The sequence below is a fragment of the Fructobacillus sp. ESL1117 genome, assembly GCF_058508565.1.
The window spans coordinates 1,050,434-1,108,104 of sequence record NZ_CP196385.1 but is presented as its reverse complement, the minus strand read 5'-3'; the positions used below and the strand labels follow the sequence as shown (position 1 = coordinate 1,108,104).

53 protein-coding genes, 3 tRNA genes and 1 riboswitch (2 of these 57 running past the window's edge) are annotated in these 57,671 nt (G+C 42.8%); of the genes, 44 read left to right on the top strand and 12 right to left on the bottom strand.

Annotation, left to right across the window (positions count from 1 at the left end; genetic code table 11):
* The 3 genes from yaaA to dnaA form a co-directional block, all read right to left on the bottom strand.
* A protein-coding gene (gene yaaA / locus ACSYSH_RS05130) for a S4 domain-containing protein YaaA (protein ID WP_252773307.1) crosses the window boundary here: on the bottom strand, window positions 1–282 show its 5' portion. It extends 120 nt beyond the left edge of the window; the window shows 282 of its 402 coding nt (coding positions 1–282); its start codon is at window positions 280–282; its stop codon lies off the left edge, out of view.
* 205 nt (window positions 283–487) lie between these two features.
* On the bottom strand, window positions 488–1,621 hold the full coding sequence (gene dnaN / locus ACSYSH_RS05125; RefSeq protein WP_252773308.1) for a DNA polymerase III subunit beta: 1,134 nt from the start codon (window positions 1,619–1,621) through the stop codon (window positions 488–490).
* A gap of 177 nt (window positions 1,622–1,798) precedes the next feature.
* Entirely contained in the window at window positions 1,799–3,178 is a 1,380-nt protein-coding gene (dnaA, locus tag ACSYSH_RS05120; RefSeq protein ID WP_252773309.1) for a chromosomal replication initiator protein DnaA, read from the bottom strand.
* A 507-nt stretch (window positions 3,179–3,685) separates the two neighbouring features.
* Between dnaA and rpmH the strand changes: the two genes are divergently transcribed.
* The 7 genes from rpmH to ACSYSH_RS05085 all read left to right on the top strand — a co-directional run bounded on the left by rpmH (window position 3,686) and on the right by ACSYSH_RS05085 (window position 8,019).
* The gene (gene rpmH / locus ACSYSH_RS05115) at window positions 3,686–3,820 is read left to right on the top strand and encodes a 50S ribosomal protein L34 (protein WP_047975516.1); all 135 of its coding nucleotides are present in this window, start codon (window positions 3,686–3,688) and stop codon (window positions 3,818–3,820) included.
* A 97-nt stretch (window positions 3,821–3,917) separates the two neighbouring features.
* Window positions 3,918–4,280 (top strand): ribonuclease P protein component, encoded by a 363-nt coding sequence (gene rnpA, locus ACSYSH_RS05110; RefSeq protein ID WP_252773310.1) that lies wholly within the window; start codon window positions 3,918–3,920, stop codon window positions 4,278–4,280.
* A complete protein-coding gene (locus tag ACSYSH_RS05105) occupies window positions 4,264–5,112 on the top strand; it encodes a membrane protein insertase YidC (RefSeq protein ID WP_489816144.1) in 849 nt (282 codons plus the stop codon). The genes rnpA and ACSYSH_RS05105 overlap by 17 nt, the downstream gene beginning before the upstream one ends.
* A gap of 180 nt (window positions 5,113–5,292) precedes the next feature.
* Window positions 5,293–6,216, top strand: a complete 924-nt coding sequence (locus tag ACSYSH_RS05100; protein WP_252773312.1) for a magnesium transporter CorA family protein — start codon at window positions 5,293–5,295, stop codon at window positions 6,214–6,216.
* 78 nt (window positions 6,217–6,294) lie between these two features.
* Window positions 6,295–6,792: an MscL family protein gene (locus ACSYSH_RS05095; RefSeq protein ID WP_252773313.1), complete on the top strand. Its 498-nt coding sequence runs from the start codon at window positions 6,295–6,297 to the stop codon at window positions 6,790–6,792.
* A 30-nt stretch (window positions 6,793–6,822) separates the two neighbouring features.
* Complete coding sequence (locus ACSYSH_RS05090) at window positions 6,823–6,996, top strand: hypothetical protein (protein ID WP_252773314.1); 174 nt, start codon at window positions 6,823–6,825, stop codon at window positions 6,994–6,996.
* Between the two features lie 129 nt (window positions 6,997–7,125).
* Window positions 7,126–8,019: an alpha/beta hydrolase gene (locus ACSYSH_RS05085; RefSeq protein WP_252773315.1), complete on the top strand. Its 894-nt coding sequence runs from the start codon at window positions 7,126–7,128 to the stop codon at window positions 8,017–8,019.
* Between the two features lie 60 nt (window positions 8,020–8,079).
* Here ACSYSH_RS05085 and ACSYSH_RS05080 read toward each other — a convergent pair whose 3' ends face one another.
* Entirely contained in the window at window positions 8,080–9,933 is a 1,854-nt protein-coding gene (locus ACSYSH_RS05080) for an FAD/NAD(P)-binding protein (RefSeq protein ID WP_491702248.1), read from the bottom strand.
* 470 nt (window positions 9,934–10,403) lie between these two features.
* Between ACSYSH_RS05080 and tyrS the strand changes: the two genes are divergently transcribed.
* The 4 genes from tyrS (at window position 10,404) to ACSYSH_RS05060 (ending at window position 14,218) form a co-directional block, all read left to right on the top strand.
* Window positions 10,404–11,651 (top strand): tyrosine--tRNA ligase, encoded by a 1,248-nt coding sequence (tyrS, locus tag ACSYSH_RS05075; RefSeq protein WP_252773317.1) that lies wholly within the window; start codon window positions 10,404–10,406, stop codon window positions 11,649–11,651.
* Between the two features lie 428 nt (window positions 11,652–12,079).
* Window positions 12,080–12,991, top strand: coding sequence for an ABC transporter ATP-binding protein (locus tag ACSYSH_RS05070; protein ID WP_252773318.1), 912 nt, complete (start codon window positions 12,080–12,082; stop codon window positions 12,989–12,991).
* A 17-nt stretch (window positions 12,992–13,008) separates the two neighbouring features.
* A complete protein-coding gene (locus ACSYSH_RS05065; protein ID WP_252773319.1) occupies window positions 13,009–13,797 on the top strand; it encodes a DUF2705 family protein in 789 nt (262 codons plus the stop codon).
* Between the two features lie 118 nt (window positions 13,798–13,915).
* Entirely contained in the window at window positions 13,916–14,218 is a 303-nt protein-coding gene (locus ACSYSH_RS05060; RefSeq protein ID WP_252773320.1) for a kinase, read from the top strand.
* Between the two features lie 238 nt (window positions 14,219–14,456).
* On the opposite strand, the gene ACSYSH_RS05055 is transcribed toward ACSYSH_RS05060, so the two are convergent.
* The 4 genes from ACSYSH_RS05055 to ACSYSH_RS05040 all read right to left on the bottom strand — a co-directional run bounded on the left by ACSYSH_RS05055 (window position 14,457) and on the right by ACSYSH_RS05040 (window position 18,047).
* A complete protein-coding gene (locus tag ACSYSH_RS05055; protein ID WP_491702249.1) occupies window positions 14,457–15,212 on the bottom strand; it encodes an ABC transporter ATP-binding protein in 756 nt (251 codons plus the stop codon).
* Window positions 15,205–16,104: an ABC transporter permease gene (locus ACSYSH_RS05050; RefSeq protein WP_252773322.1), complete on the bottom strand. Its 900-nt coding sequence runs from the start codon at window positions 16,102–16,104 to the stop codon at window positions 15,205–15,207. Before ACSYSH_RS05050 ends, ACSYSH_RS05055 begins: the two co-directional genes overlap by 8 nt.
* Window positions 16,104–17,105 (bottom strand): tryptophan ABC transporter substrate-binding protein, encoded by a 1,002-nt coding sequence (trpX, locus tag ACSYSH_RS05045; RefSeq protein ID WP_252773323.1) that lies wholly within the window; start codon window positions 17,103–17,105, stop codon window positions 16,104–16,106. Before trpX ends, ACSYSH_RS05050 begins: the two co-directional genes overlap by 1 nt.
* A 336-nt stretch (window positions 17,106–17,441) precedes the next feature.
* Entirely contained in the window at window positions 17,442–18,047 is a 606-nt protein-coding gene (locus ACSYSH_RS05040; protein WP_252773324.1) for a nitroreductase family protein, read from the bottom strand.
* A gap of 84 nt (window positions 18,048–18,131) precedes the next feature.
* On the opposite strand from ACSYSH_RS05040, the gene ACSYSH_RS05035 reads away from it, so the two are divergent.
* The 4 genes from ACSYSH_RS05035 to ACSYSH_RS05020 are packed head-to-tail and all read left to right on the top strand — an operon-like array spanning window position 18,132 to window position 20,311.
* Window positions 18,132–18,569 (top strand): Rrf2 family transcriptional regulator, encoded by a 438-nt coding sequence (locus ACSYSH_RS05035; protein WP_252773325.1) that lies wholly within the window; start codon window positions 18,132–18,134, stop codon window positions 18,567–18,569.
* A gap of 48 nt (window positions 18,570–18,617) precedes the next feature.
* On the top strand, window positions 18,618–19,034 hold the full coding sequence (locus ACSYSH_RS05030; RefSeq protein WP_491702250.1) for a fluoride efflux transporter FluC: 417 nt from the start codon (window positions 18,618–18,620) through the stop codon (window positions 19,032–19,034).
* Window positions 19,027–19,377, top strand: coding sequence for a fluoride efflux transporter FluC (locus ACSYSH_RS05025; protein ID WP_252773327.1), 351 nt, complete (start codon window positions 19,027–19,029; stop codon window positions 19,375–19,377). The genes ACSYSH_RS05030 and ACSYSH_RS05025 overlap by 8 nt, the downstream gene beginning before the upstream one ends.
* A gap of 40 nt (window positions 19,378–19,417) precedes the next feature.
* Window positions 19,418–20,311, top strand: a complete 894-nt coding sequence (locus ACSYSH_RS05020) for a DegV family protein (protein WP_491702251.1) — start codon at window positions 19,418–19,420, stop codon at window positions 20,309–20,311.
* Window positions 20,312–20,403: 92 nt separating this feature from the next.
* Here the strand turns inward: ACSYSH_RS05020 and ACSYSH_RS05015 are convergent, their stop codons facing one another.
* Entirely contained in the window at window positions 20,404–20,751 is a 348-nt protein-coding gene (locus tag ACSYSH_RS05015) for an iron-sulfur cluster biosynthesis family protein (protein ID WP_252773329.1), read from the bottom strand.
* A 152-nt stretch (window positions 20,752–20,903) separates the two neighbouring features.
* Between ACSYSH_RS05015 and trhA the strand changes: the two genes are divergently transcribed.
* From trhA to ACSYSH_RS04995, 4 genes are all read left to right on the top strand, one after another.
* Window positions 20,904–21,554 carry a PAQR family membrane homeostasis protein TrhA gene (trhA, locus tag ACSYSH_RS05010; RefSeq protein WP_252773330.1) on the top strand — a complete coding sequence of 217 codons (651 nt, stop codon included), beginning with the start codon at window positions 20,904–20,906 and terminating at the stop codon, window positions 21,552–21,554.
* 22 nt (window positions 21,555–21,576) lie between these two features.
* Window positions 21,577–22,224 carry a carbonic anhydrase family protein gene (locus tag ACSYSH_RS05005; protein WP_491702252.1) on the top strand — a complete coding sequence of 216 codons (648 nt, stop codon included), beginning with the start codon at window positions 21,577–21,579 and terminating at the stop codon, window positions 22,222–22,224.
* A 141-nt stretch (window positions 22,225–22,365) separates the two neighbouring features.
* Window positions 22,366–23,754 (top strand): MFS transporter, encoded by a 1,389-nt coding sequence (locus ACSYSH_RS05000; RefSeq protein ID WP_252773332.1) that lies wholly within the window; start codon window positions 22,366–22,368, stop codon window positions 23,752–23,754.
* A gap of 112 nt (window positions 23,755–23,866) precedes the next feature.
* A complete protein-coding gene (locus ACSYSH_RS04995; RefSeq protein ID WP_491702254.1) occupies window positions 23,867–25,753 on the top strand; it encodes a M13-type metalloendopeptidase in 1,887 nt (628 codons plus the stop codon).
* A gap of 527 nt (window positions 25,754–26,280) precedes the next feature.
* On the opposite strand, the gene ACSYSH_RS04990 is transcribed toward ACSYSH_RS04995, so the two are convergent.
* Window positions 26,281–26,913, bottom strand: coding sequence for a hypothetical protein (locus ACSYSH_RS04990; RefSeq protein WP_489816137.1), 633 nt, complete (start codon window positions 26,911–26,913; stop codon window positions 26,281–26,283).
* A gap of 448 nt (window positions 26,914–27,361) precedes the next feature.
* On the opposite strand from ACSYSH_RS04990, the gene ACSYSH_RS04985 reads away from it, so the two are divergent.
* The 20 genes from ACSYSH_RS04985 to ACSYSH_RS04890 all read left to right on the top strand — a co-directional run bounded on the left by ACSYSH_RS04985 (window position 27,362) and on the right by ACSYSH_RS04890 (window position 45,309).
* A tRNA-Tyr gene (locus tag ACSYSH_RS04985) sits at window positions 27,362–27,444 on the top strand.
* A gap of 29 nt (window positions 27,445–27,473) precedes the next feature.
* Window positions 27,474–27,545 (top strand) — tRNA-Gln (locus ACSYSH_RS04980).
* Between the two features lie 195 nt (window positions 27,546–27,740).
* Complete coding sequence (locus tag ACSYSH_RS04975; RefSeq protein WP_252773334.1) at window positions 27,741–28,958, top strand: phosphoglycerate kinase; 1,218 nt, start codon at window positions 27,741–27,743, stop codon at window positions 28,956–28,958.
* Between the two features lie 203 nt (window positions 28,959–29,161).
* Complete coding sequence (gene helD / locus ACSYSH_RS04970) at window positions 29,162–31,537, top strand: RNA polymerase recycling motor HelD (protein WP_491702255.1); 2,376 nt, start codon at window positions 29,162–29,164, stop codon at window positions 31,535–31,537.
* Window positions 31,534–32,238, top strand: a complete 705-nt coding sequence (locus tag ACSYSH_RS04965; protein ID WP_252773336.1) for a nucleoside/nucleotide kinase family protein — start codon at window positions 31,534–31,536, stop codon at window positions 32,236–32,238. The genes helD and ACSYSH_RS04965 overlap by 4 nt, the downstream gene beginning before the upstream one ends.
* A 145-nt stretch (window positions 32,239–32,383) precedes the next feature.
* Complete coding sequence (locus ACSYSH_RS04960; RefSeq protein ID WP_252773337.1) at window positions 32,384–33,892, top strand: MDR family MFS transporter; 1,509 nt, start codon at window positions 32,384–32,386, stop codon at window positions 33,890–33,892.
* Window position 33,893: 1 nt separating this feature from the next.
* Window positions 33,894–34,565 (top strand): DUF4811 domain-containing protein, encoded by a 672-nt coding sequence (locus ACSYSH_RS04955; RefSeq protein WP_489816134.1) that lies wholly within the window; start codon window positions 33,894–33,896, stop codon window positions 34,563–34,565.
* A gap of 206 nt (window positions 34,566–34,771) precedes the next feature.
* Window positions 34,772–34,972, top strand: a complete 201-nt coding sequence (locus ACSYSH_RS04950) for a cold-shock protein (protein ID WP_059378954.1) — start codon at window positions 34,772–34,774, stop codon at window positions 34,970–34,972.
* Window positions 34,973–35,100: 128 nt separating this feature from the next.
* On the top strand, window positions 35,101–35,814 hold the full coding sequence (gene gpmA, locus ACSYSH_RS04945; RefSeq protein ID WP_252773339.1) for a 2,3-diphosphoglycerate-dependent phosphoglycerate mutase: 714 nt from the start codon (window positions 35,101–35,103) through the stop codon (window positions 35,812–35,814).
* Between the two features lie 76 nt (window positions 35,815–35,890).
* Window positions 35,891–37,174, top strand: a complete 1,284-nt coding sequence (locus tag ACSYSH_RS04940; protein ID WP_252773340.1) for a solute carrier family 23 protein — start codon at window positions 35,891–35,893, stop codon at window positions 37,172–37,174.
* A gap of 204 nt (window positions 37,175–37,378) precedes the next feature.
* Entirely contained in the window at window positions 37,379–38,101 is a 723-nt protein-coding gene (gene atpB, locus ACSYSH_RS04935) for a F0F1 ATP synthase subunit A (RefSeq protein WP_252773341.1), read from the top strand.
* A 102-nt stretch (window positions 38,102–38,203) separates the two neighbouring features.
* On the top strand, window positions 38,204–38,431 hold the full coding sequence (atpE, locus tag ACSYSH_RS04930; protein WP_047975171.1) for an ATP synthase F0 subunit C: 228 nt from the start codon (window positions 38,204–38,206) through the stop codon (window positions 38,429–38,431).
* 24 nt (window positions 38,432–38,455) lie between these two features.
* Complete coding sequence (atpF, locus tag ACSYSH_RS04925; RefSeq protein WP_489816531.1) at window positions 38,456–38,962, top strand: F0F1 ATP synthase subunit B; 507 nt, start codon at window positions 38,456–38,458, stop codon at window positions 38,960–38,962.
* Window positions 38,963–38,971: 9 nt separating this feature from the next.
* On the top strand, window positions 38,972–39,514 hold the full coding sequence (atpH, locus tag ACSYSH_RS04920; RefSeq protein ID WP_252773343.1) for an ATP synthase F1 subunit delta: 543 nt from the start codon (window positions 38,972–38,974) through the stop codon (window positions 39,512–39,514).
* A 12-nt stretch (window positions 39,515–39,526) separates the two neighbouring features.
* The gene (gene atpA / locus ACSYSH_RS04915) at window positions 39,527–41,041 is read left to right on the top strand and encodes a F0F1 ATP synthase subunit alpha (RefSeq protein WP_252773344.1); all 1,515 of its coding nucleotides are present in this window, start codon (window positions 39,527–39,529) and stop codon (window positions 41,039–41,041) included.
* A gap of 11 nt (window positions 41,042–41,052) precedes the next feature.
* Window positions 41,053–41,964 (top strand): F0F1 ATP synthase subunit gamma, encoded by a 912-nt coding sequence (locus tag ACSYSH_RS04910; protein ID WP_252773345.1) that lies wholly within the window; start codon window positions 41,053–41,055, stop codon window positions 41,962–41,964.
* 66 nt (window positions 41,965–42,030) lie between these two features.
* Entirely contained in the window at window positions 42,031–43,431 is a 1,401-nt protein-coding gene (gene atpD / locus ACSYSH_RS04905; RefSeq protein ID WP_491702256.1) for a F0F1 ATP synthase subunit beta, read from the top strand.
* Between the two features lie 11 nt (window positions 43,432–43,442).
* On the top strand, window positions 43,443–43,886 hold the full coding sequence (locus ACSYSH_RS04900) for a F0F1 ATP synthase subunit epsilon (protein WP_489816133.1): 444 nt from the start codon (window positions 43,443–43,445) through the stop codon (window positions 43,884–43,886).
* A gap of 218 nt (window positions 43,887–44,104) precedes the next feature.
* Window positions 44,105–45,142, top strand: coding sequence for a LysM peptidoglycan-binding domain-containing protein (locus ACSYSH_RS04895; RefSeq protein ID WP_491702257.1), 1,038 nt, complete (start codon window positions 44,105–44,107; stop codon window positions 45,140–45,142).
* Window positions 45,143–45,237: 95 nt separating this feature from the next.
* Window positions 45,238–45,309 (top strand) — tRNA-Glu (locus ACSYSH_RS04890).
* Between the two features lie 149 nt (window positions 45,310–45,458).
* On the opposite strand, the gene ACSYSH_RS04885 is transcribed toward ACSYSH_RS04890, so the two are convergent.
* The gene (locus ACSYSH_RS04885) at window positions 45,459–46,439 is read right to left on the bottom strand and encodes a ketopantoate reductase family protein (RefSeq protein WP_252773349.1); all 981 of its coding nucleotides are present in this window, start codon (window positions 46,437–46,439) and stop codon (window positions 45,459–45,461) included.
* 130 nt (window positions 46,440–46,569) lie between these two features.
* Here ACSYSH_RS04885 and trpS point away from each other — a divergent pair, with 130 nt between their 5' ends.
* From trpS to ACSYSH_RS04870, 3 genes are all read left to right on the top strand, one after another.
* The gene (trpS, locus tag ACSYSH_RS04880; protein ID WP_252773350.1) at window positions 46,570–47,586 is read left to right on the top strand and encodes a tryptophan--tRNA ligase; all 1,017 of its coding nucleotides are present in this window, start codon (window positions 46,570–46,572) and stop codon (window positions 47,584–47,586) included.
* A 131-nt stretch (window positions 47,587–47,717) separates the two neighbouring features.
* Window positions 47,718–48,338 carry a hypothetical protein gene (locus ACSYSH_RS04875; RefSeq protein ID WP_489816131.1) on the top strand — a complete coding sequence of 207 codons (621 nt, stop codon included), beginning with the start codon at window positions 47,718–47,720 and terminating at the stop codon, window positions 48,336–48,338.
* A 19-nt stretch (window positions 48,339–48,357) separates the two neighbouring features.
* Window positions 48,358–48,529, top strand: a riboswitch (Lysine riboswitch).
* 94 nt (window positions 48,530–48,623) lie between these two features.
* A complete protein-coding gene (locus ACSYSH_RS04870) occupies window positions 48,624–50,075 on the top strand; it encodes an amino acid permease (RefSeq protein ID WP_252773352.1) in 1,452 nt (483 codons plus the stop codon).
* Between the two features lie 103 nt (window positions 50,076–50,178).
* Here ACSYSH_RS04870 and ACSYSH_RS04865 read toward each other — a convergent pair whose 3' ends face one another.
* Window positions 50,179–50,769, bottom strand: coding sequence for an HTH domain-containing protein (locus ACSYSH_RS04865; RefSeq protein ID WP_489816130.1), 591 nt, complete (start codon window positions 50,767–50,769; stop codon window positions 50,179–50,181).
* A 1,070-nt stretch (window positions 50,770–51,839) separates the two neighbouring features.
* Between ACSYSH_RS04865 and rpoB the strand changes: the two genes are divergently transcribed.
* Both rpoB and rpoC read left to right on the top strand, forming a co-directional pair.
* Window positions 51,840–55,457 (top strand): DNA-directed RNA polymerase subunit beta, encoded by a 3,618-nt coding sequence (gene rpoB, locus ACSYSH_RS04860; RefSeq protein ID WP_252773354.1) that lies wholly within the window; start codon window positions 51,840–51,842, stop codon window positions 55,455–55,457.
* Between the two features lie 23 nt (window positions 55,458–55,480).
* On the top strand, window positions 55,481–57,671 hold the 5' portion of the coding sequence (gene rpoC / locus ACSYSH_RS04855; RefSeq protein ID WP_252773355.1) for a DNA-directed RNA polymerase subunit beta'. Its footprint extends 1,463 nt past the window's final position; only the first 2,191 of its 3,654 coding nucleotides appear in the window; it begins with the start codon at window positions 55,481–55,483; the stop codon falls past the right edge of the window.

Here is a 57,671-nt window from a genome sequence, read left to right as displayed (position 1 = left end):
CTTTTGACTAGCAGCAAATCGAGCTAAGATTGCCTGTTTTTCAGCTTCTTCGGCCTCTTCCTCTGCGCTTTGGTTATCAATCAAATAGCGCGTTTCTTGGAAGTCAACCTGGTCACCTGGGTACAATTTCTTACCCCGGCGATTTTCTTCTTCGCCATTTAACAACACTGATTGCTCAGCGAGAAAAGCTTTTGCCTGGCCACCAGAAGCAATAATGTTTTCCATTTTAAGCAACTGAGCCAGGGTGATATAAGCGGTTTTAATTGCTACGCGTTCAGCCATCGTTTTCCCCGATTTCTTGGTAAATACTTACTCCGTTATTATACCATACTTACGCTAATTTGCCCCTGAGAGCCGTTTTTAGCTTAATTTCTTTGTTTTGGACATTCATGCCAAACAGATAAAAAAGTAGCAGCAGGCTTCCTTGTGCAAATTGGCACAAAAAAAGAACATCAACCAAAGAAGATGTTCTTTTCTAAAGAATTAATTAAAATGTGCGTACTGGTGTTACCAATTGGAGTTGTTTATTATCGGTTTCACCTTCAGGGATGATGATGAAAGGCCGTAAGTTAGTTGTAAACTTCAATTCAACCGTTCTTCCCTGCAAAACGCGCAAGGCATCACGAACATAATCTGGATTAAAAGAAATTTCCAAATCTTCACCAACAACCTTTTTTGCTGTCAGCTCTTCCTTTACTTGACCAACTTCTTGTGAATTTCCAGAAAGTTGTGCTTGGCCATCTTTAATGGTCAGCAAAATCACGTTATTGCGTGATTCGTGTGACAGCAACGAAGCACGATCGATGGCACCTGACAAAACGGCCGCATCAATTTGCAGTTCGGTAGTTGCTTCATTTGGAATCAAGCGATCTGTTTCTGGATAATTTCCTTCCAACAAGCGTGAATAGAAAGTCGTCTTACCAAAGATAAAAGCAGCCTGGTTGGTTGAAAGCTTAATTTCAACACGATTTTGTCCATCTAACAATGATTGCAATTCATTAAAGGCCTTTGCTGGAATAATAACCGATATTTTATCAGTATTTTCTGTTCCAGTTAACGTTACGATTCGTTGCGACAAGCGGTGTGAATCAGTTGTAACAGCTTTAATTTGGTTGCCATCCAACGTTAAATGAATTCCCATTAAAATTGGACGACTTTCTTGCGTTGAAGCTGAAATTTTTGTTTGGGCAATAATTTCAACTAATTGAGCAGCGGAAACCTTTAATGATTTGCTTTCCGTTAGTTCCGGTAATTTTGGATAAGCTGAACTTGGTTGGCCATTAATTTTAAATGATGCTGAACCAGAAGTAATCAAAGCTTGCAAACCATCAATTTCAAGTGTCATTTTGTCAGCAGGTAAATGCTTGACAATATTAATAAAGAAAGTTGCGGGGAGGGTAATACCACCTGTATTTTCAATTACTAATTCATTAGTGGTATCACTTGCTTCCAATGCGATTTTAATTGAGATATCAGCATTTGATCCCGTTAAGACCAGGTCTTCTTCGGACAACTCTAATTTAATGTTAGTCAAAATCGGAATGGTTGTTCGAGATGAAATTGCGCGAGCAACATCATTTAAAGCTTTGATAAAGGCTTGACGGTTAATCGAAAATTTCATGGCGTACGGCCTCCTTTATGGTCGGTACATCTATATTATATTAGTATTATTTAACTAGTAGTAATAATAAGGGCTGTGGAAACGGGGGATTGAAGAATCAGTCCTAATTTACTCGCTTTTTACCTGTTGATAACTTTGGGACTAACTTGCTAGAAAAGGGAGTGTTGTCCACAAGGCCTATTTCCCGTTTTTTATCTCATTGGCCAGGTCTTCAATCAGTTCCTTTGTTTTTGGTTCCGTTTCGACCTGTTCAGCTACCTTGTTGTAGGCATGTGAAATCGATGAGTGGTCGCGACCACCAAATGATCGACCAATATCTGGTAAGGATTTATTTGTCATGGTTCGGGTGAGGTAAATGGCGATGTGTCTTGCCGTTACTAAATCAGCTTGCCGTCTAGATCCCTGCATATCGGCAATTGTTTGCATAAAGTAGTTAGCAACGGTTTCTTGAATCCGCTCTACCGTAATCTTTTTGCCTTGGTCAATGTTTAGCTCGGTCAAAATTGATTGGGCCGTTTCAATGGTTGCCGGCTTGTTCATGAAGCGAATCTTGGCTTCAAACTTATGAAAAGCGCCTTCCAAAGAACGGACGTTGGTATCAATCTTTTCGCCAATTAGTTCCAGTACCTCGTTTGGAATATCTAGATCATTGCGTTCTTGCAAGTTGCGCAAAATTGCGACCCGGGTTGGTAAATCGGGCTTTTGAATGTCCTGGGTAATTCCCGCTTCAAAGCGGGAGGTCAACCTAGTCAGTAAGTCTGGAATATCAGTTGGATAGCGGTCGGAAGTCATCACAATCTGCTTACCAGCCTTGGTTAAGGCGTTAAAAGTATTGAAGAACTCTTCTTGCACCTTTTCTTTACCAGACCAGAACTGAATATCATCAATTAAAAGCATATCCAGCGATCGATATGTTTTTTTAAATTTAGCCGTCGCATTGGAATCGGCTTTGTTTCCTTCACGAAGTGAATCCGTAAAGTCATTTAAAAAGTCTTCTGCAGTTGCATATTTGATGCTGGCATTTGGGTGGGTAGTTGCATATTCATTACCGATTGACTGCATCAAATGTGTCTTACCCAGACCAACCCCTCCATAAATAAGGAAGGGGTTATAGACCTTGCCGGGTGCTTCAGCAACTGCTAAGGCAACTGCTAAGGCGTTTTCGTTTCCGGCCCCTTTGACGAATTTATCAAAGGTAAAATCAGAATTTAAATCGTTTTCTTGGGAGAAAGGAATTTGGGTCGGTTCATTGTAGCCATTGAAGTTACCGCTTGTTTCAGTTTCGCTGTCTTCTTCGACTTTTAGTTCTGGTCGAATGAAGTCGCCGGTAATTTCGTTGGCATGCTGGACGAAATCCATCGCATACTGTTGTGTATTCCATGCTTGAATGATATCAGCGGCATGGTCGGTCGGAACAGATAAAACAAGTTTGCCATCTTTAAAGCCAAGCGGCGTAAGTGGGGCAATCATTGCTTCAAAACTGACAGGACCAGTTGTTTTGTAAAGTCTGAGACTGACCTCTTTCCAAAGGACGTCGGGATCAAGTTGTTTTGCCATGTAAATCTCCAAGAAAAGTAGATAAAGGATGAAGCTATGCTGAATATTATAGCAAAAAAAAGGGGTAAAGACTAGTTATCCACAGGAAAGAGGATAAAAAGAAAGTTATCCCGCTTGGGGACTAATAACTGTCTGTCATGTGGAGAAGAAAGGGAACAAATTTTCGGGTTATCCACATATCAACAAAGTTATCAACGCCACAAAGTGGACTAATTTCGTTTTGTCTGACTTTTTCAACGTTATCCCCAGAAAGCAGTCCCCAGCCTGTGGATATGTGGATAAGTCGTGCATAAGGCGTGAAAAGACAATTATTGTCCCCTTATGTCCACAACCTTGTGGTTTTCTTTTGGATAAAGGCGTGGAAAGCTGATTTGAGCCAATTTTAAAATTTTTAGTGTTTTTGCTGGCGACTTTGGTGCAAAACTTGCCTCAACGGCGTATCCATGGTATGATTAGTCTCGAATTGCAAGAAATTTTGCAGACAAATTATTAATGGAGGAAATATAGATGAAGCGTACATTCCAACCAAAGAAGCGTCATCGCGAACGCGTACACGGTTTCCGTAAGCGTATGAGCACTAGCAATGGCCGTAAGGTATTGGCTCGCCGTCGTGCTAAGGGCCGTAAGGTATTATCTGCCTAATCAGGTCGCTGCATGCAGTGGCCTTTTTATTTTTATTGGATTTTTAATGCAGGGTTTTCCTGTGTACATAAGTGAACGGTGATTTAGGTAAGAGACCATGCGCAAGACATTTCGGATTAAAAAACCAGCCGAATTTCAAAACGTCTTTGACCACCATCAATCGGTGGCAAATAAGTATTTTGTCTTATATCGGTTAAAAAAACAGAATCAAAAACATTTCCGTCTCGGGCTTTCAGTTGGTAAAAAAGTCGGTAAGGCCCATGACCGGGTTTTTGTTAAAAGACGAATTCGACAAGCTTTTTTGGAATTAAAACCAGTGTTGAATTCAGATGTTGATATCTTAGTGATTGCCAGACCAGCTGCAGCACACCAGTCCCAAGCTTTTATTAAGAAACAACTTGAACATGTACTAAAGCTTGCGAAACTTTTAAAGGAAGAAAATCATGACTCGAATCAATAAATGGGTAAAAACAATTGGCTTTTTGCCGCTGCTCTTAGCAGCATTGGCAATGGTGGGCATCATTGCTGCTGACCATTCATATAGTGGCCATGTGGCAGGTTCTGGCTTGTGGGGTGGTTTTGTTGCCATCTTTATTCGTTCTATTTTGGGCGTTTCTTCCTGGTTTTCGTCTTCTTTTGGACTTGGAATCATTGTCTTTACGGTTTTTGTTCGTTTTCTGATTTTGCCATTAATGGTTTATCAGGTTGATTCCATGAAGAAAATGCAGGGCTTGCAAGATGAAATTAAGGCCTTGCAAGATACTTATCCTGGTCGTGATACTGAAAGTCGGCAGTTGCTAGCTGCTGCTCAGCAACAACTGTACAAGGACCGCGGTATTTCACCTTTTGCCTCAATGCTGCCTTTGTTAGTTCAAATGCCGGTTTTGATTGCCTTGTATCAGGGAATTCACAATTCACCTGTGTTACGTTCAGGCTCATTTCTTTGGTTGAATTTGGGACACCAAGATCCTTATTTCGTCTTGCCAATTTTGGCTGCCTTGTTTACCTTTGGTTCGTCATGGTTGTCAACCCAGGCCAATCCGCAGCAAAATGCGATGACGAAAGCAATGCCATATGTCTTTCCTTTTCTAATTTTGTTCACAGCCTTAGCTGTTCCTTCTGCCGTTTCTCTTTATTGGGTGGTTGGAAACTTGTTCCAAATGGTGCAAACGTTCTTCTTGCAAAACCCATTCAAGATGCGCCGCGAGCGAGAAGAGGCCTTGGCTTTGGAAAAAGCGAAGGCACGTAAGGTTCGTAAGGCCCAACGCTCAAAGAAGCGTAAAAAGCGCTAATTGTATTGTTTAAATGAAGTCACAGCAAGTTCTTGCTGTGATTTTTTTTGATTCCTTTTATAGTGAAGATGTCTGTTTGATGGTCTTGAAAGTTTAAGCAACGATGGTTTAATTAGACTGTTTTTTTTGCTATGATACCTAGTGTTATTTTCTTTTAAAAATCAGTGAGGGAGGGTCATCATGATTGAAATGTTAAAGCAGACACCAAAGTTTTCTTGGTACCATATTACCGATATGAGTTCTGCAGATGAGAAAACACTTTTGGACGACCATGGTTTAACAAAACAAATGATTGGCTATGCGGATGACCATAATGAAAGTGTTCGAATGGAATTTGATCCTGAGGCCGACGAAGCCTTGATTATTTTAGATGTTATCTCCGCTGAACCGGAACCGGTTTTAACTCGTCCTTTAGGAATTGTTTTGGTTCATGGTGACTTATATACTTTTGCGCATCGTCCAACGAACTATATTAAGAAGAATTTTTTAAATGGCGATACAACCTTTCATCGAACAAATGATGAAGAAATGTCAGTTTTCGAATTTATGGTGACGGGTATTTATCCGTTAATGACAATGTTTGGTGATGAAATTACTGAAATTAATCGACAAAGACGGGCAATTCAAGCACAATTTAGTAGTCGTAAGCAACTAACGAAACACACCAATGATTTATTGCACCTGCAAATTCAAATGATTTATCTCCAAAATTCGTTGGCGAATGATTTAATTATGTTTGATCAGATTCGACGCTCATATGAGAACCATGTTTCGGAAGCCGACTTGGATCGATTAGATGCTGTTCGGGTTGAGGTTGAGCAGGCGCGCGACATGGCTGGTTTAGCAATGGAAGTGATTAATGCTGTTGCTGATGCGACAGGCTCACTTGGTAATCGTGATTTGAATTGGACGATGAAGGTCTTAACTGTCTATTCTATTGTCTTTACAATTCCAACGATTGTTTCTGGTTTTTATGGTGAAAACGTTGATTATTTACCCTTTGCTCATGGTGCTTCTGGGTGGTGGGTGACCATCATTATCATGTTCTTAATGATGATTGGTGCAATCTATTTGTTCCATCATTATGGTTTTTTGAAAAAGTAAATAATGAACCTGATTTTTATGCTACATTGCCGTATAATAAATTTATAACAATTATATTTCGAATGTTGTGAGGATGTTATGTCGAAAAAAAAACGGAAAAATGAATTTATCGAGCAACGAGATTTGCTGTTACAGAAATCTTCTGTTGGCTGGGTTTCTTTCCGCCGCTTTTTGTTTGCACCGAATCTGTTAACTTTTGTGATTTCGGTTGTTGTTGGAAATGCTTTTGGTGGAGCAATCAAAGATTTAGTGAGTTTATTAGCTAGTTTTATTTCCTTTGTCTGGCGTTGGCTCTTTACCAAAAACCATCCATTATATTTTGCAGCAACGCAACAGGCTTGGTCTGAGTTTATCACCTCATTTTTAACAATGATTTCGATTGCGTTGGCGGTATATTATACAATTCAATTGATTAATAATAAGTTAATTAATTCGGAAAGTGAAAAATGGGGTTATGATGAACCTCATGAAGATATGATGGCTTTGCAGAAACTGCAACGAGAAAACAACGATTTGATTAAAAAGAATAATGAACTGCAGCAAAAAGTTTTGCAGACACTAGCAGAAAAGAAGTAAAAGAGTTACTCTAAGGAGAGAGGAAAAAATATGAAGCAAACAACAGTTATTGTCACGATTGTCGCCTTGGTTTTGATGTTTATTTCGATTGCCAGTTGGATTTTCAAGCAGGAAGGTTTTTCTCTTGTTTGCGCCAACTTGGGAACAGTCATTTTGCTGATTGCCTATTTGTGGGACAATCGTCGTAATGATATAAATGATTAAGAAAAAGTAAAGAACAGTAATATTATTTAAAGCTAAGATTCTTTCTTAGCTTTTTCTTTACTTTTTCGGTGGTGTTTCACGTGAAACACTTGAACGGTTGTTTCACGTGAAACACAGGAAGGACGGAAAATGCTATTTAAAGATGCTCAGGTAACAATCGATCCTGTTGTAGTACCTGACTACGTTAGCCACGTTATCAAAAACCAAAAATATGGTCCAGAAGATTATCAGCTTTTTGATATTTACCTACCAGCTGGTGACCAACGGCACCCAATCATTTTGGATCTTCAGGGGGGTGGACTGATTCGAGGGGTGAAGTCATCCTTTAAGTTAGGACCTTCATTGAAATTTGTCAAAGAAGGCTATGCCGTCATTTCAATGAACTATGCACTGATTTCGACAAAATCATTTTCTTTTCCAAAACAAGTAGCAGAAATTCGTGCAGTTTTGGCAAAAGCTAAAAAAGATGCACAGAAATATCAGTTAGAAGCCAATAGTGTTGATTTAATTGGAGAATCTTCCGGAGCACAGCTGGCAATGCTGACTGCCGCATCTGTTACGGCTAAAGTGAAATTAGGACGAGTTTCAGCAGCCGACGACTTAACTGATTTGCCAGAAATTAAACATGTGATTGCCAATTATGGACCTTATGAATTTGACCAATTTGCCCGTCAGTTTCAAGAAGAGGGGATTCAACCTAAGTATGTAGAATCTGGCCAGGCAAATTCGTTTGAAGGACTCGCCTTAGCAGGACTAGCAGTTGGTGAAAATCCAATTGGTGTTAGTCAGGCAAATCCAGCCAATTACTTTACTCAAAAGACACCAGCTGTATTAGCCTATGCGGGTAGTGATGATCAAGTTGTGCCTTATCAACAAAGCCTTGATTTAATTACTCGTTATCAGAAAATGACAGCAAAAAAAGCTACCTGCCATCTTATTACAGGTGGTCGACATGGTATTTTTGATTATGACACACCAGAGATTTATCAAGAAAAACTTGCTTTTTTAAAAAATAATGACTGAGCAACGGTAAAGATACTTTAGAACAAAAAAAGAAGGTAGGATTGGATTCCTACCTTCTTTTTATTGGTTTAAAATTTGCTTCACAACTGTGGCAGCTTCAGTGAAGGCGATTGTTTGAACGTGTGGTCGGGGGATTACTGTTGTGAACCAACTTTGACCTTCTAAAGGAACACCAGTAACAAACAAGTTTGGAATTGATTGGTTTTCCTTGTTATAAACCGTAAAGTTTTTTAAGTCAACTTTGATGGTGTTGGCTAAAGGAGCAGTACCATCCTGGTTAATAATTCGGTTGTCACCAACAATTAAACCATTTTTGCGGAGAGATTTTAGCAACGGACTCTTAGCCGTGCGAAAATCGGGTCGACCAAGACGCGCTTCGATGAGAGCAGTTCCTTGAAAATGTTCAGCAAAACGATCAGTTGCTGTAAAAAATTGTTGGTTATGGGCGACACTGAAATTTGGACCGGCGATAGTAACGAGCTTGGCTTTAATTAAAGCCAAAAGTTGCCGTGTTCGGATTAATGGCGGACCCACTGATAGTTGTGTATCAAAGAGTTTGAAGTCAGTTAAGAGTTTTTGATAATCATCTTCATCAAAAAGACGTTCATTATAAAGTGTTCGGACAGTACCACGAACATCACGCAAAATGTCATAGGCTCCTGTTAAGGGCGATTTATCATTACCGAGAAAGGCAGAATCAATATCTTCTTTCAAATGCTGAACGAAAAATTTCCGAAAAGCAGCAAGAGAGGTAACATCGCGGGAAGGAGTTGCTTCCTTTTCCCAAGAAATGTTCACATCTAATTTAAGATGAAACTTTTGATTAACATGCTGCCAATTTTTTGGATTTTCTAGAAAATCCAAAATTTCTTCTTTTTTTGTATCGGATAGTTTATCAAGCAGATTGACTTGGTTAATGAGATATTTGTAAGTCAACTCTTGGTCTAAGACGTGGCGAAAAGTATTGTAGGGCAGGTGACCACCGTGATCTTTTGCGATTTGCTGCATACGTTCCAGCGTGAAAAAACGAGGTTGATACAACTCATTTGCCCCTTTTTGATTAAGGCCGTGTGATCGAGGAGGAAGCCCCGAACCAGAACCAATAATCAAATGTGGCTCATGACCAGATGGGTGGTAAACAAGTGAACCATCCTTTTTAGTCAAAAAGAAACCACCTTTACCAGCTGTCAAAGACAGGAGGTCATCAAAAAAGGAAAGACCAAGTCCCTGAACCAAAACAGTATCATTTTCATTCAGGCTAGAAAAATCATTTTCCGCTGGGTGAGAGGCGGGATAATAGTGAAAGCCCCTTTCTTTTGCAAATTTTTCCAAGTCTTTCTTCTTCTCACTTAACTCGGCATCAAGGTGACCCAAAGCCAAGACGACTTTATCAGCAAAAAAATGATTATAGTCGGTAGTGGTCATGTTAAAACCGGGATTAGCTTCTAATAAGCTTTTGACGGCGACTTGGTGAAAACGTACTGAAAGGTTACTAGGACAATTTTTGAGAATTTCTTCAAAAAACCAAGCAGCATAGACACCCATTAAACCACGGGAAGCATAGGCAGTCATTGATGTTAGTGACAAAACTTCCTCTCGGTAAGCCATTGGATATTCGTGATGTTGTTTTAAGAAGGGCAGTGCGTAAGATTGCGCCCAAGTAAGCAGGTTTGGTGTTAAATCTTCACCACGACGTTGACCGATATCGTAATCATTAAACAACGTTACCTGATTGGGATTCGTATTCATTAAATAAGTTTGATTATTTTCAAAAAAAGGATTCCAAACGCGGCCACCAACCGGGTAAGGGTCGAAAATATTAATTGTTAAGGCCTGGTTTGAATCAGCTTTTTGAATAAGGCGGTCGAGAATAGCTAGATTTCTCGGACCCGCTCCAATTAAAGCAATTTGCATGGGGACTCCTGTATCAAGTGAAAATAAAAAGCCAACGATAAAGTAAGCGCTAGCTATGAAAATGCATTTTTGAAAAAAGGTTAGAAACATTGCGATTAAATGTGTCTAAAATTTATAATATTTCTTAAACTAATTCTACTCTAAATATGATTGAAAAAAAAGGTAACTAAACAAAGTATATCCCAAATAAAAAAAGAATTTGTTATAATAGACGTATCATCTGTTGGCAAAAGTTTACTTCCATGGAAAAGACAGAAAGTTAGCGGTCGCTGTAAGCTATCCCATCTTAAGCTGAGTTACACAACAGGAATCGATGACGTCGAGTCGCGTTAAGACTAAATGAGTGGCCTTCAAGAGGCAATTTAGGTGGTACCGCGGACAATTCGCCCTAATCAGTTATGATTAGGGCTTTTTTTTGTCCTGATTTCTAACTGAGACGAACGTACCGGTAATCAATGGAGGAAAGTAAAATGAATTTTATTGAAGATTTGAAGTGGCGTGGGGCCTTAAACCAGGTGACTGATGAAGAGGGGTTGTTGCAGGCAATGGCGGCCGGCCAAATCGGCGCTTATGTCGGCACTGATCCAACAGCTGATTCGCTGCACTTGGGACATTTGATTCCATTTATGGTCTTGAAGCGTTTCCAAAAAGCCGGTGGGAAAGCCGTGATTATTGTTGGTGGGGCAACCGGATCAATTGGGGACCCTCGGCCAACAACTGAGCGCCAGCTACTCTCAGAAGAGCAATTAAAGGTTAACGAACAAGGAATTGCCACCCAAGTAACCAAGCTCTTCGGAGCGGACGGAACGACAATCGTCAACAATGCTGATTGGCTGAGCCCAATGACCTTGCCAGAATTTTTACGAGATTATGGAAAATTATTCTCTGTTAATGTCATGCTGAAGAAGGATGTTGTTGCTTCTCGTTTGGAAACCGGAATTTCTTATACTGAATTCACTTACCAAATTTTGCAAGCCGTTGATTTCTTACACCTCTGGCGCGAAGAAAACGTTCGCTTGGAAATTGGTGGCTCTGATCAGTGGGGGAACATTACCGCCGGTGTTGATTTGATTCATACGGTTGAAGGTTCTGAAGCACCGGCTTTTGGATTGACAATTCCATTGATGACGGACTCTACGGGAAAGAAGTTTGGAAAATCAGAAGGAAATGCTATTTGGCTGAACGCTGAAAAGACATCACCATACACGTTCTACCAGTTCTGGTATAACCAACGTGATGAAGACGTTGTTAAGTACCTGAAGTATTTTACTTTCTTGAGCCCTGAAGAAATTGCTGATTTGGAAAAGGAAGTTGCTGAAAACCCTGGTGCCCGTCTGGGTCAAAAGCGCCTAGCGGAAGAAGTGACGGCCTTTGTTCATGGTCAAGCAGCTGTAAAAGAGGCGGAGGCACTTTCCAAGGCATTGTTCTCGGGTGATGTTGCAACCCTTTCTACTCAACAAATTCGCGATGTTTTCGCTGGTGTTCCAGGATTTGAAACAACTAGTGCTCAGCAAAATGTAGTGGACTTCTTGGTTGACGCTGGTATTGAAAAGTCTAAGCGTCAAGCACGAGAAGACGTGACGAACGGTGCAATTACCATTAACGGTCAAAAGGAAACAGACGTGGCGGCAGAAGTTGATCCAAGCACCAATTATGACGGTCAATATATCTTAGTACGCCGTGGTAAGAAAAAGTATTTCTTGGGAACGGTTAAGTAAGAAAAGGGGACATGCGAGTCTCTAAGGCACTTTTTTTCTTTAAAAAAATAAAGAAAAAGAAATCTTTTTCTTTAATTTTAGTTTAATCTCAATTCCCTATACTTACAGTATCGATATAGCGATATATCGGACATCAAAAACTTCATCTCGGCACATCTATAAATACTTCTCTCTAAACCTAATTTATACCTTCTCTCCCGTGCCGAGATGGAGGTTCAGCAGATGGACGACCCCCTGATTTTTATCAGGGGGCCTTTTACTACCTGAAACTTCATCGGTGATGGACGCTGGGCTTTTGAATGCTTGCCGGTCTTTGTTATAATGGCCAAAGAGACTGATTTTTGCGACGGTGTTGAACTTGTCAAAGAAAAAGACCGGTAGCGCAAAATTATCCTCAGATCAGTATCAAGACAAAGGAGACATAGGTAATGTCATTACTAGAACTGCATCACGTGTCAAAGAACTTCGGTTCTTACCAGGCTTTGGATAACGTTTCGTTTTCCGCTGAACCTGGGCGAATTGTTGGGTTGATTGGTCCTAACGGGGCTGGGAAGTCGACAGCAATGCGCGCAATCACTGGATTAATGTCATATAGCGATGGAGAAATCATCTTTGATGATGAAACAATTCGCTTTGCTAAGAATAAGTCGCTGGCAAAAATGGGTAATTTGATTGAATATCCAGCGATTTATCCTAATTTCACTGCACGTGACCATATGACATACTATGCCATGGATGCCAAAGATCATGCAGACATTGATGAATTGATGAAGATTACTGGAATTGACGGCGAAAAGTTTGGTAAGCGTAAGGCAAAAAAATTCTCATTGGGAATGAAGCAACGCCTTGGGATTGCCATCGCTTTAATTCGTAATCCAAAGTTTGTTGTTTTGGATGAACCAATGAACGGTTTGGACCCACAATCTGTTCATGACATTCGTGCCTTGATTCGTTCGCTAGCTGATAAGGGTGTCGCCTTCTTGATTTCTTCACACCTGTTGGACGAATTGCAACGTTTGGCTGATGATGTTGTGATTATTAATAAGGGAAAAATCTTGCGTCGTGAAAAAATGGTCGACTTCTTGGCCGAAGGAAAGACCCAGGTTAAGGTTCAAACGAGTGATAATGACAAGATGTTGGCTGTCGCCAAGGCTGCGGGTTGGGATGCCTCGATGGGTGATGACCGTGTCTTGATTTCTGTTCAGGGCGACGTGACAGCACAAAAGGTGCTGAAATTGGCCACCGATGAAGGGCTTGAAGTGACAGATATTCAAACGGGTCAAGGAAACTTAGAAGATCATTTGTTAACGGTATTGTCAACTGACGCCACTCGGGCCTAGTCAACGAAGGAGAATTCATGTTTACGTTATTAAAGCAAGAAGCAATGAAGGCCTGGAAGCAAAATCGGGTCTATATCTGGGCGATTATCGCCTTTGTTTTACCAATTATTACTTTGACTAGTTTTGTTCCAATGGCTAGTCAAGCATCGGCATACGGTGCCTTGGGTGGTTCAAGTATCATCATTACGATTGGAATGTTGGTCTTAACAGCCCTTTCCTTTACGCAGGAATTTACTTTTGGGACAATTCGTCCCTTACTGTCACGTCAGTATTCACGGCTTCAAATCTTTTTGGCTAAGATCATTACGGTAATTGTTGAATACTTCCTCTTGATTGTTTTCTCACTGGCAGGGACAGCGATTGGTCGTTTAATTTTCAGAGCAATGCACGATGGCGCAACTGAAAAGATTTACACCACATATTATACAAGCCTTGATTGGAAGTCATTCCTATTTGCATTGTTGATGAGCTTCGTTGGTTCATTATTCTTGATGGCCATTGTTCTTTTGGTTTCCAATATTGCTAAGTCGTCTGCTGCAGCAATCTCTCTTGGGATTGTGATGTCAGTTGCGACTAGTATCTTGTCAGCAGTGACTTCTTCATTGATTCAACTTTGGGCTCCATTAAAGTGGAATCCATTGACTGTTCAGAACGTTGTTTCTTACTATAGTGGGACTTCAGACTTTAATAAGAGCATCCAGTCTTATTTCGGTGCTGGTGCTTGGGTACTTTTCGTCGTTTATGGTGCCTACGTCTTGGTTATGTACGCCCTGGCTTACTGGGTTTTCAACCGACGTTCTGTCTAATTTAAAATAAAAAAAGGACTGCTCAAGCAGTCTTTTTTATTACATACATGCGAATAATTCTAAAAACAAGTCTTTTCTTTCTGTTGGGCTTTGATAAAATAGGGGTAGGAGAAATCTTATGTCAAGAAAACCACCAGCATATAATGACAAACAACGGATTTTACGTCTTTATTCCGTCCTGATTTCTAAACAATCGATGGGTGTAGACGAAATCGAAAACCTCTTCTTCGTTGGTCGCAAGACCGTGCAGCGTGATATTGCGGCGATTCGTGAGTTTCTGGCGGATCTGCAGGTCGAAGATGAGGTTAAATCAGAGATTATCTTTGATCGCAAAAGTAAAAAGTATCGATTAACCGAGCGAGAACACCTTTTTGAGGTTTTTGATCGAATCAATACTAATGGATCAGGAATGGAATTGTAACAAGTAGAAAGTGATTCGCCCCCAAGATAAGGGGACTTCAGCGAATACCCTTTAGGACTGATGGCCGATACTGAACCGGTCTTGGTCCTTTTCCTTTGTTTTTAAGATAATAGGGGCTAGTAAATAAAAAAGCCCCGAATCGCAATCGGAGCTTTTTAGGAAACGGATTATTTTTTAATTTTTGATGTGGTCAATATCAGTCAAAATGCTCATCATTGATCACTTGTTAACCCTCTTTTTAGTGAACAAAATATTCAAGCAGGTCCTCTTCACTGAGGTCCTTTTTTTCTTGGTCCTTGATGTCTAAGACAATCTTACCGGCGTTGAGGACAATTAAACGATTCCCATAAGTTAAGGCGTCTGCCAAATTATGGGTGATCATCAATGCCGTGAGATTATTATCAATAACCTGATGATTAGTGGCATCCATTAGTTGTGCCGAAGTCTTAGGATCTAGGGCGGCCGTGTGCTCGTCTAATAGTAGGAGTTCTGGCTTAACCTGAATAGCCATTAGAAAGGATAGTGCTTGTCGTTGGCCCCCAGAAAGGGAACCAGCGGCTGTCTGCAAACGGTCTTCAAGATTGTTGCCCATCTTTTCGGTAATGTTATGGTAAAAGTCCAATTTTTGATTAGATAGATGGCGATTTTTCAGTGTCCGCCGTGAACCACGCTTTTCAGCTAAGAGGAGGTTTTCGGCAACAGTCATGCGGGGGGCAGTCCCCATCTTTGGATCTTGGAAAACTCGGGCTAAAAAAGCGGTTCGTTTAACAGCTGGAAGGTTGGTAATATCTTTGCCCTGGTGATAGACAGTGCCTGAACTTAGGGCGAGATCACCAGAAATAGCGTTGAACAAGGTTGACTTCCCAGCCCCGTTAGTCCCCAGGACAGTGATGAAATCACCGGGGTAAATTTCTAAGTTAAGCTGCTTTAAAATTTCAGTTTGATTGCCGACAGTAACGGTTGCATCTTTTAGGGTAATCACGGGTTTAGTCATGGTGCTGTCCTCCTAACTGGAAAAGCTTGTCTAATTTCAAATAATGGCGAACTTGTGGCAAAACCATCGCGATCGCCAAAATAATGGATGAAATCAGGTTCAAATCATTGGTTGAGAAGCCAAGTTGCAAGACAGCTAACAGAACTAAGCGATAAATAATGGAACCGATGATGACAGCAACCAAGCGCTGATTTAATGACAAATCACCAAAGGCAACTTCGCCAATAATAATAGAAGCCAGGGCAATGACAATGATACCAATTCCCATGTTAATATCCGCAAAGCCGTTGTTTTGAGCAATCACAGCGCCACCAAAGGCAATCATGGCATTTGAGACCATTAGACCCATAATGATCATTTGGTCAGTCTTAATTCCAAAGGCTGCAGCCATTTTGGCGTTATCGCCGGTAGCGATGAACGCTTGTCCGAGCTCCGTTTGCAAGAACCAGATTAAGGCGAGGGTAATCAAAATAATGATGATCAGGCCCACAAAGACGCCGTCAAAGTATTTTGGCAGACCTTCTAAGAATGGTGACGAGAAGATTGTTTTTTGATTTAAAAGAGAAATGTTAGCAGATCCCATAATTCGGAGATTAATTGACAGGCAGGCTGTCATGACCAAAATTCCGGAAAGCAAAATCGGAATCTTGCCCTTTGTATACAAAAGGCCGGTTACTAGGCCGGCTAGGGCGCCAACGAAGATGGCGGCTAAGGTTGCCAGGTAGGGGTTGGCCCCATGGGCGATTAGGGCAACAGCGGTCGCACCACCAAGAGGAAAGGAACCTTCAACCGTCATATCGGCAAAGTTTAAAATCCTAAAAGTTAAAAACAGGGCCAGGCCCAAAACGGCCCACAAGATTCCCTGAGAAATACTTGAAACAACAATTGACATTAGAAGACCTCCCCGGCTTTTTCAGCCTTGGCAACGATATCGGCCGGCAAAGTAATGCCAAGCGTTTTCGCTGTTTGTTGGTTGATGACGTAATTTCCCTTCGTGACGTTGTAAACTGGCATCGTTGCAGTTTTCTTCTTGCCACTAAGGACTTGGGCAGCCATCCGACCAGCCTGATAACCAATTTCATACTGTGAATTAGAAAAAGTAACCAAACCACCGTCTTTAACCATTGAATCAGCAGCCGGAATCACAGCAACATGTGCTTGGTTAGCGACGGCCACTAAAGTCTTCATCGCCGTGGCAACACCGTTATCTTGCGGTGCGTAAACAGCGTCAACCTGGCTGACCATCGTGGTTGCCACCTGTTGCATGTCATTAGTAGAAGCAATCGTATAGTTTTTGACTTGATAGCCGGCCTGTTTTAATGCACTGGTCATTTTTTTTGCATTATAAGTCCCACCGGCATCAGAAGAAGTTGAAATGACTCCGATTGTCTTTGCTTTTGGTAAGACTTCCTTGAAGACAGCAATCTGCTTTTCATAAGGAGAATCGCCACCGACACCAGTAATATTAGCGCCAGGATGAGCATCTGATTTTACTAGTTTTGAACCGCTAGGGTTAGTAATGCCCGCTAAGATAACGGGATTCTTCCCATCGGCAGCCTTTGCTAAGGAAAGAGCTGCTGGCGTAGCGATTCCAACAGTTAAGTTTTCGTTTTTATTGGCAAAATTTTGAGCCATGGTTTTTAAATTAGCTTGATCTGCTTGTGCATTTTGATAGTCAATCTTCACGTTTTTGCCGGCAGTGTAACCACCAGCAGCTAGACCAGCCACAACTCCTTGGTGAATTTGATCCAAGGCAGGATGAGTGACTAACTGCAAAATTCCCACAGTGGGGATGCCTTTTTTCGAACTAGTGTTCGTGTTACCAGTGGTGAAAAAGGCAACGACTAGGAAAAGGGCGATGAATGATGTCACGGTTAGTAGACGCTTATTCATTTTTTACTCCTTCATACTTCTAATATACTGGCCCAGACAAGTTTTAGACAAAAAGAAAAGCCTGCCTGGGTATTATGATTAAACCCAAACAGACTTTTAATGAATTGCAGTATTGCAAAAGAGCCGGTTGGGACAAAACTGTTGTCACAGCTTGTCCAAACGACGAGCTGCTTTCCTACCGGCGCCACCATTGGCGGTTAGATTGTGAAGCAAACTGACGCATACGCGACTCCTTAAAACATTTAAAAGTTAAGTTAAGCATACAAGACGGGACTAGGCCTGTCAAGAAAAATGAAAAAATTATCAGAAGAGGCGACAATCAACCTTAAGAGAAGATTAGTCTTGGAAGAAACGGAAACGTACGTCTTCTGCTAAGTAGTCTTTCTCACTTGCAGGGGCAACGATTGATCCAAATGGCATTTGACCACGCAAGGTCCAGTTTTCAGGCAAGTTAAATTCCTTGGCGACGGCAGCATCAATCAATGGGTTATAGTGTTGCAATGAGGCACCAAGACCTTCTTCTGCTAAGCGCAACCAAACAGCGTAAAGCGAGATACCAACTGCTTCTTCAGCCCAATCAGGGAAGTTGTTAGCGTAAAGTGGGAAGCCTTCTTGCAAGCCCTTGACGATGTTTGTGTCAGTATAGAACAAAACAGTACCAAAACCGGCCTTGAAAGCACCATCAACCTTGGCCTTCGTAGCAGCAAAGGCTTCTTCATCAGCAGAAACCTTCTTGAGTTCAGCTAACGTGATTTCCCACAAACGCTCGTGAGCGGCACCAGTCAAAACAACGGCTTGCGTTGATTGTGAATTAAAAGCTGATGGTGTGTTTGCAATGGCTTCTTTAATAATTGTGTTCAGTTCTTCAGGAGTTTTTGAAACGTCCTTACCAAGGGCATAAATTGAACGACGCTTTTTTTGCAAATCTAAAAATTCTGACATAATCTGTCTCCTTATTTACTGTATTTTTTAAAAGTACAACTCTATGTTATAATAGACATTAGAAAAAGACAAGGACTAATTTTTATGAAACCATCATTACGATTAACAAATGCGCTCCACATCCTTGTTTATGTGGCAACTGCGCGACCAACAGATTCATTGAGCTCTGCTACGATTGCGAGTTCAATTAATACGAACCCGTCACGAGTCCGGGCACTTTTAGCTGAATTACAGAATGCTAATATTCTGTGTCGGCAGGGTCCTTATCCTGGCCGTCCTGTACTTGCAAAAAATAGTAAGGACATTACCTTTGCAGAGGTTTTGCAGGCCGTTGAGGATTGTGCGGCAGTTTTTGCTTTAGATAAACATACCAACCCTGATTGTCCAGTCGGTTCTTCAATTGGTTCGGCCCTGTCAAAGTATTATGGCGAAATTGATCAAGCCGTGATGGCCGTGATGGGAGAAATGACCCTTTTTGATCTTATCGAAGACGTTAAAAAGAATCAAACGCTACCAATTTGAGCATTGAAAGCGTGATAAAATCTTCTTATGTAGAAAGTAGGCGTGGTCATGACGGTTGAAACAAATCGAAAAATTGAAGGATTGGTTGTTTTCTTTGGAGGTGCCCTTGGTGGTCTCCTGCGCTATTTATTAAGCTTTACGCCAGTAATCGGACAATGGCCATTGACGACGATGTTGATTAACTGGTTGGGGGCTTTTTTGTTGGCCTTCTTGGGCGCTTATTTGGTTGGCAAGATGGAACGGCCGGCATACTGGCAGTCGTTTTTAGGGACTGGCATTATGGGTGGGTTCACGACCTTTGGGACCATGATTTTGCAGACTTTCCATCTTGGCTTGCATCAACCAATCTTAGCTGTTTCTTATCTTTTCTTTTCTCTATTTGGTGGTCTGGCACTAGCACTTGCTGGACAATTGATCGCTCAAGAATGTTTGAAACAAAAACAAAAGGGGGCCAGCCATGCTTGAAAACTACTTACTGGTGATGATTGGCGCGGGGCTGGGCGCCCTTTTACGGTATCTGTTACTGATTTGGTGGCCGCAGCGCTTTGATTTTTTGACCGGAGTTTGGGCGGTTAATATCCTTGGATCATTTTTACTTGGTGCTCTTTCAAGTATTGGCCAAGGTGCCCACGCCGTCCTTTTGACGCAAACCGGTTTTTTGGGTGGATTAACAACATTCTCAACAATGATGACCCAGGCCAAACAAAGAGAGGGCCTCTGTCAGCAACTTCTTTATTTATTTGTCCAGGTTCTTGCGGGTGCCATCGCTTTCTTCTTAGGTCAAGTGCTAGTGGGGGCCGTTCGTTAGTTTAGTATGGTAAAATAGCCCTTAAGATTAGGAGCAACTTATGACAAAGAAAACAGCAATAATTGTGGATTCATCGGCGGCGTTGCCGGCCGAAATCCGCCGTTCATATGGAATTGAGGAAGTTTCAATTCCGATTTTGTTTGGCCAAGAAACTTATATGGGTGGTCAGGATTTAACTTCTCTAGCTGATTTGGTCGAATTAATGACTAAAAAAGACGTTTTGCCAACGACATCGCAACCAAGTCCGGCTGAATGGGAGCAGGCCTTGAACCAAGCGGTTCAATCAGGCTATACAGAAGCAATCATCATCACTTTGTCTTCCGGGATTTCAGGCGCTTTTCAAACGGCAAAATTGGTTGCTGCTGGTTTTACTGGCCTTGAAGAAATTCTTGTAGTCGATTCCAAATTGACCAACATGGGTCAGGCCAGTCAAGCGTTATTGGCAGCCAAATTAGCCGAAAAGGGGCGTACTTTGGCTGAAATCGATCAAGCCCTCTCGGACTTCCGTAAGAACCTTGGGGTTCGTTTGGTCGTCAACGATATTTCGCATCTGAAGCGAACAGGGCGCCTATCCCGTGGGCAAGCCCTAATTGGCGGTCTATTAAATATTAAGCCAATTTTGTCCTTTGATATCGTTTTAGACGGGAAGATTGGAGCCGTTGGCAAGGCTCGGAAAATGTCTGGGGCGAAGGAACAAATCCAAGAAGCCTTTGAGGACTACCTAAGAGTTGCTGATTTTCCTGTGCGAGCCTACATCATTGACGGTAATAATGCTAAATTAGGGGATAAATGGCTGAAGGATTTTCAGTCAAAGTATCCGACAGTCGCCTTTGAACGGGCAAGTATGGATCCTGTGATTGGTGTGCATACCGGTGATGGGGCAATGGCCGTCATTTGGTCACAAGACTGGCAGGTCATGGCAAAAGAAGATTGAGATAGTTATTTAGAGTAAATAAAAAGCCAGCCGAATGGCTGACTTTTTAGTAAGCAGAAAAATAGTAGTTAATGCCTAACAATTAGGATGTCTTAGGCAACTTTCTTGATACCCAAGGCAGGGTCAAGTTCGCCACGACGACCAGACAATGAGTAGCGTAAGTACTTTTCATTGACGTCGATGGTCATTTCTTCATCCATTTGGTCGGTTGAATAAGGCTTAGCATAAATTTCGCCAAGGTTTGAGTCAATTTTAGCACCAAATTCCGACAAATCCGCATCCTTATTAACGAATAAGAGGTTGAATGACAAAGCCAAGGTGCAGTTCGCTTCATCTGAGAATGGTCCAACGCCATCATCGAAATCTAGGACCATCTTGACGTCGTCGCCCAAAAACTTCTGCAAACGCTCAGTTGCTGCTGGTGTAAAAGTCAATTTCATAAAATATTCCTCCAATTCATCTTTAAATAACAAGGTTAGTATATAATGTTTAACAATGTTTGTCAATTGGTATAGTTGTCATTTGTTTTATTTTCGCGATGACAGTAGACAAAAATCATGTGACGGACAACTTTTAAGGGGTTTGACAAAAAATGGAAATAAAAAAACACGGAAAAGCATATCAGATTGTCTATGAGGTTTTAAATGCCGTGACTCATGGTCTTGGCTTTATTTTAGCCGTGATTGCCAGTATCTTTTTAGCGTTAAAAATAGTTCGTGATGGTCGGACGAGTGGCATTGAAATCGCCGCGGTCAGCATTTATTTGACCTCGGTATCACTATTTTTACTAGCATCGACACTTTTTCACTCACTCGTTTTTACTAGGGCAGCCAAGATTTTCCAATTTATGGATCATGCCGGTATTTATCTCGTGATATTAGGCTCCTATACGCCCTATACTTGGTTAGTTTTGAAGGGAGGGTGGGGTTTTGGCATTTGGTCAGCCATCCTATTGATGACCATTGCCGGTCTGATTTATGATTTGTTTTTGGTCGGCCGCTTTCCCTGGTTATCTGTACTGATCTACCTAGTGATGGGCTGGCTTATTATTATTGCCATGCCGCTATTATGGACTGCCTTATCACCAGCTGCCTTTTGGTTACTCTTAGCCGGTGGCGTGGTATACTCTCTTGGAACCATTTTTTACCTAGTACCACGAATTCCCATGGGTCATGTTTATTGGCATGTTTTTGTTCTTGTTGGTGCCGGACTCATGTATTGCTCAATATATCTAACGCTTTAGATTTTGAAAGAAGGTCCAAAAGATGGAAAAGCTGGATTATCGTTTTCAAAGTGCCTGGACAGCCACGGCTTTAAGTAACCAAGAATCACCGATTGAGATTAACCAATCAGCCGTTTTTATGGGGGATGATTGGCAAGTTGACTGGACTAATTTTCAAAACACGCCGGTCAAGAAGAGTCAAGAGGTGATTGGCGATCAGTTTTATTGTCAGGGCCAGCTGGTTTTAAATCAGCAGGCTTGGCATGTTGTCCGTTTTCACATTCATGATGGTGCTGAACATCTGATTGATGGCCAGCGCTATGCTGCCGAGATTCACATCGTTTGTCAAAATCAGCTTGGCCAAACGATGGTTGTTGGGGCCTTTGCTGAAGTCGACGAAAATCACCCGGTCATCTTTGCCCCACTATTTTCGGAAGAAAAAAAGATGGTCAATCTGCAGGATTTGCTGCCTGTGGAAAAGAGGGGTTGCTTCACCTATACGGGCTCGTTAACCACACCACCGTTGAAAAAAGACATTAATTGGGTTTTGTTAGACGAACCGGTGGGGATAAGTCCCCAAGATTTGGCGACTTTTGCCGAGGCCTATCCGGATAACTACCGGGAATGTCAGCCCTTATTCGGGCGGACGGTGGTTTATCACCACTTATCACCGATGCATCATTCAAAGTAAGTGCCAAAAGCCCGCAGGGCTTTTTTCAATGCCATTGTTTTCTTTTTGATCTAAGAATAAAATTGAGCAATGGTAAGTTAGCTTCTCTAACAAATGAGAAGCCTCTTTCACGCCATTCGTCATTTAAAAGGGGATTTTTTCATGACCAGTAATTCGAAAATGAATTTTTCGCAGATGAAACGGGCGGCCTTGGTCGTAGCTGCCGCCCTGTTTATGCAAATGCTTGATTCGACCATTGTCACAACAGCACTACCACAGATTGCAACTGATTTGAAAGTAGCCCAGAGTACGGCCTCATTACTCGTATCAGTCTATATGCTGTTTGCTGCCATTTTTATTCCATTGTCTGGTTGGTTAGCTAAAAAGGTTCGCCGTAAGAACTTATTTTTGCTGGCCGTCGGTCTTTTCACGGTTTCATCTGTGTTGGCCGGCCTCTTTAATAACTTAACCTATCTGTTGGTCATGCGCGCTATTCAGGGGATGTCCGGGGCATTGATGGTCCCTGTTGGCCGGCTAATTATTTTGGAAAATACAGAGCCAAAGAAAATGCTCCAAATCCTGTCTTACCTGGTATGGCCGGCACTCTTGGCACCGGCAATTGCTCCCTTACTTGGGGGTTATGTGATTGCGAGCCTATCCTGGCATTGGATTTTCTTTTTAAATTTGCCAATTGGCCTGTTAATTATTTTAACGGGAGTGTTTTTTATTTTGGATGATAACGAACGGGAGGACTTGCCCTTTGATCTATTTGGTTTCGTGCTTGTAGCGGTTGCCGGTGGGGGTCTCTTGATTGCTTCCGAAATGCTGTCACGCGGTCTCTCTCTTTTTTTCTGGGGCTTCTTGGTGCTTTTCGTGTCCCTCGTCTTTTTGGCCTTGGCCTGGCACCATCTTTCAGCGAGCGACCAACCGCTATTCTCCCTGGAGCCTCTAAAAGTAAAAACTTTTCGAGTCTATGAATCGGGCGGATCAATCTTTTGGATGACGATTGGTGCTTTGCCATACCTTTTGACCTTGCTTTTGCAAGTTGCCTTTCATTGGTCACCGATCATGGCTGGAACCTATGTTATCTTTATTTTTGTTGGCAATATTGCCATTAAGCCATTTACCACAGTAATTATTCGGCGGTTAGGCTACAAGTATGCTCTGGTAGTGGCCCTCAGTCTAGCAAGCTTAGCAACCTTGCTGATGGCAGCCTTTCATGCTGATAGCACAAAGGTCTGGATTGCCTTCGTTGCTTTTGTATCTGGTGTTGGCCGTTCATTAGCCTTGACTGCTTACAACTCGTTGTCCTTTTCAGAACTTTCAAAAGAGCAGAAGAATTCAGCCAATACCTTGACGTCTGTCCTACAAATGCTGTCACAGGCACTCGGAGTCGGAATTGCTGCGACAATTTTGGCTTTGCTTGGACAAGTGGTGAAAGTGACAACTGCTTATCAGCTAACTTTCTTGATTGTGGGGTTAGTTTCCTTGTATCCACTTATGGAGGTTTTAACCTTACCTAAGGATGCAGGTGCAAAAACTCTCAGTTAAATTTAATAAAAGAAGGCCAAACAGCTTTTTGTTTGGTTTTTTTTGTGAAGAAAGTTGCTTTTTAGAAGTAGTCTAGTGGATAATAATGAATAACAATTATTAGGAGGCGCATATGGTAGCAAAGTATCAAGATGATTTTTATCAAGCAGTCAATCAGGAGTGGTTAAATCAGGCTGAAATTCCAGCCGACAAACCCGTGACTGGTGGCTTTTATGACTTGGCCGATAAAATTGAAGACTTGGAACGAGCCACAGTCAAAGAAATCGAAGCCGGTCAAAAGCAAGTCGCCGCTTTGGACCAGTTTGTTGCTCTCCATCAGTTAACCAAGGACTGGGACCGTCGTGGCCAAAATGAAGCCGGTCAAGTCCAACAATTCTTGCAGCCGTTGCTGAAGATTAAAAACTGGGATGACTTCCAAGAAGCCGAAGGGCAATTGATTTTGGATTCTTATACGACACCGTTAGCATTGACGGTTAGTCCAGATTCAAAGAATACGGCCCGCAACGAATTGTGGTTGGCCAATCCAGGGCTGATTTTACCTGATACAACGAGTTACCAGGACGAAGACAGCAAAAAGGAGCTGTTGGCTACTTGGTCGACAATGGTTACTGGGCTGTTGCAACGGTTTGGTTTTGCAGAGCTAGAGGCGCAGAAATTAGTTGATGACACGCTCGCTTTTGACCAACTTTTGGCAGATAGTGAAAGTTCTCGTGAAACGTTGTCGGATTATTGGAAGAATTACCATCCCACGGCCTTGGCTGATTTGACAAAACAATTCACCGACTACCGGATTGCTGCGGTGATTGAAAAGGTACTGGGGCAAAAGCCGGAAAAGGTGATCATCTTTGATGGGGCATTCTTCGCTCAGGCCAACGCTGTCTACCAAGAAAAGAACTTTGCCTTGATTAAGGCTTGGTCAATTGTTCAAAATATGCTCGATATTGCCAAATTATTGGGGAACCAAAGTCGCATCGATGCTGGTGTCTTTGGTCGAAAACTGTCTGGTGCTAAAGAGGCGGTTGATGCAGACAAGGCTGCTTTCCGTCAGGCTCGAGCCTTTTTTGCCCAAATCGTTGGTCGCTGGTACGGTCAAACCTATTTTGGCGAGGCCGCTAAAAAAGATGTCGAGAAGATGGTCCGTGACTTGATTGGCGTTTATGATGACCGCTTTGACCAACAACAGTGGTTGTCCGCTGCTACGCGCGAAAAGGCCAAGGTGAAGTTGGCTGCCTTGCAAGTCAAGGTCGGTTATCCTGATCAGATTCCCGCATACTTGGAGGATCGCAAAGTTGATGTTCACAAGACGCTCTTAGAAAACGTAGAAGCCTTTTCCCAGGCGGCCGTGGCCGATCACTTTAGCCGGTGGGGACAGGCACCGGATACGAGTCGTTGGGAAATGCCGGGTGATTTGGTAAATGCCTATTATTCACCAGAGTTTAATCAAATTGTCTTCCCGGCAGCTATTTTGCAAGCACCATTTTATGATTATCATCAATCATCAAGCCAAAACTTTGGCGGGATTGGGACGGTGATTGCCCATGAAATTACTCACGCCTTTGACACTAACGGTGCGCGTTATGATGAACATGGAAACCTGAAAGAATGGTGGACCAAGGAAGACTTCGAACACTTTGAGCAGAAGACACAGGCGGTGGTTGCTGCTTTTGATGGACAGGATTCGGCTGGTGCCAAAATTAATGGGCACTTGACGGTTTCCGAAAACGTTGCTGACTTGGGTGGTGTCTCTGCCGCTTTGGCAGCCGCTAAGGAACAAAAGGACTTTGATGCGAAGGCCTTCTTTGAAAATTTTGCAACATTGTGGCGACAAAAGGCAGCACCGGCTTACCTGGCCATGCTAGCGAAGATTGATGTCCATGCACCGGCGAAGTTGCGGACGAATGTTATCTTGCCGAACTTTGATGACTTCCACCAAACTTATGGCATTCAGGCAGGAGATAGGATGTGGCTGGATCCAGACAAAAGAATCCAAATTTGGTAATTTCAAGGTTGGCATGATGATGGATTGAATCCTTCTAGCGATAGTGTGCAAGTTTTAAAATAGCAAATGGCATAAAAAATCTCTTACCAAAGTTTTCATTCCAGTAAAAGATAGGTCAGTAGTTATTAGGACTAATGACGAGCCGTGGTTATTTCATATAACGAAATGATATAAGTGATCATTTCATAAAAGCAAGCAGGGAACCCGCAATTAATTTATGTCGGGTTCCTTTTTATTACTTAGACAGCCTTCAATTGCCTGTGGGAGGTTGTTTTAATCGTTAAGAATGGGAAGGAAAGGTGTGTAATATTGGTTGCTGCATGATTTTTTTCTTCGTGCTTCCTAGATCAGAAAATTTCAAAACCCTGACATTAGTCAGGATGTGCTTCACATATAATCTTTAATCACGCTTATACAAAGCACTAGTCAATGTCAATTTGCTGATAATAAAAAACCTCAAAATGGAGATAAAATTCTGAGGTTTATATCGCTTTTTCAAGTCTAAGTATTTAAACAAACAATTGTAACTAGTCCTTGACGTAAAAAACAAATGATGAGTATAAGTACTTCAATAGTGGTTGATTAAATTTTTGATATCTTTTTTTCATGCGTCGAATCCATTTTGTAATGGTACTCTGGTGATAATATTGTTCAAATTCTTGCTTATTTATATTTAGAATAACCAACTGATCACTCTCCGAGGTATTAAGCATCGTAAGCCGATAACATTCTTCTGTTTCAATTACCCCCCACAGTAGGTAAAATTTATGTTTTTTTGAAAATATATTGAAAAGAGCCATTTTCTTATTCGTTACATGGTCCATATACTTTTTTAACCATTCATTATTATTGGAAACAGTTTTTAAGTTAATAACACCATCCTGTTTACTAAATGAATACTTGATTGCTTGTCGGATAAAGTAGACAATTTTAATCCAGCTAATAAGCATCAGGCAAGTGATGATTATAAGAAGGTACTGGAAAATGATTACTTTCATTGTTGGTATAGTAATATTGTGGGCTGCATGCATCCGTGATAGATTATCCATAAATAAATAGATATCTATCCTAATCAGAATAACGGTGATTAATATTTGCCATTTTAAATTTCTTTTAGCTTTTCTTTCAAGTGATTTTTGAATGTACTTAAATTCGTTCATTAGTTATTTACTCCTCTAATTTAACAGGCAAATATTAAACTGCCTCTGGTGCAAAAAGTGTGATGACTGTGATGACAATGAGGGCTATCATACTGTCAATGCTATTTTGGGCTGTCATGACTGATGGCAATTGGTTGGTGGCATCCAAAATCGATGGAATAGCACTTTTAGTTGATTGCTGTTTTATTATTTAATCTTAAATCATTCTGAATTAAGGTTAACATCGTTTGAAAATCTTTTTTATGGTGATATCAATTGGATTTGTCAAATTCTTGACCAGCTTTGGTGTGGATGTGCAAGCAAAATCAATTGCGATTAATTCAAATTAGTATAGGTCTTGCCAATTGACGAGATTTTTGGAATAATCACCTAAAATAATCAAAAAATCAGAAAAAAGACTTGCCACTCGTAATAATTCTTGTTATTATAGAATAGTTGTTTAGCAAACGGGAGTGTAGCGAAGTCTGGCTAAACGCGACGGACTGTAACTCCGTTCCTTCGGGTTCGTAGGTTCGAATCCTACCGCTCCCATTGCCGCGCTTCAGGCAAAATAGAAGCATTGCCCCTTGGCCAAGTGGTAAGGCAGAGGTTTTTGGTACCTCCATGCGCTGGTTCGATCCCAGCAGGGGCAACTAAGATGCCGGTTCAGTGATGAACCGGTTTTTTTGTCGTCTTTTTGATTTAAAAAAGTGATTTTGATGTGGGGTTGATTTAGAATCGTTATCTTTTCAACCTTTTCACAAGAAAATTCTATGAGACCCCAAGACTTTTACAACTTTTTGCTTTATAATTGGTCTTGTTTAAACAAAGAATATTTGGAGGCAATTATGGCAAAATTAGCAGTAACTGACTTGGCCGTGAGTGGCAAGAAGGTTTTGATGCGTGTGGACTTTAATGTCCCTATCAAAGATGGTGTGATTGGTAACGATAACCGAATCGTAGCCGCACTACCAACAATCAAGCACGTTATCGCCGAAAACGGTCGTGCAATCTTGTTCTCACACTTGGGTCGAATCAAGTCAGAAGAAGACAAGCCAGGTTTGTCACTTGAACCAGTAGCAAAGCGCTTGGGCGAATTGCTTGGACAAGAAGTTATTTTTGTTCCTGAAACACGTGGTGCTCAATTGGAACAAGCTATTGCTGATTTGAAGGACGGTCAAGTATTGATGGTCCAAAACACTCGTTATGAAGATGTTCATAACGGTGAACAAGTTAAGCTTGAATCAAAGAACGACCCTGAATTGGGTAAGTACTGGGCTTCACTTGGTGATGACATGTTCATCAACGATGCCTTTGGAACTGCTCACCGTGCCCACGCTTCAAACGTTGGTATTGCTTCAAACGTTGACCAAGCTGCAGCCGGCTTCTTGATGGAAAAGGAAATCAAGTTCTTGGGTGACGCTGTTGATACACCAAAGCGCCCATTCGTTGCCATCATTGGTGGTGCCAAGGTTTCTGACAAGATTGAAGTTGTTCAATCATTGTTGAAGAAGGCCGACAAAGTAATCATTGGTGGTGGAATGGCTTATACTTTCGATGCTGCCAAGGGCAACAAGATTGGAAAGTCATTGTTTGAAGCCGACAAGGTTGACTTGGCTAAGGAATTGATGGAAGAAGCAGGGGACAAGTTGGTTTTGCCAATCGATGCCGTTGCTGCTGACAACTTCGCCAATGATGCTAAGACAGTGACTGTTGATTCAGACGCTGGTATCCCTGACGGTTACATGGGCTTGGACATTGGTCCTAAGTCAATTGACTTGTTCAAACAGGTTTTGTCAGATGCTAAGACGGTCGTTTGGAACGGCCCAATGGGTGTCTTTGAAATGGAAAACTTTGCCAAGGGTACTTTGGCCATTGGCAACGCCTTGGTTGATGTAACCAAGAATGGGGGCACAACCATTGTTGGTGGTGGTGATTCAACTGCCGCTGTTCAAGCTTTGGGTGTTGCTGACCAATTGTCACACATCTCAACTGGTGGTGGTGCATCTTTGGAATACTTGGAAGGTAAGACCTTGCCAGGTATCCAATCATTGACTGATAAGTAAAAAAACGATTTGAAACCAAGCAAAAGATTGCTTGGTTTTTTAATACATAAAAACCAAATCCTTCTTAAATAAGTCTGTTAAAATAGAAGCTAATCGTGGGAGAGAAAGCGAACAAAAAGTTTGAATTTGTTTGTTATTTATGCTCTTTATAAATAGAAGAAATTAGCGTATAATGACAACAACTTATTTTCGAGAGGTGCACCGTGTCAAAAGAGCAATTAGTCAATGAACAAGCCTATTTAGACCAAACCCTGGGAAAAATTACAGATTCCCTGGAAAGTACCCAGGAGGAGATTAAAAAATCCAAAGGGTCACTGGCAGACGTCGCCAGCGGCTGGGACGATGTCCGGGTTAAAACCAGTACCTATTCTGGCATTGTTGAAACGGCGATGTCCGTGCGGCAACAGCAACAAGCCATTGCAGAGCGTGAAGCAGCCCAGTCACGGGCTGAAGTCCGCTATCAGACCTTGTCGAAGCAAATCGTTAAGCCATATTTTGCTCGCATCGACTTTACCGATCCAAGTGAAGAAAATCAAAAACCCGAGTCAATTTATATCGGTTTAGCTTCTTATTCCGATGACAATGGTCACTTCTACATTTATGACTGGCGGACCCCGGTTGCTTCCATTTATTATGATGGCGGTTTGGGCTCGGTCGAGTACTTAACACCAGTTGGGCCACAAAAGGCTGAAGTTTCCTTGAAGCGTCAGTTTGAAATTGAGGATGGCGTCATTGTGACCCTCTTTGACACTGAGGAGGCCATTGGGGATGCCATGCTTCTCAACGCCCTGTCTGGTGAGTCTTCTACTAAAATGAAGTCCATCGTCACGACAATTCAAAAGGAGCAAAACAAGATTATCCGGAATACGGATGCTGATTTGCTCTTTGTCCAGGGAGCAGCCGGGTCAGGAAAGACAGCCGCGATTATGCAACGAGTGGCCTACTTGCTTTACCGTTATCGTGGTAAATTAAATTCTGGTCAAGTCGTGATGTTTTCACCCAACCAGCTGTTTAACGACTATGTTGACCAAGTCCTGCCCGAGTTAGGGGAACAGAACCTGGTTCAGCTGACCTTTTTCCAATACGCATCGCGGCGGTTGCCACGGTTCTCTGTTCAGACCTTGGCAGAACGGTTTGAAAAATCAGTGGAACATGAAAAGATTGAGCGGATGCTCGGATCTTTGCAGATGTTTGCGGCGACAAAGGCCTATGCCGAATCGCTCAATGAGCAAGGCTTGGCTGCTCGTAACTTGAATTTCCGTGGCGAGCCACTGATTTCGAAGGAAAAAATCCTAGAAATTTACTATCAATATAATAGCAATTACAAGTTGTCACAGCGTTTGGAAGCCACTCAGGACTCTTTGCTACGGTCACTGCGGGCTCAAGTGAGCCACCAGATGAAGCAGGATTGGGTTGAATTAGCCATTGAAAACCTTTCAAAGGAAGAATATGACGAATTAGTTGGTGCTGGTGCCACTCGTTTGGGGGATGACCAGGAGGGGGATGCAGCAGCCATGACCCGTCGTCATCAACTTGGTGCTGGTCCCCAGGAACGAGAATTTAAATCAGATAAGCAGGAAAGAAATTTCCTAGCAAAGAAGATTACGACACAGGCTTTGCGTCCGTTGGCAAAAAAAATTCGTCGTTCTGGCTTTATCAACATCAACACGCAGTTTGTTGACTTCTTGCGGGCTTTGCCAAACTTCTTGTCTTTAGCTGATTTTGGCGTAACTGAGGAGGAGTGGCAGTCATATCTGAACGAAGTTGTGGCGAACTTAAAGAAACACGAATTAACGTTGGCAAACACAACAATTTACCTGTATTTGTATGACTTAATTACCGGTAAACATGGTCAACGCGATATTCGCTACCTCTTTATCGATGAAATTCAGGATTATACGCCATTCCAGTTGGCCTTCTTGAAATTCTCCTTCCCAAATGCTAAATTTACCGTTTTGGGTGACTTAAACCAGGCTATTTTCACACAAGACTGGGCGAATAGCCTTGAGGAAGACTTTGCTTCACTCTTTGACCCAGAAAAGGTTGAATTAATCGACTTAACCCAGACTTACCGGTCAACGGAACAAATCACCAATTTCTCCAAAGAATTGTTGGCCAATGGAAAAGCGATTGAGGCCTTTAATCGAGAGGGGGAATTGCCCGTCTTGAAGATGGCGAAAACGGCTAATCAGGCGGTTAATCTGGTCAAGGAACAATTGGCTGAAAATGCGGCTGATGGTGAAAAAACGGCCATTATCACTCAGACATTGGATGCAGCAAGAGAGCTAGCCCAGCAGCTATCTGACATGCCGGTAACGTTGATTCATTCCGAAAATCAGCGCTTAGCGTCAGGCGCCGTGATTATTCCGTCATACCTAGCCAAGGGATTGGAATTTGATGCGGTTATCATTTGGCAGGCGGATGCCACTCACTACAAAAAAGATGAACAGCAACGCTTGCTTTACACGGTTGCTTCTCGAGCAATGCACCGCTTGACAATGATTGGTCAGGGCCAGGTGTCGCCATTGATTGCCGCAGTACCAAAGGACCTTTACGCCACAGTGGAGGAACAAGCATGACAAATTTAGTTGAAAAAATTTATGAGGCCCATCAAGGGTCTTTTTTAACGGTCGGCATGACCGGATCCGTTGCCGTCGGTAAATCGACTCTGGCAGCGGAATTGGCCCAAGGCCTGCAAAAAAAAGGACTTGTGGCCACCGTCGTTTCCACAGATGACTTTTTGAAGACCAACCAAGTCCTCAGGGATGAAGGAATTTTCGATCAAAAGGGCTTTCCACAAAGTTATTATCTGCAAGACATAGTCCAGTTGATTCAAAACTTTAAGGCCGGCATGAATAATCAGGTTATCAACCGTTATTCGCAAACCTGGGCCGATATTGTCCCTGGTGAAAAGCAAAAGATTAGTCGACCGGATGTCTTAATTATTGAGGGTGTCGTTGCTCTTCAATTACCGGCAGAAAACTTTGATCAAAAGGTTTTTGTTGAAGCAGATATGAACGATATTAAGGACTGGTACTTGGAACGTAACTTCTTGGCAACGGTGAAGGCAAGTCATCAACCGCAGTCTTGGCGTTACCAGTATCAGGACATGGCGATTAAGGACTTTTACGACCTTGCTTTATCCGTGTGGGAACAGACAAATCAGGTTAATTATGATTGCTATATTCAAAAAACACGGGCAGAGGCTGATTTGATTTTAAAGCTTGACCGTTACCATCATCCAGTTTCGTTAACGGAGGGCCCACGGTCAGAAAACTAGAAGGCCGAATGTTCGGAAATTTGACAGAGACCATTTCCATTGGTAAGATTGTTGCTTGGGTTTAGAATATTAGAAAAATAACAAATTATGGGTTAGAGTACCCATAGCTAACAAGTTTTATTTGTACAACAAATGGAGGAAAAACATGGCAGAAAATACTGACATGAATGGAAAACCGATTAATCGCACGGCCATGATGGCCCTGTTGATGATTGGATCTTTTATTATCATTATCATGCAGACATCATTGGGAACGGCCTTGCCAACCCTGATGACTGCCTTTAATGTCGATACGGCGACGGTCCAGTGGCTGACAACGATCTTTTTGATGGTGAACGGAATCATGGTACCCGTTTCCGCCTTTTTGACAACAAGAATTCCAACGAAATACCTGTATCTATCCGCTTTGGTGGTGTATACGATTGGTACCGCAGTGGCTTACGTGACCCCAACTTCTGCCTTTTGGTTGTTGATGGTCGCCCGTGCTTTGCAGGCGGTTGCTGCTGGAATTGTGATGCCACTGATGCAGGTTGTGGCTTTGACGCTTTTTGATGCCAAATCGCGCGGTAGAGCATTGGGGATGGTCGGTTTGGTTATCGGAATGGCCCCAGCTATCGGCCCCACGTTGACTGGGTGGATTTTGGATTCAAAGCATGACGTTTTGGGAATGACTGTTGGTGGTGATTGGCGGTCAATTTTCGGTATGGTCTTACCACTTGCTGTGATTGTCTTAGTTTTGTCAACTATTTACTTCCGTAATGTCTTGGAAACGCGGAAGGTTAGTTTGGATATCCGTTCGTTGATTGAATCAACGGTTGGTTTTGGTTTAGTTCTTTTTGGATCTGCCATGGTATCAAACTATTCATGGACAAACTTTACTTGGGTTTTGGCACCAATGATTGTTGGCGTCTTGGTGATTGCTGAGTTTGTGCGCCACCAACTTCACATGGAAAAGCCGTTTCTGGATGTTTCTGTCTTTAAGAATAAGCAGTTTGCCTTGACGTCAGCCTTAGTTGCCTTGACTTTTATCGCTATGATTGGAGTTGAGATGGTTTTGCCAATCTATATGCAACAGGTTCGTGGTTTGTCAGCCCTAAATTCAGGATTGACACTCTTACCTGGTGCTTTGATGATTGGGGTAATGTCACCAATTGCCGGTTATTTCTATGACCTTTATGGGGCCAAACGCTTGGCGGCCTTTGGTTTTGCCATGATTTTGCTAGGGACAATTCCCTTCCAATTCTTGACTGAAACAACGCCAACGATTTATATTACGGCCTTGTACATGGTTCGGATGATGGGTGTCGGGATTACGATGATGCCATTGACGTCATCTGCTATGGGTGCTTTGCACTTGAATCAAACAGCGCAGGGAACTGCCGTTAATAACACGGCCCGTCAAATTGCGGCCTCGTTGGGGACGGCGATTCTTGCTTCCGTGATGCAGTCACAAATTAACAATAACCTGCCAAGCGATTCCCTGAAGACGGCCGATCCGATTGCCTATGGCTCAAAGGCCTTACAGGCAAGCTTGGATGGGTTCCATGCATCCTTCCTCTTGGCCGCCTGCTTTGCTTTGCTAGCCTTTGCGCTATCATTTTTGATGCATAAGGGTAAGGTTGAGCCAAAGCCTGCAGCAGGAAAGGAGAACTAAGATGATTGTCTTTATTCTATTTATTTTTGTTGTCTTAGCTTTTGTATCATTAATGATGGTACAGGATATGAGAAAGCGGGTTATTGCTGTTGCTGTTTCTTTCCTAGTCGTGCTTGCTTCAGTTGTGTTAATCATTGCCAATATGCATGATCATTTTGGTATGAAGGTGCAAACAACAACGACTAAACAGCAAATTTATTCCGTTCAGGGGCAAAACATCTATGGTGTCTTGTCCTACCAACAAGTTGGCACATCCGGTAAGGAAAAGGTCTTTATTTACCGAGATACTTCGACGAGTACAACACCAACAGTGGCCAAGCCTGATTTGAAGACCAAGACGGCCATTCAAAATGTTCAAGGAAATCAGGCCTTTAAGGTGACAACTTCTAAGAACTATGTTTACCGAAACGGTTTCTACAAGTTTATGTTTGCCATTTCGGGTAACAACCATGACTTAAAGTCGCGTCAGGTAACTTACCAAGTTCCACCAACATGGCTGGCTCTCTCATCACAAGATGGCGAACGCTTGAAGAGTATCGTTGCGGGAATGGCTAACCAAGCTGACTTTATTCAATGGTTCCAGCAGGTTAAGTCACAATCACAAACCGATCCCGATGGGGCAGCGCAAACTGCCGTTTCCTATTATCAAAATCTTTTAGCGAATAATCATTAAAAAATAGTTAAAAGGAAGTTGTACTTTTTAATTAAACTAGTATGATTCCAGCTAACTTAAGTGAAAAATATTGCTTAGTCTTGATTTCTATGTTACAGTAACAGTGTAATTTAGGTTTTGATTTTGATTTGTTTTTTTCGGAAGGCGTCATACCAACAATTCTTAATTACAACTATAATTTTGGGATGACCCAAGGAGAAACAATCATGGAAAAAGGCACTGTAAAGTGGTTTAACAGCGAAAAGGGCTACGGCTTTATCACACGCGAATCAGGTGAAGATGTGTTTGCACACTTCTCAGCAATCCAAGGTGACGGTTTCAAGACTTTGGAAGACGGCCAAGCCGTAACTTTCGATGTTGAAAACTCAGACCGCGGTTTGCAAGCTGTTAACATCGTAAAGGACTAATTACTTAGTCTTTACCGAAAAAGCTCGGGAATTTTTCCCGGGTTTTTTCTTTGGAATAAATTCAATTCAAAGACCAAATGTTGTATAATAGCAAGGAATCTTATTGTAATAATCAAAGGAGCATGGAAATGGCAAAATTAGTTTTGATCCGTCACGGACAAAGTGAATGGAACGCATTAAACCTTTTTAATGGTTGGATTGACACCAAGTTGTCTGACAAGGGAATTGACCAAGCTAAGCAAGCTGGGGTTCTCTTGAAGGAAGAGGGGTTGGTCTTTGACCAAGCCTATACTTCTGTTTTGACACGTGCTATCACTACTTTGCACTACGCATTGGAAGAAGCTGGTCAATTGTACGTCCCTGAAGAAAAGTCATGGCGGTTGAACGAACGTCACTATGGTGCTTTGCAAGGACAAAATAAGGCGGAAGCCGCTGAAAAGTGGGGCGACGATCAAGTGCACATCTGGCGTCGTTCTTATGATGTTTTGCCTCCATTGCTTGAAAACTATGAAGAAACAGTTGAAGTTCAGGGTAAGACTTATCCTGCCTTTGACGCCCGTTATGCTGATGTGCCTTTCGGAGAATTGCCATTAGGTGAGAATTTGAAGGTTACTTTGGAACGAGTACTGCCATTCTACGAAGCCAAGATCAAGAAGGATTTGGAAGAAGGTAAGAACGTTGTGATCGCAGCTCACGGTAACTCATTGCGTGCCTTGGCTAAGCACTTGGAGAAGATTTCAGATGATGACATCTTGAACCTTGAAATTGCTAACGGTCAACCAATCGTTTATGATTTGGCAGATGATTTGTCAATCAAGTCAAAGAAGACGTTGGGCGCATAAAGTCAACAAAAAGCCTGTCTGGGAAGATGATTCTCCGGTGGGTTTTTTATTAGGATTTTTAGATAAAGGAAAAAATATGGAAGAAAAACAGCAAAGACAGCCGATTTATGACTTACATGAACGGCCTCCATTTTTTCAATTAATTGGGTTGTCATTACAACACTTGTTTTCAATGTTTGGGGCCACGATTTTAGTACCGCTTTTGGTGGGGTTAAATCCTGGTGTGGCCCTTTTTTCATCAGGTGTTGGAACATTAATTCACCTACTAACGACTAAAGGGAAGGTTCCTGCTTATATGGGTTCTTCTTTTGCCTTTATCATCCCGATGGCTTCGATGATGAAGACCATTGGTTATCCTGCTGTCGGTCAGGGCGTTGTTTCGGTTGGAATTGTTTACTTGATTATTTCATTGATTGTTTGGCGAATCGGTTCTGCTTGGATTGACAAGATTTTCCCACCAGAAGTGGTCGGACCCGTTATTTTGGTGATTGGCCTTTCATTAGCTGCTACAGCAGCCCAATCGGCGACGGAACTAAACGGTCACTACGACATCAAGGTCTTTTTAGTTGCTGGTGCAACCTTATTAGTAACAATTTTTGCCAATATGTATCTTGGCGGTTTTTTGGGATTAATTCCAGTGCTAATTGGTATTATCTTTGGTTACTTGTTGGCCTTGGCACTCGGGTTAGTGGACTTGAGCTCCGTGGCCAGCGCCCATTGGTTTGCGTTACCAAAGTTTGATTTTCTTTTTTCTGGTCATAATGGTCTTTCCTGGCACTTTTATCCAATGGCCGTTTTGACCATGGCCCCCTTAGTTTTGGTTACCTTATCGGAGCATTTAGGCCACTTATTGGTTCTTTCGAAAATTACCGGTCAGGACTTCTTTGAAAATCCTGGTCTACATAAGACGTTAGCTGGTGATGGTGCTGCTTCTGTTTTTGCTGGTTTGGTTGGTGGGCCTGCCGTCACTTCTTACGGTGAAAACATTGGCGTGATGCAGCTTTCGCGAGTATATTCTGTCTGGGTGATTGGTGGAGCTGCTGTCTTAGCTGCTGGCTTTGCCTTTATTGGCAAGCTATCGGCTTTGATTGGTACAGTCCCTGGTGCTGTTACTGGCGGTGTTGGCTTTATGCTGTATGGTGTCATTGCTGCAGCTGGTTTGCAAGTAATTGTCGACAATAAAGTCGATTATGGGCAAAAGCGTAATTTAATGATTGCGGGCCCAGTGATGGTTGTTGGAATTGGAAACTTCCATTTGGCTCTTGGTTCACAAGTGGACTTCTCGGGTGTCGCATTAGCGACGGTTCTCGGAATCATTCTGAATTTAATTCTACCTAAGGTGGCAAAATCAGATCGCTAAAGTCCTGATTTAACGGAGTTTTATCAACACTTTTCTGATTTTGTTGTTTAATTAGGTTACGATTAAAACAAAATAAAAAATGTTGTGATATTCCAACAAAGTTGCTTGTATTTGAGAACTTTGACGAGTATTATTGGGGATATATTTTGAGGAGTGCGCCCAACGCCTTGCATCAAAATAAGTTTTTTAGAAAGGAGAAAATCGATGGATGAACCAACATCAACCTTTACCTTGTTGGGTCTAACCTTTAACTGGACGACGATTATTTCAACGCTTTTGGCAATGTCAATCGTGGTTTTGGTAGCGGTTTTGATGACTCGAAAAGTGGGTATTCGTCCAAGCCGAGGGCAGAATGCAATTGAGTATGTCTTAGATTTTGTTCGTGGAATCTTAGGCGACCAGTTACCGGCCAATTTGGCCCGACAATTCGGTCTCTATTCCTTCACCCTTTTCTTGTTTTTGATTGTTGCAAACGAGATGGGCTTGCTGTTGCAAGTTAAGATGGGTAATGGCGTTACTTATGTTAAGTCGCCAACAGCTGACCCATTATTTGCCTTTACATTGGCGATTATGTCGTTGATGCTTGCCCATGGAACAGGTGTGAAAACACTTGGTTTGGGTGGCTATCTGAAGAACATGTTCTTCAAACCCTACGTTGCGATGTTTCCTTTGAATGTGGTTGAGCAGTTTACCAACTTCTTGACTCTTGCTTTGCGGCTCTTTGGAAATATCTTTGCCGGCGAATTGATGTTAAATTTGCTCGCAAGCATGGCTTGGGGAACTCACTTAAATGGGTTCTGGATTATCCTAGCTTTCCCATTGGAAATTGCATGGCAGGGATTCTCACTATTAATTGGTGGAATTCAAGCCTATGTCTTTGTCATGTTGACCGCCGTCTTTACGGCTCAGTTATCTGGCAATGAATAGGATTGACTTGGTCTGGCACAGCGTTAGGCCACACGCGGGAGCGTTATCATCCAAACCGAAAGAAAAAAACGCGGAGCGTTTTAGCATTAAAGGAGAATTACAATGGATTTACACAACTTAGGCGTAATCGCAGCCGGGATTGCCTTTGCGGGATCTGCCATCGGTGGTGGTATCGGGGTCGGTGTGATGTACTCACAGTTCTTAGCTGGAATGTCTCGCCAACCTGAATTGGCTAACAAGCTTTTGTCACGTGCCTTCTTGGGATTGGCCTTGGCTGAAGCCACACCAATTATCGTTTTGGGTATGGCCTTCACACTTATTAACAAGTAATAGTCCCAGAGGGAGGAAAAAATGATGGTTCCAACACTATCAATGACAAAGGCCATGCCTTTAGGTGACATGGTCTTCATTATCGTCGCTTTCCTTACTCTGATGGTCATCTTGAAGCACGTTGCTTACGGTCCTTTAACAAAGGCATTGGATGCACGTGCAGATAAAATTAACACCGATTTGGATAGTGCCCAAAAGGCAAACGAAGATGCAGCCAAGTTGGCTGCACAACGCGAACAGGAATTGGCTGAAGGAAAAGACCAAGCCAGTCAAGTGATTAGCGCTGCTAAAAAATCAGCTAAGGACCAATCAGAAGCTCTTTTGAAGACTGCTAATGACCAGGCCTTAAGCTTACGTAAAGCAGCTGAAAATGATGCTGATCAGTTGAAGACTGAGGCGTTGGCTTCTGCCAAGAAGGATGTTGCAGACTTGTCTGTAACGATTGCATCTAAATTGATTCAAAAGAATTTATCTGCTGATGATCAGCGGTCTTTGATTGATGCCTATTTGGCAGACTTAGACCAGCAGTAAGGGGGGCGTATGGCCAAGCAAAAAGAAAAAATTGTTAACCAATACGCCCAAGCAATCTTGGCTTATGCAGACGAACACAATGCTTTAGAAAGCATTAGTGCAGACTTGCTAGCCATTCGTTCAGTGGTTGTCGCTGAACCAAAATTAACTGCTTTGCTAACAGCACAGACAATTTCTGATGCTGACCAAGGTGGGTTAGTTGATGCGCTGACGCAAGGCGCAGATAATGCAGTGGTGAACTTGGTTAAAATTCTTTTGGCCCACCACCATTTCGCATATTTGCCTGCAGTAGTTGATCGTTTTTTTGACCTTTACCAGCAAAGTCAGGGTATTCAAGCCGTGACAATTACCACAGCGGTAGAAGCTGATGAAGACCAAAAAGAACGGTTGTCAAATGCTTTTAAGAAGCAAAGTGGCGCAAAGAAAATCCAAGCAACCTATAAAGTCAATCAAGACATTATTGGGGGCGTGGTCATGCAATCGAAGTCGTTGTTAATTGACGGTTCGTTGCAGACAAAGATTGCCAAAATGAGGGCAGAGTTACTAGGTTAGTGAGGAAAAGACATGGCGATTCAAGCTGAAGAAATTTCTGCTTTAATTAAGCAGCAGCTCGAAAAGTTCGACACAAAACTGACTGTAGAAGAAATTGGTACTGTTACCTATATCGGAGATGGAATTGCACGAGCTACTGGTTTGGCAAATGCCCTTTCTGGTGAATTGGTCGAATTTACAAACGGCGAATTTGGAATGGTCCAAAACTTGGAAGAGAGCGAAGTCGGAATTATCGTTTTGGGTAGTTCAGATGGCATCCGCCAAGGTGATACAGTTAAGCGGACTGGACACATCATGGAAGTGCCAGTTGGTGAAGAACTTATCGGGCGCGTCGTCAACGCATTGGGACAACCAATTGACGGATTAGGCGACTTGAAAACAACGAAGACACGACCGGTTGAAGTGAAGGCTCCTGGTGTTATGGACCGTAAGTCCGTTTCAGAACCTTTGCAAACTGGAATCAAAGCTATTGATGCCTTGGTTCCAATCGGACGTGGACAACGTGAATTGATCATTGGTGATCGTAAGACTGGAAAGACTTCAATCGCCATTGACACAATTTTGAACCAAAAAGACCAAGACATGATTGTTGTTTATGTCGCTATTGGTCAAAAGGATTCAACTGTTCGTGAACAAGTTGAAACTTTGAAAAAGATGGGCGCAATGGATTACACGATTGTTGTTAACGCCGGCCCATCTGAAGCTGCCGCTTTGTTGTACTTGGCTCCTTATGCTGGTGCAGCCATGGGTGAAGAATTCATGTACAACGGTAAGCACGTCTTGATTGTCTTTGATGATTTGTCAAAGCAGGCAACGGCCTACCGTGAGATATCTTTGATCTTGCGTCGTCCGCCTGGACGTGAAGCTTACCCTGGTGATGTCTTCTACTTGCACTCACGCTTGCTTGAGCGTGCTGCCAAGTTGTCAGACGAACTCGGTGGTGGATCAATGACTGCTTTGCCAATCATTGAAACACAAGGTGGTGACGTTTCTGCATATATTCCAACTAACGTGATTTCAATCACCGATGGCCAGATTTTCTTGGATGCCGACTCCTTCTATGCCGGTATTCGTCCTGCCATCGATGCTGGAACATCTGTTTCCCGTGTTGGAGGGGATGCCCAGATTAAGGCAATGAAGAAGGTTTCTGGAACTTTGCGTTTGGACTTGGCTTCCTTCCGTGAATTGGAGTCCTTTGCTCAATTCGGTTCTGACTTGGATGCAGCAACGCAAGCTAAGTTGGGTCGTGGAAAGCGCACTGTTGAAATCTTGAAGCAACCATTACACGCGCCTATGTCTGTTCAGCATCAAGTCTTTGTCTTGTATGCTTTGACACACAGTTTCTTGGATGACGTGGCAATCGAAGATTTGCAACGCTTCCAAGATGAATTCGTTTCATACTTGGATGCTAGTCAAAAGGACTTGTTGGACGAAATTGTCACGACCAAGAACTTGCCTGACCAATCTAAGATGGATGCTGCAGTGAAGAGCTTTAAGGATGGCTTTGCTGGCTCAGTTGACCAATAAAAGGAGGCAACATGGCTTCTTTACAAGATATTAAACGGCGAATTGGCTCAACAAAAAAGACTCGGCAGATTACAGCTGCAATGCAGTTGGTTTCAACTGCAAAGCTTAGTAAGATTCAAAATTCGGCAACTGGTTACCATGAATATGCTAACCGTTTGAAGGCAGTGGTGGGCCACTTAATTGAGGCGCACGTGTTGGATAATGTCGATTCTGCTCATTTGCCAATGGTTGCTAAGCGGCCGGTAAAGAAGACGGGAATCTTGCTTGTGACCTCAGACCGAGGTTTAGTTGGGTCTTATAACGCCAACATCATCAAGAAGACAAACGCCTTGATGGAAAAGCACAACTTAACTAAAGAAAATACTGTGATCTTAGCAATTGGTGGTAACGGAGCTGATTTTTACAAGCAACGTGGCTTCTCCATTGCCTTAGAACACCGCGGTATTTCCGATGTCCCAACCTTCAATGAAATTCGCCAACTGTTAAAGACGGTCATTTCATTGTATGAAGCGGAAGCCTTTGATTCATTGCATTTGGTTTACAATCACTTTGTGAATCGTTTGGAATCAGAGCAACGAAACACGCAATTACTGCCATTGACAAAGGATATTTTGGAAGACATGGATGATAGTCACGAAGACGTGGCAGCGGACTTTGAAGTTCAATCAGCCTATGATTCCGAACCGGATTCAACTACAGTTTTGAACGTGGTTTTGCCACAATACATCCAATCGTTGGTTTTCGAAGCCGTGTTGGATGCCAAGACGGCGGAACATGCCGCATCATCAACGGCGATGTCATCGGCAACCGATTCAGCCGACGATTTAATTGGTACGTTAGGTTTGCAATATAACCGCGCACGTCAAGCACAAATCACGACTGAAATCACCGAAATTACTGGTGGCTTGGTTGCTTTGGAATAAGCTAATCGCAGCATCTTTGCGGGCTTAAAATAGCCAGCAAAGCTTTGAAATTGAAAGGAAACAACGATGACTACTGGAAAAGTCGTACAAGTGATCGGTCCAGTTGTTGATGTTGCCTTTGAAGAAGGGCAAGTTGTTCCTGAAATCAACAACGCCTTGTTGATTGATTTAGGATCTGACAAAACATTGACGGTTGAAGTTTCTTTGGCTTTGGGAAACGGGGTTGTCCGTACCATTGCCATGGACTCAACTGATGGATTGCAACGCGGCATGGCCGTGACCGATACCGGTAAGCCCATTGAAGTTCCCGTAGGGGAAGCTACTTTGGGTCGAGTTTTCAACGTGTTGGGTGAACCGGTGGATAATGCAGGTGCAATCGACTCTTCAGTCGTACGCCACCCCATTCACCGTGATGCTCCTGCATTTGATGAACTTGCAACTTCAACGGAAATTTTGGAAACAGGAATCAAGGTTATTGATCTTCTGGCACCATATATCCGTGGTGGAAAGATTGGGCTCTTCGGTGGAGCCGGGGTTGGGAAAACTGTTCTAATCCAAGAATTGATCCACAACATTGCCCAAGGGCATAATGGTATTTCTGTCTTTACTGGTGTCGGGGAACGTACCCGTGAAGGTAATGACATGTACCACGAAATGAAGGAATCTGGCGTTTTGAAGCAAACTGCCATGGTTTATGGACAGATGAACGAACCTCCTGGTGCACGTATGCGTGTTGCCTTGACTGGTTTGACGATGGCCGAATCATTCCGTGATAACGAAGGTAAAGATGTTTTGCTCTTTATCGATAACATCTACCGTTTCACGCAAGCTGGTTCTGAAGTTTCTGCCCTTTTGGGTCGTATTCCTTCAGCCGTTGGTTACCAGCCAACATTGGCTTCTGAAATGGGCCGTTTGCAAGAACGAATCACTTCGACTAAGAAGGGTGCCGTTACTTCAATCCAAGCCGTTTATGTGCCAGCCGATGATTATACTGATCCTGCGCCTGCAACGACTTTCGCCCACTTGGATGCTACAACCAACTTGGAACGTTCATTGACACAACAGGGTATTTATCCTGCCGTTGATCCTTTGGCATCAACTTCTTCTGCTTTGGACCCACAAGTTGTTGGGCAAGAACACTACGAAGTCGCTACTGAAGTGCAAAGGACTTTGCAACGTTACCGTGAATTGCAAGATATTATTGCAATTTTGGGTATGGATGAATTGTCAGACGAAGAGAAGGTTACTGTTAACCGTGCTCGTCGTATCCAATTCTTCTTGTCACAACCATTCTCAGTTGCGGAAACCTTTACTGGTGTGAAGGGTGAATATGTTCCTGTTTCAGAAACTGTTCGCTCATTTAAGGAAATCTTGAACGGTCAGTATGATAACTTGCCTGAAGATGCCTTCCGTAACGTCGGTGCTATCGAACAAGTGGTTGATAAGGCCAAGTCGATGGCCCAATAAGGGGGTAATCCATGGCTGATGAAGAAACAAACTCACGGGGAATCGCAGTTAAGATTGTGACCCCTGAAGGCCAAGTCTACGACCAAGACCAAGTTGAAATTGCTGTGATTAACACACAGGGTGGACAGCTGGGCATTATGGCCGGCCATGAACCAATTTTGGCCGCCATGGCCATTGACGAAATGTTGGTTAAAAAAGACCAACAAGAAAAGTCACTCGCCGTTAACGGTGGCGTGGCAGAGTTTTCTAATAATCTGTTGACGGTTATCGCCGACAGTGCAGAAACTGCTGATAATATCGATGTGAACCGTGCTGAAAGTGCTAAGGAACGTGCGCAATCACGTTTGGGTCATGCACAAGAAGTTAAAAACCAACACGAAATGGATATGGCCCGCGTCGCTTTGATGCGTGCTGTTAACCGTATTCATGTTGCTTCAATTCGTTCGGGTCGTTAAAATCAAAAAGGGAGTTAGCTGTTGGCTAACTCCTTTTTTTGTTGCTTAAAGTAAAAATCAGCGGGGTAGAGTTCTAGCTGATTTAGCAGTAAAAGTTGGACTTAATGAGTTCTTATGACAATTTTAAAAACATTGTTACATCAAAAAGGTTATCATGAGACATAGTAGGCGCAGATAATCGATTTTTTCTCGCCTCAAGAAAAAGAAAGGAGCGTCATATGAACGTCAAAAAGCAATTATTAATCGCTGCTGGTTTAGCTGGTTCTGTTGCAGCCGGTCAACATGCAGTTAGTGCCGACCAGGTGCAAAAGCATACAGTTGCCAGTGGCGAAACGCTATCAGCATTAGCGTCTCGTTTTAATACGACGGTGGCACAGTTGGCATCGGATAATCAAATTCAAAATGTTGATAAAATTTATCAAGGGCAAGAATTGATTATCGGTGTTGCCAATACAAAGACCACATCACAAAATGCCACAACACAAATGACCGAAAATACTTACCGAGTTCAAGCGGGGGATAACCTCTGGACTTTAGCGCAGAAGTTTGGTTCAAGTGTTGATCAATTGGCCCAAGAAAATAATATCAAGGATGCCAATCAAATTTTTGTTGGACAGACTTTGTCCATCAATAAGAGTGGCAGTCAGACGAGTTCGCAAAGCGCTCAAACGTCTGCATCCCAGTCAGCCAGTTCGCAGACAGCCGTTTCAGAGGCGCCTGCATCGCAGACGGCTAGTTCTCAGACAGCTGTTTCAGAGGCACCTGCATCGCAGACGGCTAATTCTCAGACAGTTGTTTCAGAGGCACCTGCATCGCAGACGGCTAGTTCTCAGACAGTTGTTTCAGAGGCACCTGCATCGCAAACGGCTAGTTCACAGGTTGCTGTTTCAGAGGCACCTGCATCGCAAACGGCTAGTTCTCAGACAGTTGTTTCAGAGGCACCTGCATCGCAAGCGGCTCCGACATCAGTTTCTAGCCAGCAAAGCCAGGTAGTCCAAGATAATGCCTTGGATGATAACCAAGCAGAACAGCAGGCGCTTCAAACAATCATCATGAAGGAATCTGGTGGTAACGTCAATGCTACAAACGGCATTTACTTTGGAATTGGCCAATTATCTCCAACTCTGCGCGCTCGCTATGGTGGCAATTCAACTGATTATCAAGATCAGTTGCAAGCAATGAAAGCTTATATTGCTGCTCGTTATGGGACTGCACAGGCAGCATTGGCCCATCATTTGCAGTACGGTTGGTACTAAAATTCAAAAAAATTGATTTAAGTGTTGACGAAAGCGTCTTACCTTGATATACTAATATAGTTGTTTGATAGAGATATCAAGCAACAACTGACCATGGCTCGTTGGTCAAGTGGCTAAGACGCTGCCCTTTCACGGCGGAATCGAGAGTTCGATTCTCTCACGAGCTACTATTAAAGTCGCAACTTCGGTTGCGGCTTTTTTGTTGTTTAAAAGGCAAAGAAAAAACGCTGATGTGGCAGGGCAAATGTAAGGAGTTTTTAAGCTCGCTTAGCAATGCGCTAGCAGTCTTTATCAGCGATTTTTGACTATAATTTTTTTACTTTTCTGCTTGTACAAGCTTATTAACTGGTGGGTTAAATTCACGCATTGCTTCGGCAAGATGGACCAAGTTGGTAATCAAACGTTGGTTAGGAGCTGGTACGCCGTTCTTTTCGGCCAAATCAGCCAAGTAGCCGTTGATGTAGTCAACTTCCGTTGGACGTCCCTTCACAAAGTCTTGATACATAGAAGGGAAGTGGAGTGGGTTACCAACGCGGGAAACGTAATCGACCTGTTCCAACATCTCCTGTTCTGTTTCAATCAATTCGATGCCGGCTGCCTTAGCACCAGCATAAACTTCTGCGACAAGTGGGGCAGCAATCTTTGAAACGAAGTCCTTGTATTCGATCAAATGACCCATCCGGGATTGGAACATGGTAGCGATTGAGTTTTCTACCGAGTTGAAAGTAACCTTTGTCAGCAATGTTCCCATGAAGTTTTCAGAATAAGAGGGGTTCAAGCCGGCTGCTTGAAAATCTTTTTGCACTTCATCCATGACTTTGGATGGCTTTTGGGTCAAGTTTGCATAAACAGAACTTGTTTCCCCAATAAAGTCAACATCGCCAAAGTTGTTCAAAATAGTTGCAATCATAGCTGTTCCACCGATGATATGCTCTTCGTCGAAGTATTCTTGAATTTTTTCAATGTGACCCATGCCATTCATGGCAGCCAAAGCGGTTTGCCCCTTTTGGAACTTAGGTTGCAAGCGCTTTAATGCATCTGCTAATTGCATTTGCTTCATAAAGAAAATCCAGACATCTGGGGTATTTTCGTATTCTTCTGGTGAATAGATATTCACCTTAATTGGCGTCCGGTCTTCGTGGTTAACCGATCGGTAAACTACGTCGCCTTGAGCTTTAATAACGTCGACTGAACCTTGTGTTGGCTCGACAAAATCGACGTCGAGGCCTGCTTCTTCTTGCAATAAGAGACCGTAACGAAGACCCATCGCACCTGCACCCACAACAGCATATTTCATATTGATTCCCCCTTAGTGTGAAAACATTCTAATCTTTTTCTCATAATATAACAATAAAACAAGAATCCTGCAAGTCGAGTTTGATTTCGTTATAATAGAGGAGTTAATAACTAGAAAGAGAATAGAAGCCATGGAAAAAGAAATTTACTTAACTGGTGATCGCCCAACCGGAAAACTACATATCGGTCACTATATTGGATCATTGAAGAATCGAGTGGCTATGCAAAATTCTGGGGAATTTGACCCCTATATCATGATTGCCGACACCCAGGCCTTCACGGATAATGCGCGTAATCCTGAAAAAATCAGACAATCATTGACGGAAGTTGCCTTGGACTATTTGGCTGTTGGCTTGGACCCAAAGAAGTCAACCATTTTTGTCCAGTCCCAGATTCCAGGCTTAGCTGAATTAACGATGTACTTTATGAACTTGGTTTCATTAGGACGTTTAGAGCGTAATCCAACAGTCAAGACCGAAATTCAGCAAAAGGGCTTCGGGGAAGGGATTCCCGCTGGTTTCCTAACCTATCCAGTTTCCCAGGCTGCTGATATTACGATTTTTAAGGCCAAAAAGGTCCCGGTTGGTGATGATCAAAAACCGATGATTGAACAAACGCGCGAATTAGTGCGGTCATTTAATAATGCTTATCAAAAAGATGTCTTTGTTGAGCCTGAAGGCGTTTTTCCACCAAAGGGTCAAGGACGCCTACCAGGAATTGATGGAAATGCAAAGATGTCGAAGTCTTTGAATAATGGCATTTACCTTTCTGATGACCCAGACACCTTGGCTAAGAAGGTCAAGTCAATGTATACTGATCCAACACATATTCGTGTTGAGGATCCGGGACATGTTGAAGGAAACGTTGTCTTTACCTATTTAGATATTTTTGACCACGATCAAAGTCGGGTACAAGACCTAAAGGAACAGTACCAAGCGGGTGGTTTAGGTGATATGAAGCTCAAAAAGCACCTATTAGACGTGATGGAAGCTGAACTAGCACCGATTCGTGAACGTCGGTTAGAGTACGCACAAAATATGGATCAGGTATTAGCCATGTTGAAAGATGGTTCAGAAAAAGCCAACCAAAGGGCTGAAGAAACCATGAAAGAGGTTCGAACAGCCATGGGTATCAATTATTTTAATTAAAAATAATTCTTCATTGCGTTGGTTGCACTTTGCTTTTTTTTATTACATGACGTAAACTCTTTTAGGTAAGAATGTTAGTTATCGAAGAGGACCGTTTTGTGTTAATATCGCCATTAAAAAAGAGACCATATTTGTCAAAGTGCTTTCTAGCACTTTTTATTATTCTATCGATTATGCTGCGCTTCAATAGTGGTTTTTTGGAGTTAATGGATACTGTTTTGGCCATTGTTGCCCAAGAAATTGCTAGTCATTTCTTATTTTTAGCAGGACCTGCGAATTTGTTGGGAAGCTTGTGGTTCATTTGGTTAATCAATATTTTTTGGGCGTTTTTTATTCGATCTTTGGGCTTTAAAATTGGCTCTTGGTGGGTGCTGAACGTGACTACGATTTTCTTTATCACTATGATTATTTGGTCGGCGCTGGTCTTTTTGACCTGGAATCATGGGTTGACCTTAGATCAAACGATGCCTGATTTATCATTGGCAATGTGGGCCTTGTTTTTCTTTGAATTTGATAATATCCTGGTTCGTCGATTTCATGTGGCTCACTGGGTCAAGACAGCCATTCAAACCGTCTTTGTGTTGACATGGATTGTGTTAGCTGGTAATAAAATGGTGGGCAGTGATTTGTCCTTTACCACGGTGCTGGGTGCTTTCTTATTGGCCTATACCTACTTCCGTTTAGCTGCTAGAGTTTACTTAAAGCACGTTAAAAGTTGGTTAGCTATTTTTGCAGTTGACGGTGATATTTAGGTTGTGTTAAGGTAAGTACAACAAACAAAGAGGTCGCAACGAAAATCAGTAACCCTGGGGAGTCTGGCCAAGACGAAGAATGAGGGTGAAAGGTGCTGTTGCCGAAAGGAAATTTTTGGGCCAAAGATTCTCCTTGGGCCGGTGAAGAAGATTCATCGGACTGTCGTTTTTAACGGTGCGCTTTGCTAATCATTGCTATCATTATTGAACGAATTTACCGCCTGTTTTGTTTTGTGACAAAACAGGTTTTTTATTGTTTGAAATTAATATGAAGGAGTCATGCAAATGGCTGAACAAGATCAAAATGCCATCCAGCAGGAATTGAAGACACGTCATGTCTCCATGATTGCCTTGGGTGGATCAATTGGAACGGGGCTCTTTTTGGCCTCTGGAGCAACGGTATCGCAAGCCGGGCCAATGGGGGCAATCACTGCCTACCTGGTGATGGGTGTCATGGTTTACTTCCTGATGACTTCCCTTGGTGAAATGGCAACCTATATGCCAACTACTGGTTCGTTTTCGGAATATGGAAACCGTTTTATTGAACCAGCGATGGGTTTTGCCCTCGGGTGGAATTATTGGTTTAACTGGGCGATTACCATTGCGGCGGAAGTTTCAGCAGTTGGTTTGGTTGCACAGTTTTGGTTGCCCCACGTACCGGCTTGGGTTTTCTCAGCGATTGTGTTGGCGTTGATTTTCTTGATTAATCTCTTTTCTGTTTCGACTTTTGGTGAAACAGAATTCTGGTTATCAACAATTAAGGTTGTGACCATTGTCTTCTTCTTGGCTGTCGGTGTCTTGACCATTTTTGGGGTCATTCACTCCAATCAAAATGTGATGCATAACCTGTCTGTTGGGAACCATGGTTTTGTTGGTGGTTTCCAAGGGGTCTTATCAGTATTCTTAGTTGCTGGTTTTTCATTTCAGGGAACGGAAATGGTGGGAATTACTGCCGGTGAAGCAAAGGACCCGTCAAAATCAGTACCAAAGGCGATTAACTCAGTCTTTTGGCGAATCTTGTTGTTCTATATCGGAGCGATTTTTGTGATTTCTGCTTTGGTTTATTACAAGGATCCCAATTTGTTGTCAGCTGCTAATAACAATGACATCACAGTTTCACCATTTACGATTGTCTTTAAGAATGCTGGCATTGCCTTTGCAGCTTCATTGATGAATGCGGTTATCTTGACATCGATTATTTCAGCTGCTAATTCAGCTACTTATGCTGCCAACCGGACTTTATATGCCTTGGCCAAGAAGGGCCAGGCACCAAAGGTATTTTCTAAGTTGTCAAAGTTTGGTGTCCCTTGGGCATCCCTATTGTTGACGGTTTTTGTTGGTATGTTTGCTTTCTTGTCAGACATTAAGGGCGGTAGTGAAGCCTACACTTGGTTGGTTGCTGCCTCAGGTTTGTCAGGTTTTATAGCTTGGTTAGGCATTGCCTTAGCACATTTGCGCTTCCGCCGTGCTTATGTTCGCCAGGGTAAGGATTTGAACAAGTTGGTTTACAAGGCTCGCTGGTTCCCATTTGGTCCGGTTTTAGCAATTGTTTTGTCAATCGTGGTGATTGTTTTGCAAGATCCATCTTCCTTTATTCACTTTGATTGGGAAAAGATTGGCATGACTTATTTGTCGGTGCCAATTGTCGTGATTCCATATATTGTCTATAAGATTGTTAAGAAGTCAAAGTTGATTCCGTTGGATGAAATTGATTTGGACTCAAAGGCGGAACATTAATAATCGGTTATTCGGCCGGACTTCGCTTGGGTAAGTTGTGTTTGTTAATTAATAAAAGAGCTTCCACTTTAAAGTGGAAGCTCTTTTTGTGAAAGTTCACGGCTTAGTCGCTCATTTCGGCTAAATCAAGGATAGAATTTGAGAAAAGATAGATAAAACGTTTAGCAAAAATGTCGGGTTTAACGGGTTCTTCTTGAGTAAGCCAGATGCTGATGGCAGCCATGACTTGGTTAATCGTGAGCTCGGCAAGGGTTTTTGAGGTTAGCTCGTGCTGGTTACCATTGGCACCATCAAAGTAGGGGATGAGCATGTCGATGTACTGTTGGTTTAAGTAGGGGCGCCAGGCTGGGTCTGCGACTTTTGAATAAAAAACACCGAGAAATTCATGTTTTTCATAGAGTGATGGGATAACGTTTTGAGCGAAAAAATTTAGTAATTCTTTGAAAGAACGGTTTTTGTCATGAAAGGCAAAACACTTTAACTGTTGGTATGGTTTATTATCAACGTAATAATGCAGTGATTGCGTTAGTTCTTCAATATTTTGAAAATGATTTTTGTAGATAGCTTGTCTGGAGACACCTAATTCTTCAGCGATTTTGGCTAATGAAATATCTTTTGTACTCTCAGCGACTCGGGCGACCTTCAGGTATGCGTAAAAAATGCGTTCGGTTGTCACGGGTTGGGGATTTTCCATGGTGTCCTTTCGGGTAAGTGAAAATTAATATTGTGGATTATTGAACATTATACCATCTCAGTGACCACCAAAATGGTCTTTTTCAACATAGTTTGATGGGTGAGGTTAACACCTGACAACCAAAATCCCTTGAAAAAAGAGGACAAAACTCGGTAAAATGTAACTGTTGTGACACTGCTATGTCTTTTGTTTTAGAGCAAAGAGGAGAGACTTTGCCAAGAGACAGAGCGGTCCGCGTGATGTCCGTGCGTCGTTTCACTTAATCTGCATTGGTGAGAGATGAAAGGTCCGGTTGGGGCAACGATAAAACTCCCTGGTCCTTTTAAGGTGCATAACTTTGTTGATTAGCAAGTCAGTAATTGGTGAACTGCAAGTATACATAGGTTTGGAAGTCCACAACAAAATATTTTTCAAGAATAAGATTGGTCGAAGATGAGAGCGGCCAATCTTATTCTTTTTGTTGTCTTGGGGACAAGCTTATCGAGCAATCAGTTTCAATATTTATCTTTTTTGATTTATTGAAAATACGGATTGAGGCTGATTTAACTTTTTTAATAACAATTCTGGCTGTTCCTTAAAGAAGGTGGTCTTGACGCTAATTGACAGAAACGGCCACTTTTCGTATAGCGGGTGTTTCGTAAAAACCTTAACAAGCTTGGTGAAGTAATGATAGTCCACCGGTTTCAAACAGAACGGGGTCTATCACTCGAACGCTGACAGTGGCTTTAGTTGATCATTGGATTATCCATGCAGAATATGCTGAAAGAGCTAATCGCGACGCTCACTACCTTTAAAAGCAGGGGCGAACTCGATTTGAGGCAAGTTTGGGTCTTGCTTTTTTCTTTGATAGTGGGTACAATAGTAATCAGAAACACTGTAAATAAATATGGCAGTTGGTGATCTCTTGTCCACTCAACGCCCTTATATCAGGCAATGCCCGCTCTTGGCGACAAAAACGTGGCTTGCTTTTTTTGTGCCTTATTGGCCGAAATAAGGGCTTGATTTCGCAAATTGTAATCAAATTGTAATATTTTCCCTAGTAAACAGTGAATAACAGACGAGGTGATACTGTGGCAGGACATTTAGTAAATTATGGTAAATATCGTACCCGCCGGTCATATGCCAGCATTAAAGAAGTGCTGGATCTTCCAAATTTGATCGAGGTACAACTGGCATCCTACCAATGGTTCTTAGATGAAGGAATCAAGGAGATGTTTAACGACATCATGCCAATCGAAGACTTCCAGGGTAACTTGTCTTTGGAGTACGTGGATTATCAATTGATGGAACCAAAGTACAACATCGATGAAGCTCGTGAACACGATGCGAACTACTCAGCACCATTGCACGTGACGTTGCGTTTGACAAACCATGAAACCGGTGAAATCAAGTCACAAGACGTCTTCTTTGGTGACTTTCCATTGATGACTGAACAGGGAACGTTCATCATTAACGGTGCCGAACGAGTAATTGTTTCACAATTGGTTCGCTCACCTGGAATTTATTACAACCAAGAAGCTGACAAGAATGGTCGCCCACACTTCGGGACAACAGTTATCCCCAACCGTGGTGCTTGGTTGGAATACGAAACAGACGCAAAGGGAATTGCCAACGTTCGTATCGACCGGACACGTAAGTTGTTGATGACGGAATTGGTTCGTGCCCTTGGCTTTGGTTCAGATTCGGATATTATTGATATCTTCTCAGACGGTTACGATGCCTTGAACATGACTTTGGAAAAGGATGTTCACAAGAACATGTCTGATTCCCGTGTTGAAGAATCATTGAAGGACATTTACGAGCGTTTGCGTCCAGGTGAACCAAAGACGGCCGACTCATCACGTGCTTTGTTGGTTGCTCGTTTCTTTGATCCAAAACGTTATGATTTGGCACCAGTTGGTCGCTACAAGATCAACAAGAAGTTGTCATTGAAGACGCGCTTGCTTAACCAGACTTTGGCTGAAACATTGGCCGACCCTGATTCTGGTGAAATTATTGCTGAAAAGGGAACGCTTGTTGATAAGGCTGTGATGGCCAAGTTGGCACCATTCTTGGATCGGGAAGACTTTAAGACAGTTACTTATACACCATCTGGTGATGCTGTCTTACAAGACGAAGTGGTTTTGCAAAAGATTAAGATTGAATCACCCGAAAATCCAGACAAGACTTTGCTTTTGATTGGCAACGGTCACTTGCCTGAAGACGAGCATAATGTTCGCCCAGCTGACATCTTGGCAGGAATGAACTACTTCATGAACTTGCAAGAAGGGGTTGGTCAAGTTGATGACATCGATCACTTGGGAAACCGTCGCATTCGTTCTGTTGGGGAATTGTTGCAAAATCAGTTCCGTATTGGTTTGACGCGAATGGAACGAGTTGTTCGCGAACGGATGTCAATTCAAGATGCTGCGACTGTTACGCCACAGCAATTGATTAACATTCGTCCAGTTGTTGCAGCAGTGAAGGAATTCTTCGGTTCATCACAGTTGTCACAGTTCATGGATCAGACGAACCCATTGGGTGAAATGAACCACAAGCGTCGTTTGTCAGCCCTTGGTCCTGGTGGATTGACTCGTGATCGTGCCGGTGTCGAAGTTCGAGATGTTCACTATACACACTATGGTCGAATTGACCCAATTGAAACGCCCGAAGGTCCTAACATTGGTTTGATCAACTCTTTGGCCACTTATGGTCGAATCAACAAGTATGGCTTTATTGAAACGCCATACCGCCGTGTTGATTGGGGAACTCATAAGGTTACCGAAAAGATTGATTATTTGACGGCCGATGAAGAAGATAACTATATCGTTGCCCAAGCCAACACGGAATTGGAAGACGATGGCTCATTTGTTCATAAGACTGCCATGGCCCGTTACGGTGAAGAAAACATCGAAACGCCAATCGAAAAGATTGACTATGTCGATGTTTCGCCAAAGCAGGTTGTTTCAGTCGGAACGTCGGTTATTCCTTTCTTGGAAAACGATGATTCCAACCGTGCTTTGATGGGTGCCAACATGCAGCGTCAGGCCGTGCCTTTGCTTGACCCACATGCGCCAATCGTTGGTACTGGTGTTGAATATAAGGCTGCCCACGATTCTGGTGCTGCCATTATCTCAACTGCAGCAGGTGAAGTTGAATATGTTGATGCCAAGGAAATCCGTGTCCGTCGTGAAGATGGTCAATTGGATACCTACGAGTTGATGAAGTTCCGCCGTTCAAACGGTGGTAAGAACTATAACCAAAAGCCAATTGTTAAGGTCGGGGAACAAATCGATGATGACCAGATTTTGGCAGATGGTCCATCAATGGAAAAGGGTGAACTGGCCCTTGGACAAAACCCAGTGATTGCCTTTATGACTTGGCATGGTTATAACTTCGAAGATGCCATTGTCTTGAACGAACGTTTGGTTCGTGAAGACGTTTATACATCAATTCACATCGAAGAATATGATTCAGAGGCTCGTGATACGAAGCTCGGCCCTGAAGAAATCACACGTGAAATTCCTAATACTGGTGAAGAACAGTTGAAGGACTTGGACGAAAACGGAATTATCCGTGTTGGTGCCGAGGTTAAGGATGGTGACATCCTGGTTGGTAAGGTAACACCAAAGGGTGTGACTGATTTGTCAGCCGAAGAACGTTTGCTACATGCTATCTTTGGAGAAAAGGCCCGCGAAGTTCGCGATACTTCTTTGAAGGTTCCCCACGGTGGTGGCGGAGTGGTTCAATCCGTTCGTATCTACACACCTGAAAATGGTGATGAATTGGCTCCAGGTGTTAACATGATGGTTCGTGTTTACATCGCTCAGAAGCGTAAGATTCAAGTCGGTGACAAGATGGCCGGTCGTCACGGAAACAAGGGTACTGTTTCAGTCGTTGTTCCTGAAGAAGACATGCCTTACTTGCCTGATGGAACGCCAATCGACATCTTGTTGTCACCCATGGGTGTGCCATCACGTATGAACATTGGGCAGGTTTTGGAACTGCACTTGGGATTTGCCGCTAAGAAGTTGGGCATCCACGTTGCTTCCCCTGTCTTCGATGGTGCTTCAGACGATGAAATCGAAGAAGCATTGGCTGAAGCTGGTTTGCCACAAGATGGTAAGTCTGTTGTTTATGACGGACAAACTGGTGAAGCCTTTGATAAGCGTGTTGCCGTTGGTGTTATGCACTATATGAAGTTGGCCCACATGGTCGACGACAAGATTCACGCCCGTTCAATCGGCCCTTACTCTCTTGTTACGCAACAGCCATTGGGTGGAAAAGCCCAATTCGGTGGACAGCGTTTCGGAGAAATGGAAGTTTGGGCTTTGGAAGCCTATGGTGCTGCCTACACCTTGCAAGAAATCTTGACTTACAAGTCGGATGATGTTGCTGGTCGTGTAAAGGTTTATGAATCAATCATCAAGGGTGACGCAATCCCTAAGCCTGGTGTGCCAGAATCATTCCGTGTCCTGGTGAAGGAATTGCAAGCCTTAGGTCTGGATATGCGTGTCTTGGACCAAGAAGGTGAAGCCGTTCAATTGAAGCAGATGGATGAAGACGATTCAGTCTTACCAGTTGATGCTTTGGAAAAGTTGGCCCGTACGAACCCTGATTTGCTTAACCGCGATGACGAAGAAGTTAAGGTAGCCTTTGATAAGGTAGAAGAAGACGCTGGTCAAAACTCTACTGATGAACAAGAATAATTAAAAGAAAGGTGACCGAATAGATGGCAATCGATGTTAATAAATTCGAGAGTATGCAAATCGGTCTGGCCTCACCTGATCAAATCCATGACTGGTCTCATGGGGAAGTCAAGAAGCCAGAAACGATTAACTATCGTACTCTTAAGCCTGAAAAAGATGGTTTGTTCGATGAACGAATCTTTGGCCCAACAAAGGATTACGAATGTGCTTGTGGAAAGTATAAGCGGATCCGTTATAAGGGAATCGTTTGTGACCGCTGTGGTGTTGAAGTTACTTCTGCCAAGGTTCGTCGTGAACGCATGGGTCACATTGAATTAGCTGCCCCAGTTACCCATATCTGGTACTTCAAGGGAATTCCATCACGAATGGGATTGGTCTTGGACATGTCACCACGATCATTGGAAGAAGTGATCTATTTTGCTTCTTATGTCGTTGTTGACCCAGGGGATGCTCCTGTTGAAAAGAAGCAATTGCTTACTGAACGTGAGTACCGTGATTACAAGAAGGAATTCGGTGCAAACTTTAAGGCTGGCATGGGTGCTGAAGCTGTCAAGGAATTGTTGGCCAGTGTTGATTTGGCCGGTGAAGCTGATGCCTTGAAGCATGAATTACAAGAAGCAACAGGCCAAAAGCGTGTGCGCGCGGTTCGTCGTTTGGACATTATTGAAGCCTTCTTGCAATCAGACAACAAGCCAGAGTGGATGGTGATGGATGTTATCCCGGTTATCCCACCTGACTTGCGTCCGATGGTTCAATTGGAAGGTGGCCGTTTTGCCACATCTGATTTGAACGATTTGTATCGTCGTGTTATCAACCGTAACAACCGTTTGAAGCGTTTGTTTGACTTGCATGCTCCAGGAATCATTGTTCAAAATGAAAAGCGGATGTTGCAAGAAGCTGTTGATGCCTTGATGGATAACGGTCGTCGTGGCCGTCCCGTTTCTGGTCCTGGTAACCGTCCTTTGAAGTCTTTGTCTCACATGTTGAAGGGAAAGCAAGGCCGGTTCCGTCAGAACTTGTTGGGTAAGCGTGTTGATTACTCAGGACGTTCTGTTATCGATGTTGGTCCGTTCTTGAAGATGAACCAAATGGGATTGCCACGTCCAATGGCAATTGAATTGTTCCGTCCATTTATCATGCGCGAATTGACAAAGCGTGGCCTTGCTGGCAACGTTAAATCAGCTAAGCGTAAGATTGATAAGGCCGACGAAGACGTCATGGACGTTTTGGAAGACGTTATCAAGGAACACCCAGTGCTTTTGAACCGAGCACCGACATTGCACCGTCTTGGAATTCAGGCCTTTGAACCGGTTTTGGTTTCAGGAAAGGCGATGCGTTTGCACCCATTGATCTGTGAAGCGTATAATGCCGACTTCGATGGTGATCAGATGGCCATTCACGTGCCTTTGTCTGATGAAGCGCAAGCGGAAGCCCGGTTGTTGATGTTGGCTGCTGGTCACATCTTGGCACCCAAGGACGGAAAGCCAATCGTTGCTCCTTCACAGGATATGGTGATTGGTAACTATTACTTGACGACTGAAGAAGCTGGTCGTGAAGGTGAAGGCATGATTTTCTCATCGATTGATGAAGCTCGGATTGCTTTTGCTAACAAGCTAGTGCACTACCAAACTCGTGTTGGTATTCAAACTTCTTCATTTTCAGAAAAGAAGCCATTTACTGATGACCAACGGTCAAAGATCATGGTCACCTCAGTTGGTAAATTGATTTTCAATGAAATCTTGCCAGTTGAATTCCCATTCATCAATGAACCATCTGATGATAATTTCCAGGGAGTTTCCGATGACTTCTTTATGGAACCAGGGGAAAACATTCACGAATTTTTAGCTGACCGTGAAATCATTAAGCCATTCAAGAAGGGCTTCTTGTCTGATATCATCGCTGAAGTCTACAAGCGTTACAAGGTGACGGAAACGTCATTGCTTTTGGATCGCATGAAGGACTTGGGCTATGACATTTCAACGCAATCTGGTTTGACGGTTGCGATGACCGATGTAACTGAATTGGCTGACAAGCCAAAGATTTTGGCTGATGCACACGCCGAAGTTGAACAAGTAACGAAGCAATTCCGTCGTGGTTTGATTACAGATTCAGAACGTTACCAACGTGTTATTGATATCTGGTCAAAGGCTAAGGATGTTATCCAAGACGAATTGATGGCTACTTTCGACACTCGTAACCCAATCTACATGATGC

Excerpts from the sequence above, each read along its gene's own strand:
- dnaN (WP_252773308.1), bottom strand. The coding sequence starts at position 1,621 with ATGAAATTTTCGATTAACCGTCAAGCCTTTATCAAAGCTTTAAATGAT.
- dnaA (WP_252773309.1), bottom strand. The coding sequence starts at position 3,178 with ATGGCAAAACAACTTGATCCCGACGTCCTTTGGAAAGAGGTCAGTCTC.
- rpmH (WP_047975516.1), top strand. The coding sequence starts at position 3,686 with ATGAAGCGTACATTCCAACCAAAGAAGCGTCATCGCGAACGCGTACAC.
- rnpA (WP_252773310.1), top strand. The coding sequence starts at position 3,918 with ATGCGCAAGACATTTCGGATTAAAAAACCAGCCGAATTTCAAAACGTC.
- ACSYSH_RS05105 (WP_489816144.1), top strand. The coding sequence starts at position 4,264 with ATGACTCGAATCAATAAATGGGTAAAAACAATTGGCTTTTTGCCGCTG.
- ACSYSH_RS05100 (WP_252773312.1), top strand. The coding sequence starts at position 5,293 with ATGATTGAAATGTTAAAGCAGACACCAAAGTTTTCTTGGTACCATATT.
- ACSYSH_RS05095 (WP_252773313.1), top strand. The coding sequence starts at position 6,295 with ATGTCGAAAAAAAAACGGAAAAATGAATTTATCGAGCAACGAGATTTG.
- ACSYSH_RS05090 (WP_252773314.1), top strand. The coding sequence starts at position 6,823 with ATGAAGCAAACAACAGTTATTGTCACGATTGTCGCCTTGGTTTTGATG.
- ACSYSH_RS05085 (WP_252773315.1), top strand. The coding sequence starts at position 7,126 with ATGCTATTTAAAGATGCTCAGGTAACAATCGATCCTGTTGTAGTACCT.
- ACSYSH_RS05080 (WP_491702248.1), bottom strand. The coding sequence starts at position 9,933 with ATGCAAATTGCTTTAATTGGAGCGGGTCCGAGAAATCTAGCTATTCTC.
- tyrS (WP_252773317.1), top strand. The coding sequence starts at position 10,404 with ATGAATTTTATTGAAGATTTGAAGTGGCGTGGGGCCTTAAACCAGGTG.
- ACSYSH_RS05070 (WP_252773318.1), top strand. The coding sequence starts at position 12,080 with ATGTCATTACTAGAACTGCATCACGTGTCAAAGAACTTCGGTTCTTAC.
- ACSYSH_RS05065 (WP_252773319.1), top strand. The coding sequence starts at position 13,009 with ATGTTTACGTTATTAAAGCAAGAAGCAATGAAGGCCTGGAAGCAAAAT.
- ACSYSH_RS05060 (WP_252773320.1), top strand. The coding sequence starts at position 13,916 with ATGTCAAGAAAACCACCAGCATATAATGACAAACAACGGATTTTACGT.
- ACSYSH_RS05055 (WP_491702249.1), bottom strand. The coding sequence starts at position 15,212 with ATGACTAAACCCGTGATTACCCTAAAAGATGCAACCGTTACTGTCGGC.
- ACSYSH_RS05050 (WP_252773322.1), bottom strand. The coding sequence starts at position 16,104 with ATGTCAATTGTTGTTTCAAGTATTTCTCAGGGAATCTTGTGGGCCGTT.
- trpX (WP_252773323.1), bottom strand. The coding sequence starts at position 17,105 with ATGAATAAGCGTCTACTAACCGTGACATCATTCATCGCCCTTTTCCTA.
- ACSYSH_RS05040 (WP_252773324.1), bottom strand. The coding sequence starts at position 18,047 with ATGTCAGAATTTTTAGATTTGCAAAAAAAGCGTCGTTCAATTTATGCC.
- ACSYSH_RS05035 (WP_252773325.1), top strand. The coding sequence starts at position 18,132 with ATGAAACCATCATTACGATTAACAAATGCGCTCCACATCCTTGTTTAT.
- ACSYSH_RS05030 (WP_491702250.1), top strand. The coding sequence starts at position 18,618 with ATGACGGTTGAAACAAATCGAAAAATTGAAGGATTGGTTGTTTTCTTT.
- ACSYSH_RS05025 (WP_252773327.1), top strand. The coding sequence starts at position 19,027 with ATGCTTGAAAACTACTTACTGGTGATGATTGGCGCGGGGCTGGGCGCC.
- ACSYSH_RS05020 (WP_491702251.1), top strand. The coding sequence starts at position 19,418 with ATGACAAAGAAAACAGCAATAATTGTGGATTCATCGGCGGCGTTGCCG.
- ACSYSH_RS05015 (WP_252773329.1), bottom strand. The coding sequence starts at position 20,751 with ATGAAATTGACTTTTACACCAGCAGCAACTGAGCGTTTGCAGAAGTTT.
- trhA (WP_252773330.1), top strand. The coding sequence starts at position 20,904 with ATGGAAATAAAAAAACACGGAAAAGCATATCAGATTGTCTATGAGGTT.
- ACSYSH_RS05005 (WP_491702252.1), top strand. The coding sequence starts at position 21,577 with ATGGAAAAGCTGGATTATCGTTTTCAAAGTGCCTGGACAGCCACGGCT.
- ACSYSH_RS05000 (WP_252773332.1), top strand. The coding sequence starts at position 22,366 with ATGACCAGTAATTCGAAAATGAATTTTTCGCAGATGAAACGGGCGGCC.
- ACSYSH_RS04995 (WP_491702254.1), top strand. The coding sequence starts at position 23,867 with ATGGTAGCAAAGTATCAAGATGATTTTTATCAAGCAGTCAATCAGGAG.
- ACSYSH_RS04990 (WP_489816137.1), bottom strand. The coding sequence starts at position 26,913 with ATGAACGAATTTAAGTACATTCAAAAATCACTTGAAAGAAAAGCTAAA.
- ACSYSH_RS04975 (WP_252773334.1), top strand. The coding sequence starts at position 27,741 with ATGGCAAAATTAGCAGTAACTGACTTGGCCGTGAGTGGCAAGAAGGTT.
- ACSYSH_RS04965 (WP_252773336.1), top strand. The coding sequence starts at position 31,534 with ATGACAAATTTAGTTGAAAAAATTTATGAGGCCCATCAAGGGTCTTTT.
- ACSYSH_RS04960 (WP_252773337.1), top strand. The coding sequence starts at position 32,384 with ATGGCAGAAAATACTGACATGAATGGAAAACCGATTAATCGCACGGCC.
- ACSYSH_RS04955 (WP_489816134.1), top strand. The coding sequence starts at position 33,894 with ATGATTGTCTTTATTCTATTTATTTTTGTTGTCTTAGCTTTTGTATCA.
- ACSYSH_RS04950 (WP_059378954.1), top strand. The coding sequence starts at position 34,772 with ATGGAAAAAGGCACTGTAAAGTGGTTTAACAGCGAAAAGGGCTACGGC.
- gpmA (WP_252773339.1), top strand. The coding sequence starts at position 35,101 with ATGGCAAAATTAGTTTTGATCCGTCACGGACAAAGTGAATGGAACGCA.
- ACSYSH_RS04940 (WP_252773340.1), top strand. The coding sequence starts at position 35,891 with ATGGAAGAAAAACAGCAAAGACAGCCGATTTATGACTTACATGAACGG.
- atpB (WP_252773341.1), top strand. The coding sequence starts at position 37,379 with ATGGATGAACCAACATCAACCTTTACCTTGTTGGGTCTAACCTTTAAC.
- atpE (WP_047975171.1), top strand. The coding sequence starts at position 38,204 with ATGGATTTACACAACTTAGGCGTAATCGCAGCCGGGATTGCCTTTGCG.
- atpF (WP_489816531.1), top strand. The coding sequence starts at position 38,456 with ATGGTTCCAACACTATCAATGACAAAGGCCATGCCTTTAGGTGACATG.
- atpH (WP_252773343.1), top strand. The coding sequence starts at position 38,972 with ATGGCCAAGCAAAAAGAAAAAATTGTTAACCAATACGCCCAAGCAATC.
- atpA (WP_252773344.1), top strand. The coding sequence starts at position 39,527 with ATGGCGATTCAAGCTGAAGAAATTTCTGCTTTAATTAAGCAGCAGCTC.
- ACSYSH_RS04910 (WP_252773345.1), top strand. The coding sequence starts at position 41,053 with ATGGCTTCTTTACAAGATATTAAACGGCGAATTGGCTCAACAAAAAAG.
- atpD (WP_491702256.1), top strand. The coding sequence starts at position 42,031 with ATGACTACTGGAAAAGTCGTACAAGTGATCGGTCCAGTTGTTGATGTT.
- ACSYSH_RS04900 (WP_489816133.1), top strand. The coding sequence starts at position 43,443 with ATGGCTGATGAAGAAACAAACTCACGGGGAATCGCAGTTAAGATTGTG.
- ACSYSH_RS04895 (WP_491702257.1), top strand. The coding sequence starts at position 44,105 with ATGAACGTCAAAAAGCAATTATTAATCGCTGCTGGTTTAGCTGGTTCT.
- ACSYSH_RS04885 (WP_252773349.1), bottom strand. The coding sequence starts at position 46,439 with ATGAAATATGCTGTTGTGGGTGCAGGTGCGATGGGTCTTCGTTACGGT.
- trpS (WP_252773350.1), top strand. The coding sequence starts at position 46,570 with ATGGAAAAAGAAATTTACTTAACTGGTGATCGCCCAACCGGAAAACTA.
- ACSYSH_RS04870 (WP_252773352.1), top strand. The coding sequence starts at position 48,624 with ATGGCTGAACAAGATCAAAATGCCATCCAGCAGGAATTGAAGACACGT.
- ACSYSH_RS04865 (WP_489816130.1), bottom strand. The coding sequence starts at position 50,769 with ATGGAAAATCCCCAACCCGTGACAACCGAACGCATTTTTTACGCATAC.